The organism is Ferrovibrio sp., assembly GCF_025869515.1.
In the GTDB taxonomy this organism is placed as follows: domain Bacteria; phylum Pseudomonadota; class Alphaproteobacteria; order Ferrovibrionales; family Ferrovibrionaceae; genus Ferrovibrio.
The window spans coordinates 1-55,769 of sequence record NZ_JAOZVR010000049.1 but is presented as its reverse complement, the minus strand read 5'-3'; the positions used below and the strand labels follow the sequence as shown (position 1 = coordinate 55,769).

The window sequence follows — 55,769 nt, the reverse complement described above, 5'->3', positions numbered from 1 at the left end:
CATTCTTCTCGACATGGTCGCGGATTTCGGCCAGCGCTTTCAGCGCCATGGCCTGCTGTTTGGCTTCGGCGGCCGCGACCTGACTTTTCGACTTGCCGATGCGCGGCGCCATCGGCGCTCTGGTCACTTTGCGCGAGTTGCAGACCGGGCACACGACCTTGCCGCCGGCCTCCTGTTTGTCGTAGGTGGCGCTGTCATAAAACCACGCCTCGAAGACATGGTCCTTGCGGCATTTGAGTTCGTACTTGATCATGGCTCGTCGGTGATTCGGCCCGTGCCGTAACCTTCCTTAAACTGCAACAGGTTATACATGGGGCGGTCACAACCGCGCAACAAGGGGGCGAAAAACCGGGATGGCGACAGCACATCCGCCCGGTAGCGGCGCCCCCTCGCCCTGGGTTGTGCGCTTCGCCCCGCTGGTGGCAGCGGGCGGCGCCGTGCTCGACCTGGCCTGCGGCGGCGGCCGTCACGGCCGGCTGTTCCTGGAGCGCGGGCATCCGGTGGTTTTCCTGGACCGGACTCTCGCCGGCGTGGCCGACCTGAAGGATCGCGAAAGCGCCGAGCTGATCGAGGCCGATATCGAAAACGGCCCCTGGCCTCTGAAAGATGGCCGGCAGTTCGACGCTCTGGTCGTCACCAACTATCTGTGGCGACCGCTGAAGCCGCAACTGATCGCTGCGCTGAAGCCCGGCGGCGTGCTGATCTATGAAACCTTCATGCACGGCAACGAGCGCTTCGGCAAGCCGGGCAATCCCGATTTCCTGCTGCAGCCGCATGAACTGCTGGACTGGTGCCGCGAGGCCGGCTGCGACATCCGCGCCTTCGAACAGGGCGAAGAGACCAATGCCGTGCGGCAACGCATCTGCGCCGTGAAGGCATCATGATCGAAACCGAACGGCTGGTGCTGCGCCGTTTCGTCGGCGCCGACTGGGAAGGCCTGGCGCGCTTTTACGCTGACGATCAGGTGATGCGCCATATGCTGCCCGGACGCGGCCTGCCGCGCGCCCAGGCGCAGGAGCGCGCCAAGAGCAACATCCACAATTTCAACGACCACTGGGACCGTCGCGGCTACGGCGTCTGGGCGGTGCAGGATCGCGTCAGCGGCCGGCTGCTCGGGCAATGCGGATTGCGCTGGGTGGCGGAGGCGGAGCAAACGGAATTGCTCTATCTGCTGGCCAAGACGGCCTGGGGCCGCGGCCTGGCCAGCGAGGCCGGGCAGGCCGCGCTGCGCTTCGGCTTCGGGCAGATCGGCCTGCAGCAGCTGATCGGGCTGACGGCACCGGAAAACCGGGGCTCGCAACGCGTGCTGACGAAACTCGGCTTCGCTTATACCGGCGACGGGCCGATCTGGGAAAAGACCGTGAGCTGGTTCAACCTGCCGCGCGAAACCTGGAACACGATGCAAACGGAAAGTGTGCAAGCGTGAATTTTACCAATTAGCTGTTGGGTCGCGCCGCGCCGGGGCGTAGCATCCGGCCATGATGATCGATATCGACCAGCGCCTGCAGCATGCGACCCAGGTGATCCGCGAAGCGGGCAGGCTGGCGCGCGGCTTTTTCGACAATCGCAGCGAGCTGGTGGTCCAGCTGAAGGGCGTGCAGGATTTCGTCAGCCAGGCCGATGCCGAAACCGAAGACCTGATCGCCTCGCGGCTGCTCGCCGCCTTTCCGCATGACGGCATCCTGGGCGAGGAACGCGGCCGCCGCGGCGGCGATACCGATGCGCTCTGGGTGATCGATCCCATCGACGGCACGGCGAATTACGTGCGCGGCCTGCCCTACTGGTGCGTCGCCATCGCCCTGATGGTGAATGGCCGTATCGAACTCGGCCTGATCTATGATGCGGTTGCCGACAGGCTCTATACCGCGCGGCATGGCCATGGCGCCTTCTGCAACGGCAAGCCGATATCCGTGAGCGACACCACCCGGATCGACCACGCCTGCATCGGCATCGGCTATGGCCATGGCGAAGCGCCGGGACCGCATGCCAAAGTGATCGACCGGCTGCTCGGCGCGCATTGCCAGTATCGCCGGCTCGGCAGCGGATTGCTGCTGATGGCGCTGACCGCCTCGGGCGGGCTGGACGGTTTCTACGAACTGAAGATGAAAGCCTGGGATGCGCTGGCCGGGCTGATCCTGGTGCGCGAGGCCGGCGGCCTCACCAACGATTATGAAGCCGGCGGCCTGCAGCAGGCCGAGCCGGTGCTGATGCTGACGCCGGCGCTGTGGACACCCTTCGTGCAGGCGATGGGCGTCAACCTGCCGCTTTATTCCGCCGCGCGGCCGGTGAAATTGCGGGCCGGTAACGCATAGGCCGGGTCGTGGCGCCAGGCCGGAATCTGCGCCCGCGCCTTGGCCACTTCGGCCAGATCAATCTCCACCACTTTCGTACCGACGCCATCGCCCATATCGGCCAGCACGCGGCCCCAGGGATCGATCACCAGCGAATGGCCATAGGTCTGCCGGTTGCCCGGATGGTCGCCCCACATCGCCGGCGCGATCACGAAGGCGCCCGTCTCGATGGCGCGGGCGCGCATCAGCACATGCCAGTGCGCCTGCCCGGTGGTGCGGGTGAAGGCGGCCGGAATCGAGATCAGGTCGGCGCCGGCCTGGGCCAGGCCGCGATAGAGGCCGGGGAAGCGCAGATCGTAGCAGACCGACATGCCGAGCGTGCCGAAGGGCAGCGACGCCAGCACGCCCTCGCCGCCCGGCGCGATCGAGTTGGACTCGCGATAGGTTTCGCCCGACGGCAGATCGACATCGAAGAGATGGATCTTGTCGTAGCGCGCGGCGATTTTGCCATCGGGCGCCAGCAGGTAGGAGCGATTGAAATTGCGGTTGGCGCCGTCAGGTTTGATCGCCAGCGAGCCGACCAGCAGCCAGGTGCGGAGCTCTTCCGAGAGTTTGCGGAAAGCCTGCAGCGCCGGATGGCTGTCTTCCGGCCTGCCGGCGGCGACACTGGCGGCTGCATTCAGTCCCATGAAACCGGAATTCTCCGGCGTGGCGATGAACTCGGCGCCGTCAGTCTTCGCCTGGCGCACCAGGGCGGAGACATGGGCGATGTTGGTCTCCATGTCGTCCCAGATATTGGGCTGAACCAGCCCGATCCTGACCTTGCGCGCCATACCGGTGCTTCCCTGTTTCAGGCTGCGTTCAGCAGCGGATCGAGCTTGCCCGCGCGCTCCAGCGCGTAGAGATCGTCCGAACCGCCGACATGCGTGCCGTTGATCCAGATCTGCGGCACGGTGCGAACGCCACCGGCTTTCTGCGTCATCTCTTCGCGCTTGGCGGCATCGTAGGACACGTCGATCTCGTTGTAGCTCTGTCCCTTCTTGTCGAGCAGCGCCTTGGCGCGCGCGCAGTAGGGGCACATGAAGGTGGTGTAGATTTCGATCTGGGCCATGGCAGATTCCTTTAAGCGAGCGCCCCTCGCTTGTCATGTCCGATTATATGGCGCCCTGCTCGGCCCGAACAACCCGGGCGAGGGTGAGCACCGTCACCTCGGCGGCCCCGGCCCGGCGCAGCGCCCGGCAACAGGCATTCACCGTCGCCCCGGTGGTAAACACGTCATCCACCAGCAGCAGGCGCCGGCCGCGGACCTCTTCCGCCCGCCCGGCTGCAACCCGGATCGCGCCGGCCAGTTCCCGCTGCCGGGCCGTACGGTTGAGCCGGCCGAGGCTGCGGGTCGGGCGCGGGCGCTCCAGCAGGTCGAGCCGGACCGGCCGGTCGGCGATCCGGCCCAGAGCCTGCGCCAGCAGGGCCGACTGGTTGAACCGCCGCCGCCACAAACGCCAGCGATGCAGCGGGACCGGCAGAATGACATCGCAATCGGCCAGCAGGGCGGCACCCGCATTCCGCATCAGCATCGCCAGGCCGGGCGCCAGGTCGGTGCGGTCGCCGCGTTTGAACCGCAGCACCAGATCGCGGCCGCCGCCGCCATAGATGAAAGCCGCACGCGCCCGGGCGAAGGGCGGCGGCTGTTTCAGGCAGGCACCGCAGACCAGGGCATCGGGCACCGGCACGGCATAAGGAATCCCGCAGACCGGGCAGCAGGGCGCGGCGATGAAATTCACGCTGGGCCAGCAGTTGAGGCAGAGCCGGCCGGGTTCGTCGACCTGCACGGTGCACAGCATGCATTGGGGCGGCAGCAGCGCATCGACACCACCGCGCCATATCCGGCGCCAGCCATGACGCAGGCCGTGCAATACGAAACTGTCGTGACTGCCCAGCATGGATACCCGGGTATGACGCAGCGTCAGGCATGACGAAGACGCTCTGGCTGATTATGGTGGCAGAAAAAGCCGGCAGAGGAAACGACACATGAGCATCACAGAGGGTGGCAGGACCATCCGCATCGGCGGCGCATCGGCCTTCTGGGGCGATTCCATGGTGGCGGCGCCGCAGCTGCTGGCCCAGGGCGAGGTCGATTATCTGATCTTCGACTACCTGGCCGAGATCACCATGTCGATCATGGCGCGCATGCGCGCCAAGGACCCGATGCAGGGTTACGCCACCGATTTCGTCACGGTCACCATGAAGCGCCTGCTGCCCGAACTGGCGCGGCGCAAGGTGAAGGTGGTGGCCAATGCCGGCGGCGTGAACCCCGCAGCCTGCGCTACTGCTATCCGCGCACTGATTGCCGAGGCCGGACTTTCACTCAAAGTTGGTGTCGTGCTGGGCGATGACCTGCTGCCGCAGATCGAGACGATGAAGCCGCAGCTTGAGCCGATGCAGGCGGGCACCGAGCTACCGGCCCGCTTCATGTCGGCCAATGCCTATCTGGGCGCGGCGCCGATCGCCGCCGCGCTGCAGGCCGGCGCCGATATCGTGGTCACCGGCCGCTGCGTCGATTCAGCTTTATGCCTCGGCCCGCTGCTGCATGAATTCGGCTGGGACCTGCGGGATTTCGACCGCCTCGCCGGCGGCAGCCTCGCCGGACACATCATCGAATGCGGCGCGCAGGCCTCGGGCGGTCTGTTCACCGATTGGCGCGACGTCCCGGACTGGGACAATATCGGCTATCCCATCGCCGAGATTTCCGCAGACGGCAGTTTCGTCGTCACCAAGCCGAAAGACACCGGCGGTCTGGTCAGCTTCGGCACCGTGGCCGAACAGCTGGTCTACGAGATCGGCGATCCGGCCTGCTACAGGCTGCCGGATGTGACCTGCGATTTCACCGCCGTAAAAATCGAGAATCTGGGTGGCAACCGCGTGCGCGTGTCGAACGCGAAGGGCCGGCCGCCGTCGGACCGCTACAAGGTCTCGGCCACGTATCTCGATGGTTTCCGCGCCGTGGCGCATATGACCATTGGCGGCATCGATGCGCGCGAGAAGGCCGAACGCAGCGCCGAGGCGATCCTGAAACGCACCCGTCGCATCTTCGCCATGCTCAATCTCGGCGACTATCGCGCGACCTCGATCGAAATCCTCGGCAGCGAGGCGATGTACGGTCCGCAGGCCACGCCCGGCGCGCGGACCAGCCGCGAGGTGGTGATGAAGCTGGCGGTCAGCCATGCCGAGAAAACCGCGCTGGAAATCTTCGCCCGCGAGATCGCCCCGGCCGGCACGTCCTTCTCGCCCGGCACCACCGGCTTTTTCGGTGGCCGGCCGTCGCCGCAGCCGGTGGTGCGGCTGTTTTCCTGCTTCATCCCGAAAGCCAGTCTTGCTCTTGCCCTCGATACGGATGGCGAAGCCAGGCCTTACGCGGCCCCATTGATCGCCGGCGAACCGGAAGGGCCGGCCGCCGGCCGCGCCACGACGGCCACGCTTCCCGCCGGTGCCACCAGAACCGTGCCGCTGGTGCGCCTCGCTTATGCCCGTTCGGGCGACAAGGGCAACGACAGCAATATCGGCGTGATCGCCCGCAAGCCCGACTATCTGCCGGCGATCCGCGCAGCACTCACCCCGGAAGCCGTGGCGGGCTGGTTCGCCCATCTGGTGGAGGGATCGGTCGAGCGCTTCGACTGGCCGGGTATCAACGGGCTGAATTTCCTGCTGCACGACGCGCTGGGCGGCGGCGGGATCGCCAGCCTGCGGAATGACCCGCAGGGCAAGGCCTTTGCCCAGATGCTGCTGGATTTCCCGGTGCCGGTGCCGGTCGACTGGCCCTTATAAAGACTGGCCCGTGTAAAAAGCCCCGGAACTGGGAATCGCTGCGCAAAAGGCGGATAGTGGCAGCCGGATGGCCGCCCTATCCTTTTGCCCATGACACAGACACAGCGACTGCCCACCCCCAGACTGCCCACCGACACCGAGTTCGCCGCCATCCGCGGCAACGATGCCGGCTTCGATGGCCGCTTCTTCTACGGCGTGGCGAGCACGAAAATCTTCTGCCGCCCGTCCTGCGTCAGCCGCGCGCCGAAACGCGAGAATGTGCGCATCTTCGATGATGCCGCGAGCGCACAGGCTGCCGGCTTCCGGCCCTGCAAACGTTGCCGGCCCCAGAATTATGTTGAGGGGCAGGTCCCCGCCGCCGATGCACGGCTGGAGCGTGCGCGGCTGCTGATCGACCGCCGGCTCGCCGCCGGCGAAGCTACGCCCACGCTGGCTGAACTGGCGAAGACCGCCCATATGGGCGCCACCCATCTGCAGCGTCGCTTCGCGGCGGCCTACGGCCTCAGCCCGCGCGCCTATGCCGAAGCGCAGCGTGTTGCCGTGCTCAAGCATGAACTGCGGCATAGCAGCGGCGTGAGCGATGCCATCTATGGCGCCGGTTTCGGCGCCGCCAGCCGGGTCTACGAGAAAGCCGGTCGCTGGCTCGGCATGACGCCGGCCGATTACCGTCGTGGCGGCGAAGGCCTGACGCTGACGGTGGCGATCCGCCGCACCGCGATGGGCTCCACCCTGGTGGCCGAGAGCACGCGCGGCGTGGCCGCCCTGCTGTTCGGCAACACCGAAAAGGCCATGCTGGCCGAGCTGCGCGACGAATTCCCCGCCGCGCGGATCGACCGCGACGATGCCGCCGGCAGCGCGGCCTTCGCCGCACTCGATGCCATGCTGGCCGGCCGCGCGCCGCCGAAAGGCCTGCGGCTCGATCTGCGCGGCACCCCGTTCCAGATTCGCGTCTGGACCGCGCTGCAGGCCATTCCGGCCGGCGAGACGCGCACCTACCAACAGATCGCCCAGAGCCTGGGTGCGCCGAAAGCCGCCCGTGCTGTCGGCTCGGCCTGTGGCAACAACATCATCGGCGTGCTGGTGCCATGCCACCGCGCCCTGCGCAGCGATGGCGGTCTGGGCGGTTATCGCTGGGGTCTGGAGCGCAAGGAAAAGCTGCTCACCGGTGAAGGCGTGGCGCTGGAACCGGCCGAGTAGCAGCGCGAGCTGCGACATCCTGCGGCAATAAATTTCCGCTTCAATCGGCACCGAATGGCGGCTGCCATGATAGCTTTGCATGGCAGGGAAACTTGCAGTCCATTGGAATAGTTCTAAATTAACGAAGCGGAACCGCAGAAAACAAGGAGTAGCCCCCATGGCTGTTGCTGTCGATATCGGCATTGCCGAGAAAGAACGCAAAAAGATTGCCGATGGTCTGTCGCGCCTGCTGGCCGACACCTACACGCTCTATCTGAAGACCCACAATTACCACTGGAATGTCGAAGGCCCGATGTTCCAGACCCTGCACACCATGTTCGAGGTGCAATACACCGAACTGGCGCTGGCCGTGGACCTGATCGCCGAGCGCATCCGCGCCCTGGGCCATTACGCGCCGGGCTCCTATGCGCAATACGCCAAGCTGTCCTCGATCAAGGAAGAAACCAGCGTGCCGGCCGCGCAGGACATGATCAAGGACCTGGTGAAGGGCAACGAGGCGGTGAGCAAGACCGCGCGTGCGATCTTCCCGGTGGTCGAGAAATCGTCCGACGAGCCGACCGCCGACCTGCTGACCCAGCGCATGCAGATCCATGAAAAGACCGCCTGGATGCTGCGCAGCCTGCTGGAAAAGAAGTAAGCGGCCGAAAATTCTTCGGCCCGCCTGTAACGTTTCGCCTCGCTTCACCGAAGCTTGATTGGAAGCCGGCCTGTGACCCGCTAGGTTCACCCCTGTCGGGTTACAGCCGGATTTCCGAACCCGGATGCGAAGCGGAGTGAATGTCATGCTGATCAAGCGTCGTCGCGGTTGGGAATTGCCGGAAAGCCAGGCAACCCCGGAAGCCGTGTTCTTCGATCGCCGCAAGCTGCTGCTCGGCATGGGCGCGGCCGGCATCGCCGCCAGCGCTGGCTGGCGCCCGGCCTGGGGCGCGACGGATGCCGCCGCTGTGGCTGCCGATCTCTATCCGGCCAAGCGCAATCCGGCCTATGAGCTGGGCCGCGACATGACCGAGGAAAAGGTCGCCACCAGCTACAACAACTTCTACGAATTCGGCACCAGCAAGAACATCGTCAAGCCGGCCCAGGCACTGACCCTCAAACCCTGGCAGGTGAAGATCGACGGCATGGTGGCCAAGGACATCACCATCGATGCCGAAGACCTGATCCGCAAGATGCCGGTCGATGAGCGGCTGTATCGCCACCGCTGCGTCGAGGCCTGGAGCATGGCGGTGCCGTGGACCGGTTTCCCGCTCAGGGCGCTGGTCGATTTCGCCGCGCCGATGTCGGGTGCGAAATACCTGAAGATGGAAACCTTCTCGCGGCCCCAAGAAGCCAGCGGCCAGAAGCAGTTCTGGTATCCCTGGCCCTACACCGAGGGCCTGACCATCGAGGAAGCCCGCAACGAGCTGGCCTATATCGCCACCGGCATCTACGGCAAGCCGATGCCGAAACAGAACGGCGCGCCGCTGCGCCTGGCGGTGCCGTGGAAATACGGTTTCAAGTCGGTGAAATCCATCGTGCGCTTCACCTTCACCGACAAGCGGCCGAAGACCTTCTGGGAAGCGCTGCAGGACGGCGAATACGGCTTCTGGGCCAACGTCAATCCGATGGTGGCGCATCCGCGCTGGAGCCAGGCCACCGAGGAAGTGATCGGCACCGGCAAGCGCATCCCGACCCAGATCTATAACGGCTACGGCGAGCAGGTCGCCGAGCTGTACAAGAACCTGGGCAGCGAAAAGCTTTTCATGTGATACGGGCCGGGCTATCCATGGCGGATGGCCCATGACCTCATCATCTTTGATCTCGACGGCACGCTGGTGGATTCAGAGACGCTGGCCAATCGCGTGTTTTATGAAAAACTCGTGACGCTCGGTCTCGACCCCGCCTTCGATCTGACGCGCGTCACCCGGGATTTCACCGGCCTCACCGTTTCCAACTGCCTCTCCCTGGCCCGCGACACCTATGGCCTGCCGTCGGTGCCCGATGGCTTCGTCGCCGAGCTGAAGGAAGCGACCTATGCCAGCTACCGCCAGGCGCTGGTGCCAATTGCCGGGGTACCCGCAATGCTGCAGCAGTTGAGCCAGCCCAAATGCGTGGCCTCCTCCTCGGCACCGGAGAAGATCGCCTTCAGCCTGGAACTGACCGGGCTGGCAACGCATTTCGGCGACAAGCTGTTCAGCGTGCATCATGTCGCCGAACCCAAGCCGGCGCCGGATGTGTATCTCTATGCCGCCGCGCAGATGGGCCACGCCCCGGCGCGCTGTGCCGCCATCGAGGACAGCCTGCCCGGCGCCACCGCCGGCATCCGCGCCGGCATGACGGTCTTTGCCTATCGGCCCGAGGGTGATGATGCGGCCTTCGCCGCGCTGGGCTGCCGGGTCTTTCGCGACATGGCCGCATTGCCGGCTCTGCTGGCCGCCTGAGCAAAAAAAAGCCGGCCTGGGTTACAGGCCGGCAAAGTCTTAACAGGGAGGCTCCGCGCGAGACGCGCGGACTGACCGAAGCAGCGGGGGAGCTGCAGCGGCCAGAGTTTCTGGCCGAAGCCAAAAACCGGAAGATGCTGCGACGCAACATCTGACAGGCAATGATGTACCGCCTGGTGACTCGTTTGAGTATCCATTGAATTTACAACTCAGCCATGCGGGCAGCGCATAACTGAAAGCCGCCTACTAAGTTATGCGATTCAACAGCTTATAACTGCAGTTGCGGGGCCTGCGGGGCCGGAAAATACAGGCGCACCGTCGTGCCGGTACCAGGCACGGACTCGATATCCAGGCGGCCGCCATGCAGCTCGATCAGGGCCTTGACCAGCGGCAGGCCCAGGCCGGTGCCGCGCATCTGCGAGACCAGCGCGGAATCGATGCGGCCGAAAGGCTCGAGTGCCTTTTGCACATCGGCCTGATCCATGCCGACACCGCTATCCACCACCTCGACCACCGCGCTGCCGTCCGCGCCGGGCAGCAGCCGGATCAGCGCATAGCCGCCCGAGGGCGTGTATTTCACCGCATTGGACAGCAGGTTGACCAGCATCTGCTTGGCCAGCCGTTCATCGGCAAAGACCGTGGCGCCCTCGGGCGCCGGCTCCACCTGCAACGTCACCATGCGGTCGGCCGCGAGCGGGCGCAGCAGTGTCATGCAATCCTGGAACAGGCGATCCCAGGGCACCGGCGCGGCCGCCAGTTTCATCTTGCCGGCTTCGACCTTCGAGAGATCCAGGATGTCGTCGATCACCGCCAGCAGATGACGCCCGGCCGCCAGGATGTCGTTGGCGTATCGGTCGTATTGCGGCACGCCGGAGGCGCCGAGCAGCTGCAGCGCCATGATCTCGGAAAAACCGATGATGGCATTCAGCGGCGTGCGCAGCTCATGGCTCATATGCGCGAGGAACTGGCTCTTGGCGCGATTGGCATATTCGGCATCCTGGTGCGCCTTGATCGCCGCCTTGCGCGCCGCTTCCAGCGTTTCGCCGCGGGCGGCGAGCGTGTCGTTGGCTTCGCGCAGTTCGCGTTCGCTGCGCTTCAGCACCGTGATATCGGTGATCAGCGATGCGGTGCCGCCGGAGTCGAGGCGGAAATCGCGGATCTGCAGCCAGCGCCGGTCGCGCGTGTCGTAGAAGATATGCGGCTCGCTGCGGCCGGCCGTGAAGGTGCGCCGCCGCGTGTCCAGCCATTCCTGGTAATCGGTCTGCACGCCGGCCGCCTGCGGGGCCGGCCGGGCGCGCACCGAGGCCAGGCAGATATCCTGGTGCGTCATGCCGGCGATGGCCTCAAGCGGCACGCCGATGATACCGGCATAGGCCGGATTGCAGACCAGCAGGCGCTGCTCGCCATCGAACAGGGCGACGCCATCCGGCGCCACGGCCAGGGCATCGATCAGGCGCTGCTCGGCCTCGCGCAGTTTTTCCTCGGATGCCTTCTTCGCCGTGATGTCATTCACCACTACCAGGGCGGCATCCTCCTCGCCATACCGCATGGGCACGGCGGCCATGGTGGCCCAGATCGCCCGCCCCTGCACGGTGGCGATCTGCAGCTCTTCCTCGGGCTGCACCGCGCCCGCATTGAAAATCCGCTCGCGATGCACGGGGTCGAGCACATAGCGCGGCGCGGCGGTCGGACTGTTATCCTCGATGCCGAAGAGTTCCGCCGCCGGGCGGTTGCTGTAGAGGAAGGCGCCGTCGTTGCGCCGCGCGACGACGATGGGAAATGGCGCGGTATCCAGGATCGAGCGCAGCCGGCGCTGCGCGGCCTCGGCATCGGCACTGCTGCGCGTGCGGTCCTGCAGCATCATGCGCAGACGCTCGACCAGGTCGGTGGTGCGGCGGAAATAGCGGTTGAGCCGGTGCGCGAAACTGAACAGCAGCACCATGACGATCAGGCCGGCGGCGCCGAACAGCCGCTGGTCCGGCAATCCGGCCAGCATCAGGGTCACGACGCCCGGCAGGACCGACAGCACGATCACGATGCCCGAGACCACCAGTTGCACGGCGACCGTGAGGCTGACCGAAACGATCATGCCGACGACACAGAGCAGCGCCAGCAGCGGTGCGGCCTCGTAGGGCAGGCTGACGATGGTCGCCGCCGTGGCGCCGAACAGCGCGCCGTTCAGGCTGTAAACGGCGATCAGCCGCCAGCGCCAGGCCCCGGCACGGCTGCGGCGCTCGCGATCGGCCATGAACCGGCGATGGGTGAGATACTGCAGGCCGACCACCGATGCCGTGGCGGCGAGGTATCCCAGCCGCAGGCCGAGCGGCAGGTAATCGTCGAGCAGCAGAACCACGGCGACCGCGGCGAAGACCTGCAGCGCCATATCGAGCGGCCGGCGCACGCGCACCAGCAGTTCGTTACGCCGGGCAACGCCGCCGCTCGCCGATTCCGATTGCGGGGCCATGTTCAGTAGCGCCAGTCCGCCACCTTGCGCAGCAGAAAATCGCGGAACACGGCAAGGCGCTTGGTGTTGCGCAGCTCTTCGGGATACACGAGGTAGGTATCGAAGCTGGGTCCGTCGATATTGGGCATCACCCGCACGATGCGCGGATTGCCCTCGACCATATAATCGGGCAGCGCGGCGATGCCGAGCCCGCTGGCCACCGACTGCATCACGCCATAGACGTTGTTCACCGTCAGGACCGGATCGCGCGGCACAGCCGGCTCGCCGGCATGCAGCAGCCAGTTGATGTTGTTGAAATGCGCCGGGGCTTCCTCGCCGTAGACGATCAGGTGGTGACGGTCGAGATCCTCGATGGTCTGCGGCGCGCCGAAGCGGGTGACGTAATCCACCGAGGCATAGACGTGATTGTGCACGGTGAGCAGCTTGCGGTGGATCAGGTCGGCCTGGGTCGGCTTCCACATGCGGATCGCCACATCGGCCTCGCGCATGGAGAGATCGAGTTCGCGATCGTCCACCACCATCTCGATGCGGATATCGGGATAGAGGTCCATGAATTCCTTCAGCCGCGGCGCCAGCCACACAGTCCCAAATGCAACTGTGGTGGTGACGCAGAGCTCGCCGGACGGCTTGTCCTTGGCATCGGCGATCATCGCCTCGGTGACGGCGAGGCGGGCGAAGATGTCGCGCGCCGTGCGATACAGCAGCTCGCCCTGTTCGGTCAGGATCAGGCCGCGCGCATGGCGATGGAACAGCGTGGCATTGAGCTGGGTTTCGAGCGCGCCGATCTGCCGGCTGACCGCCGACTGGCTCAGGCCGAGCGATTCGCCGGCATGGGTCAGGCTGCCGGCTTCCGCCACCGCATGGAAAATGCGCAGCTTGTCCCAATCAAGCGCCGACATAGGTCCCCCTTACAGACGCAGTTTGCAGCTGCGTTCAGTCGGCCGCCTCAGCCGACGCGTCGCTGTGCGCGTGATGCGCGATGAATTTCTCGGCCTCCAGCGCCGCCATGCAGCCGGTGCCGGCCGCCGTCACGGCCTGGCGATAGATCTTGTCCTGCACGTCGCCGGCGGCGAACACGCCGGCCACCGTGGTCTGCGTCGTGCCCGGCTTCGTCGTGAGGTAGCCTTCGGCATCGAGCGGCAGCTGGCCCCTGAACAGTTCGGTATTCGGCGTGTGGCCGATGGCGACGAAGACGCCGTCGGTGGCGATCTCCTGCGTCGCGCCGGTCTTCACATGCTTGAGCCGCACGCCGGTGACGCCCTGGCCCTCGGCGCCGAGAATCTCGTCGACCGCATGATCCCAGATCACCGTGATCTTCGGATGCTTGAACAGGCGCTCCTGCAGGATCTTCTCGGCGCGCAGCGTGTCGCGGCGATGCACCAGCACCACTTCGCTGGCATGGTTGGTGAGATAGAGCGCCTCTTCCACCGCGGTGTTGCCGCCGCCGACCACCACAACCTTCTTGCCGCGATAGAAGAAACCGTCGCAGGTGGCGCAGGCGGAAACGCCGAAGCCCTGGAAGGCCTGCTCGCTGGGCAGGCCGAGCCATTTGGCCTGCGCGCCGGTGGCGATGATCAGCGTGTCGGCCACGTAAGTATCGCCGCCGTCGCCCTTGGCCACGAAGGGCCGCTGCGAGAGATCGACCGACACGATGTAGTCGTTGAGGATGGTGGTGCCGACATGCCTGGCCTGCGCCTCCATCTGCTCCATCAGCCAGGGGCCCTGGATCACCTCGGCGAAGCCGGGATAATTCTCGACATCGGTGGTGATGGTGAGCTGGCCGCCGGGCTGCAGGCCATGCACCAGGATCGGCTGCAGCGAGGCGCGCGCGGCATAGATCGCCGCCGTCAGTCCGGCCGGGCCGGAGCCGAGGATGAGAACCTTGGTGCGATGGGTGGTGGCCATGGGACGTGCGACTCCGGACGCGCTAAGACGCTGAAAACCAGCGGTTTCCGATTATGACAGCGGGCCGGTCAGGTGCCAAGGGCAGGTGCGGGGGAAAGGCCCGGGGAAAGCAATTCCCGCAAGCAATGGCGCGGCTTTTCCGCAAGGTCAAATGACAGGCCGGTGACAGCAGGGAAACGACTCGGTGTTGGTATGCAGTCGATATAGCGCGGCCGGGCGGCAGGGCGGCGGAATCGGCGGCGGCGGTGACGGCGGCCACAGGCCGCCCTCCCGGTTTCATTTTGGCTCGTTTGCGTTCGTTCGGGTTCGTTCGGGTTCGTTCGGGTTCGTTTCGCTTCGTTCGGGTTCGTTTCGGCTCGTTTGCGTTCGTTTCGGCTCGTTCGGGTTCGTTCAGTGCCGGGTCAGGTCCATTCGATGCTGTACCGAGCCCATGGAGTGCTGAACGCGTCCCATTGCGTGCCGAACGGAGCCCGTTCGAGTCCGAACCGGGCCGAACCGGCGCGGCCGGGGCGCATGCACCGGTATGCACATCTGCGATATTCACATGTCCAACAGCGCGGGCGGACCCGCCGGCGGGCTGCCGGCAGGGCCAATGGGAACATATTGGGAACTTTAATCCGGAAATCAAGCCCCTCCCGGCCGGCCGCCGACAGCCCGGCCCGGCCGGGCAAACCGGCCGATACTCCGCACACGAAATTTTCTTTCTGCCGGAAGCCTTGGATTCTTGCGGGATTTTATAATATTATTGCGTAACCTTCCCATTTGAGAAAATTTTCCATGCAACGCGTGAAACTCGACCTCATCGACCGCAAGATTCTGTCCGATCTGCAGGCCGACGGCCGCATGACCAATGTCGACCTCGCCTCGCGGGTCGGCATCTCGGCGCCGCCCTGCCTGCGCCGGGTGCGGGCGCTGGAGGAGGCCGGCTATATCAAGGGCTATCACGCCGACCTCAACCCGCAGCTGCTGGGCTATGGCGTCACCGTGTTTGCCATGGTGGGGCTGAACAGCCAGGCCGAGCATGACCTGGTGGCCTTCGAGCAGACCGTGACCGGCTGGGCCCAGGTGCGCGAATGCTACATGCTGGCCGGCGAGAACGATTTCATCCTGAAGATCGTGGCGCGCGACTGGGACGCCTACCAGACATTCCTGACGCGAGAATTGACTGCTTTGCAGAACGTGGCGCATGTGAAAACCGCGCTGACCATCCGCTGCTCGAAAAGCGAGCCGGGCGTGCCGGTGGATATGCCGGCCGAGGATATCGCGGCGGATTGAGACTTAATGACGTTTGACCATCGCATTGTATAGCGATCATGATCTTCTGGGCTTTTATCTGGGGTTTACGAAAATACGTCTGAGTGCGGCTCAAAAAAATTGACTCGAAAACATGCCAGCTGAGGCTCCCTTAATTTTCGTCAGCTATGCCTCGCCAGATCGGGAGCGAGTACTGCCGTATGTCAAATATTTAAAGCTGAAAGAATATGATGTCTGGCTTGATGTACAGAGAATCAAAGCCGGACAAAATTGGGACTTCCAAATCAAACAGGCTTTGAACAAGGCGGATTTAATCGTTCTGTTTCTTTCGAACCAAGCCATAGACAGGCGAGGATATCTTCAAAGGGAAATCAAGCTTGTCTTAGATAAGCATCAAGAGAAGCTACTCTCTGATATCTATCTTATCCCAGTTCTGCTTGACGATATTAGACCCATCCCTGAACAAATCGCCTCAATACAGCATGTCCAAGCTTGGAATAATCAACAATTCGAAGCCATAGAGGATGCTATTCAGCATCAATTTAGGACGATTCCCTCCATATCAAGTAGCTAGCTACGCAGAGGGCCCGCAGTTTTGTTCCATCGGCTATGAACACCTCATTGACAATCTTCGGCCAGAAATAGCAGCTGCGCTCGAACTAACCTTCGGATACGGTGGTTACCCGGCTTGGCTTTCTGATTTGGTATCTAGCAAACCCAAAAACTAAATCGCAACCAGTCGAAACAAGCGCAGACGTATTTCGAAATACGCTCTACCAAGCCACGCATTAATTTGATTGCCGGAATGAAGTTGGCGTCCCCACGGGGATTCGAACCCCGGTTTGCGCCGTGAGAGGGCGCCGTCCTGGGCCTCTAGACGATGGGGACCCATAAGCCGCCGGGCCAGGAGCCCGCGCGAGGCGCACCTGATACAGGAGCGCCCCGGAGCGCGCAAGGGCTTTCCCGCCGGAACCGCCGAGAAGCCCAGTCCGGCCAAGCACTTTGCCGTCGCCTGCCGGCGCGGCCGGAGCCCCCGCCGGAAGTCATTGGCCGGGCGGTTTATTTTGTCAAACGAGACGCTTGCATCGGGGTTTTGGCTGGGTATAGTGCGCGCCTGCAACCGGCACCCCCGGTTGGTCGTTCCGGACATCTTCGTCTGGGACGTCGCCGGGTTTCCCGGACATCTCCGGTTCAGCCGGGCGCCGAGCGGGCGTAGCTCAGGGGTAGAGCACAACCTTGCCAAGGTTGGGGTCGAGGGTTCGAATCCCTTCGCCCGCTCCAATTCTTCCGATCATTCCCCCGTCTTCCTGTCAGCTCCGTCTTCCGCAGCCGCGCCTAGCAGGCATAAATGCGCCGCGCGGTGCCGGCCAGCAGCAGCTGCGCGGCCGCCGCGCCGTGTTCGGCGGCGATGATCTTGTAGGCATTCCACAGCGTGCCGTAGCCGATCGCCACGCTGTCGACCGGGAAGTTGCTTTCGAACATGCAGCGGTCCGGACCGAAACGCCGGATCGCGTGATGGAAATAGGCGCCGCGCTCGTCAACGAAATTCTGCGACGACGGCGGCAGCGCGCGGGTATGGGCGTCATACTGCGTGACGATCGAGGCCATGCCGCCGAGTTTCATCACCAGGTTCGGCAGCCCGGCCAGCCGGTCGATGCGGGCGCACCAGTCGGCGAAGACCGGATCGCGTCCGGGCGGGTCGCGGTCGGGCGGGCCGCCGGCATAGCCCACCGGCGCGCCGAGGTGATCGATCACGATGGTGGCGGCCGGCACCGCGCGGGCCAGGTCGGCCAGTTCGTCGAGCTGGAAATGAAACAGGAAGGCATCGAAGGCGAGGCCGCGTTCGGCCACGCGGGCCAGGCCGCGGCGAAAGGCCGGATCGGCATAGAGGCCGGGCGGCGCGGCGCCGGCGAGCAGCCGCGCCGACGGATCTTCCAGGCGGGCGCCGCTCTGGCGGATGCCGCGCAGGCGGCCGCCGCCGGCCGCCTCATGCGCGTCGAGCAGCGCGTCCAGCCCGGGATGCCGCAGATCGGCATGCGCCACGATCGCCGCGATGGTTGCCGTGCCGCCGCTGCCGGCGGATCGCGCCGCCAGGCCGGCGGCCCATTCCGTCTCGCCCGCGGCGCGCAGATGCTCCGGCCCGTCTGTGCGGTATGCCGAGCCGCATTCGATATAGACGGCCTGCGCGATTTTGTGGCCGGCGCCGGCATCGGCCAGAAACTCGTCCAGCAGATAGCGGCTGGTCCGCAGCATCGCGCCCGGCACGGCCGGGTCGGGAAAGTCGCGTTCGTCCCAGAGATGGAAATGCGCGTCGACGATCTCCTGCTGCGGATCGAGCACCGGTTCGCGGCGCAAGGCCCACCAGTCGGCGCGCGCGCCCATCTGGCGCACCCGCAATCCGCGTTCCTGCGGCGTCATTCTCTGTCCTCCCCGGCCCCGTCTTCCCGGCGCGGTTAAGCGGCGTCCGGCGCAAACCATAGAGTTGAACTGGCTATTACAGATAGTTAAAATTCCTAACGTCTGTATTCCGATATCGTGAAAGCTGGCTGGAGGCCGCCGCATGGAGCTGAGGCAGATTCGATTCTTCGTCGCCGCCTGCGAGGAGGGCTCGCTGAGCGCCGCCGCCAACCGGCTGCACTGCACGGCGTCCGGCGTCAGCCAGCAGATGAGCGCGCTGGAGGGCCGGCTGGGGATCAGCCTGCTGGAACGAACGCGGCGCGGCGTGGTGCCGACGCCGGCCGGCCAGCGGTTCTACGAGCGCTCGCTCGCCATCCTGAAAGCCGTGTCGGAGGCGGAGCTGGAGATCGAGGATTTCTCCGCCGGGCTGAGCGGCGCGGTTTCGGCCGGTTTCGCGCCGGGCCTGGCGAAGGCCATCCTGCCGCCGGCGCTGGCGCGCTTCACGCGCGAATTTCCCCGCGTCGACATCGACATCGCCAGCGGCACGTCGGATTCGCTGCTCGCCGAAGTCGCCGGCGGCGCCCTCGATTTCTATGTCGGCCAGTTCGAGAAGCCGCAGATCGGGCTGGCGGCGCAGGCGATCGGCCGCTTCCCGGTCACGCTGGTCTCCGGCTCGCGCCGCGGCCTGATGCCGATGAAGCCGCTGAAACTCGCCGACCTGCCGCCGCTGAAGCTGTTCCTGCCCAACGCGGAAAACAGCCTGCGGCCGAAAATCGACGCGGCGATCCGCAACGGCGAGATTCCGATCGAGCGCATCATCTCCAATGCCAGCCTGTCGGCGGGACTCGAATTCCTCGCCCTGACCGACTGGTCGGCGATCCTGCCCTACTGGATCGGCCAGAAGGAACTCGGCAACGAGCGGCTGAGCGTCAATCCGATCGAGGAAACCAGCCTCGCCGTCGAGGTGGCGCTGATCATTCCCGCCCGGCATCCGCTGTCGCGGCCCGCCCAGACGCTCTACGACTATTTCAGCCAGGAACTGCGCCGCTCCGAGGAGGACTGGCGCCGGATCATGGCGGCTTCTGCTTTAAGCCAGAGTGATGGCTCGCTTAAGGAGAAATAAGTATTCCTGATTGATCGCCGGATTTAGGTTTCCCACCGGAGGAACGCCATCTGCCGCTCGCGGCAGGCAGCGCATACGCGCATCCCAATCGCGCGTCATCATAAGGCCCCAGCCTCTGCGGGGCCCGGGAGGAGACAAAAATGACATCCGATCAGCCGATCGTGCAATCCGCGTCGCGTTCATCCCTCAATCGCCGGGCCTTCGGCGGCCTGTCGCTGCTCGCCCTCGCCGGCACCACGGTGGCGACCGGCGCCCAGGCGGCCCTGCCGGAGATCGAGCTGAAAATGCAGTTCGCCTCCGCCGACGGCACGCCGTGGAACGACATGGACCGGCGTTTCGCCGCCCAGCTCAAGGCCATCATGGGCGGCCGCGCCAGGCTGTCGTTCTTTCCGCCCAATTCGGTGACGCCGTTCAAGGACTGGCTGCGCGCCACCGGCTCCGGCCTGCTCGATATCGGTTTCGTCTGGCATCCGGCGCTGCCGGGCAAGTTCCCGCAGCTCGACCTGTTCGGCCTGCCGGGCCTGTCGAAGAACCAGACGGTTGCCAGCGTGGTCTACTGGCGCCTGCGCGAGATGTTCCCCGAAATGGGCAAACTGTTCAGCGCCAGCGACAACGTCGTCGATCTCGCCACTTTCGTCGCCATGGGCTCGCATCTGCACACGCGCACGCCGATCCGCACCCTGGCGGACCTGAAGGGCAAGGTGCTGGCGGCCCAGGATTCGGCCGGCGTGCGGGTGATGGAGACGCTCGGCGCCAGCGCCAGCGTCATGGTCGGACCCGATGCCTATCTGGCGCTGCAGCGCGGCGCCGTCGACGGCGTGCTGTGCGCCTGGGGCTGGGTGAACAACTTCAAGCTCAACGAGGTGACGACCTACCACACGCTGGTCAACCTCAATCCCGGCACCTACTCGACCGTGATGAACCGCGACACCCACAAGAAGCTGACCGAGCAGGAGAAGCAGCATCTCGCCGACCTGCTGCCGGTCTATTTCTTCAACAACACCACCGATGCCGCCGCGGCCGCGATGGCGGCGATCCCGCCCGCCAACATCCTCACGCTGTCGGCCGAGGACCACGCCGCCCTGGCCGGCAGGATGCGCCCGCTCTGGGACCAGTGGGTGCAGACCGCGAATGCCAAGGGCCTGCCGGGACAGAAGATCCTCGACGAGGCCGCGCGCCTGCTCAAGCTCTACGACCTGAACTAGGCGCGCCCGGCAACACCGGCGAGCGTGCGCCGCCCACCGCGGCGCACGCCCTGCCGGCCTGTCGGCGGAACAATGGTGAACGCAGCATGAGCAGTGAGCAGCATGAGCAGTGATATGGGCAGGATCGGAACCGAGATGCCGGTCGAGAGCGAAACACCCGCGAAGGCGCCGTGGCGCTTCATCGCCTGGCCGAACCTTGCCGCGCAGTGGATCGGCGGCGGCGCGCTCGTCCTGATGACGGGCGTGACGATGGCGGATGTCGTGCTGCGCAATCTCTTTTCGGTCGTCGTGCCCGGCGGCATGGAGATCAACGGCCTGCTGATGATTCTCGTCGCCCTGTCCACGCTCGGCGTGGTCGAACTGGCGCGCGGGCATATCCGCGTCGACATGCTGCTTCAGCTGATGCCGGACCATGTCCGCCTGCCGACCGTCGCCGGCGGGCTGCTGCTCACCCTGGGAACGGTCGCGATCACCGCCTCGGAAATCTTCAAGGAGACCGCGCTCCTGATCGACGATTCGATCGTCACCGGCGTGCTGAAGGTGCCGGAATGGCCGTTCGCGCTGGTCGCGGCGATCTTCATGCTGCTGTTCGCGGTCACGCTGCTGGTCAACCTGGTCGCCGCGCTCAGGGCCGTCGCCGCGCTGCGCGATCCGCGCGCCGTGGCCATCGGCCTGGCATGGGGCCTGGCATGGGGGCTGGCGGCGGCGGCCATCTTCTGCCTCATCCTGTTCCCGCAGGCCCTGCCCTTCGACCTGCCGCGCGAAACGCGCGGCGCGCTGTGCATCGCCCTGTGTTTCGTCCTGATCTTCCTCGGCATCCATGTCGCCGCGGCGATGGCGATCACGGCGCTGATGGGCATCAGCCTGCTGATCGGCGCGAAGGCCAGCCTGACCAGCCTCGGCACCACGGCGCTCGATGTCGTCGGCGACCAGACCTGGAGCGTCATTCCGCTGTTTACCTGGATGGGGCTGATCGTCGTCGCCTCGGGCTTCGCCGAGGACCTCTATCGCGCCGCCTATCGCTGGATCGGCCACCTGCCCGGCGGGCTTGCCTCCGCGAGCACCGTGTCCTGCGCGGGACTGTCGTCGATCGTCGGCGACACGCTGTCCGGCGTCTACGCCATGGGCTCGATCGCCCTGCCGCAGATGAAGCGCTACGGCTACGACATGAAGCTTGCCACGGCCTCGATCGCCTGCGCGGCGACCATCGGGGTGATGATACCGCCCAGCCTCGCCTTCATCGTCTACGGCATGATCACCGAAGTCTCGATCGGCAAGCTGTTCATGGCCGGCGTGCTGCCGGGCATCCTGTTCGCCGTCATCCTGGTGCTGCTGATCACAGTGCGGGCCTGGCTCAATCCCGCGCTGGCGCCGCGCGGCGCCGTCAGCTCCTGGCGCGAGCGGCTGGATGCCAGCACCGGAGTCTGGCCGGTGCTGGCGCTGATGCTGCTGGTGCTCGGCGGCATCTACACGGGCATCGTCACGCCCAACGAGGCGGGCGGCATCGGCGTCGCCGGGGCGCTGCTGATCTCCGTGCTGACGCGGCGGCTCACCTGGCGCGCCTTCTGGCGGTCGATCGAACAGACGCTGCGGCTGACCGCGGGCATCATCCTGATCTTCCTGTTCGCCACCGCCTTCAGCCGCTTCATCGCCATCAGCGGGCTGACCCAGCAGATCGCCAGCCTGGTCGCCGAGCTTAAACTCGGCCCCTATGAGCTGATCGGCGCGATCCTGCTCTTCTACGTCGTCATCGGCATGTTCATGAATGCGCTGCCCGCGCTGGTGCTGACGGTTCCGCTGTTTTACCCGCTGGCCATGAATGCCGGTTTCGATCCGGTGTGGTTCGGCGTCCTCGTCGTCATCATGGTCGAACTCGGCGTCGTCACGCCGCCGATCGGGGTCAATGTCTTCGCCATCGCCTCGATGACGTCGGACGTGTCGATGTACGACATCTTCCGCGGGGTTTTCCCCTTCTGGATCGCCTATTTCGCGCTGATTCTGCTGATCATCGCCTTCCCGCAGATTGCGCTCCTCCTGCCCTCGCTGATGTGAAACCGAGATGAGCCCGAATGTGACGTCCGTACCTGCTCAAACAGATCGCATCCTGACCCTGACCGCGACCATGCGGATGCGCCGCGCCGACACGCCGAGGAATGTGTGATGCAGCCGCTCGAAGGCTTTCGGGTCCTCGACCTGACGCATGTGCTGGCAGGTCCCTGCGCCACGCACCACTTGCGCTGCCTTGGCGCCGAAGTGATCAAGATCGAGCGGCCGGGCTCCGGCGACCCGATGCGCGCGCTCACGATGCAGCCGGAACATGGCGGCCTGCCGCCGGGCTTCCGCGCGCTGAACGCCGGCAAGAAATCGGTCGTCGCCGACCTTTCCACATCCGAAGGCCGCGCCGCGGTCCTGCGGCTCGCCGGAAGCGTCGACGTTTTCGTTGAGAATTTCCGTCCCGGCGTGGCCCGGCGCCTGGGCCTCGGCCCCGAGGATATCCGCAAGGTGCGGCCGGACATCGTTTACTGCTCGATTTCGGGCTGGGGCCAGAGCGGACCGAACAGCCGGTACGGGGCTTACGACCATGTGATTCAGGCCGCGACCGGAATGATGGCGCTGCAGGGAAGCCAGGCGGATGATGCCCCGGTGAAAGTCGGCTTCCCGGTCATCGACATTGCCACCGGCATCAGTGCCGCGGAAGCGATCCTGGCCGCGATCATCCGGCGCCTGCGCGGCGACACCAGCCCGATCACGCTCGATGTCTCGATGGTCGATTCCGCGCTGGCACTGATGTCCGGCCCCGCCGCCATGACGCTGGCGACCGGCCGTGCGCCCGAGCGCGTCGGCAACCGCGGCTTCGTCGGCAGCCCCGGAGCCGAGACCTTCGCCACCACGGACGGCCATATCTCGGTGGCAGCCAACACAATGGGCCAGTTCGCCACGCTGTGCCGGCTGCTCGGGCGGCCGGAGCTTGCCGCGCCGCCTTTCGTGCCGGCCGGACTCGCGCCGGGCGACTTCCTCGCCAATGTGGCCAGCGAGCCGCTCCGCATCAGGCTGGCGCAGGCCTTCGCGACCGCCGATGCGGCCGGACTGGAAGTCGCGCTCAATACTGCCGGCGTCCCGGCCGCCAAGGTACGCGATCTCGGCGAATATCTGCGCGATCTCTATCCGGCCACCCCGGGGATCGGCATGGATGGCGAAGCCGCTGCGCTCGGCCCGGCGTTTCGCTGGCAGGAGGAGCAGAGACCGAAACTGCCGCCGGCCCCGCGGCTCGGTGCAGACACTCATTCGGTCATTCCGATCGGGCAAACGTCGTCGGCGTCGTGACGCGTCCCCGGGCTGAACGGCGGCTATCGGCGCAGGCTGGGGCTTCTCTCGTGCGATGACCTGCCGCGGCAGTGCGTAAGGAAAATGGAGAGCCGAGACGGCCCTGGCTTTCGGCTCAACCTGGCTTTCGACCGCAGGAACCAGCTTTTTCACGCGCCACGATTGATCATTGTACGATCCATTGCTAGGGTCGATGCCAACCAGAACATAAAGTCCCGAGAACAGGCCCGTGAATCCACCCAACATTCCAGCAGCTGAGCTGCTGGATCTCTATCGCATGATGTGCCGCATCCGCGCGTTCGAGGATGCGGCCGAGGAAGCCAGCAGGGGCGGTGTTGCCGCCTTCGGCCAACAGGCCGTCGGCCAGGCACAGGTGCGCGGGCCGCTGCACCTCTCCACAGGGCAGGAAGCGGTAGCGGCCGGCGTATGCCGCCATCTGCGGCCCAACGACTATCTCACCTCGACCCATCGCGGCCATGGCCATACGCTGGCCAAGGGCGCCGATCTTGAACGCATGATGCATGAGCTGTTTGGCAAGGCGACCGGCTTTTGCGGCGGACGTGGCGGCTCCATGCACATCGCCGACTTTTCGGTCGGCATGCTGGGTGCCAATGGCGTGGTGGCAGCCGGCATTCCCATTGCGCTGGGCGCGGCGCAGTCGATCAAAATCCGCAGAGTGGATGCCATTGCCGTCACCTTCTTCGGCGACGGCGCCATCAATCGCGGCCCCTTCGCCGAAAGCCTGAACTGGGCCGCCGCTTTCAATCTGCCGATCCTGTTCGTCTGCGAGGACAACCAGTGGTCAGCCACCACCAAGACCGGCACGATGTCCGCCGGCCAGGGCGCCGCCGCGCGGGCCAGAAGCTTTGGCATCGAGGCCGAAGTGGTGGATGGAAACGATGTCGGCGCCGTCAGCGAGACGGCGCGGGGCATGATCGCCGACATTCGCGCCGGCAAGGGGCCACGGCTGCTGCATGCCCGTACCTATCGTTTCAAGGGCCATGTCTCGGTCGATCCCGCCATCTATCGCGATCCGAAGGAGCTGGAAGCTGCGCTGAAATCCGATCCGCTGCTGGTGACCGCGGCGCAACTGCGCGCCCATGGCGTTGCGCCAACCGAGATCGACGCGGTGCTGCAGGCGGCGAGAACGGAAGTGGCGCGGGCGGTTGAAACCGCCGGCCAGGCGCCATGGCCGGCGGCGTCCGACGCCTTTTCGCAGATTCAGGATACAGGGGCAGGGCAATGGCTGTGATGAACTACGCCGCCGCCGCCGCCACGTCGCTCGGCGATGCCATGCGCCGGGATTCCGCTGTCGTCGCGCTGGGTGAGGATGTCGGACGCGGCGGCATTTTCGGCCAGTATCGCGGCCTGCAGGAGGCCTTCGGGTCCGAACGCGTGATCGACACGCCGATCTCGGAGGCGACCATCATGGGTGCCGCTGTGGGCATGGCGCTGACCGGCCTGAAGCCGGTGATCGAGCTGCGCGTGATCGACTTCGCCCTCTGCGCCATGGACGAGATCATCAACCAGGCCGCCAAGAACCGCTACATGTTCGGCGGGCAGAGCCATGTGCCGGCCGTGATCCGCATGCCCATCGGCATCTGGAGCGCGTCGGCGGCGCAGCATTCGCAGTCTCTGGAAAGCTGGTTCACGCATGTGCCGGGCCTCGTCGTGGTTGCTCCTGCAACACCGCAGGACAATTACGGCCTGCTGCAGGCCGCACTGCAATGCGGCGATCCGGTGGCCTATTTCGAGCACAAGGAACTCTGGGCGCTGGACGGCGAGGTGGATCCGGGACAGCCGGTTCCGCTCGGCAAGGCCGCATTGCGACGCAGCGGCGACGACCTGACAATTATCTCCTGGAGCAAGGCGGTGCACTGGTCGCTGGATGCGGCAGAGATCCTGGCCAGAGATGGTATCGAGGCCGAAGTGATCGACCTGCGCACGCTCTGGCCCTGGGACCGTGAAGCGGTTTTCGCATCCGCAGCAAAAACCGGCCGCGTGCTGGTGGCACATGAGGCCATCCAGGTCGCCGGCTTCGGCGCGGAAATCGCCGCAACACTGGCGGAACAGACTGACGCCAGGGTGGCAAGGCTGGGCGGTCCGCGCGCCCCGGTGGGCTATGCGCCGGTGCTGGAAGCGGAAACGCGCGTCACGCCGTCCCGCATTGCGGCAAAAGCACGGGAACTGCTTGCGCGATGAGCAGCGCGGGAAAACAGGCAGCCGCTGCGCCCCGCATGCGCACCGTCTTGGCGAGCCACGGATAATACTGTATTGGCAAAACATCCAAGTGTCGGCAAAGCGTATTCTTCGCTGAAACAATAATAATAAACCTGGAGGAAACTGAACATGGATCGTCGTTCGCTGCTCAAGGCCGGCCTTGCCGGCACCGCTCTCCTGGCCGCACCCGCCATCGTCGGTCGCCGTGCCTATGCGAGCAACTACAAACCGGAATACAAGCTTTCCACCGTGGTCGGCTCGGCTTTCCCGTGGGGCAAGGGCGGCGACATCTGGATCGAACTGGTGAAGGAGCGGACCAAGGGCCGCATCAACATCAAGATGTATCCGGGCGTGTCGCTGGTGAACGGCGATCAGACGCGGGAATTTACCGCCATCCGTCAGGGCGTGATCGATCTGGCCATCGGTTCGACCATCAACTGGTCGCCGCAGATCAAGCAGCTGAATCTCTTCTCGCTGCCGTTCCTGGCGCAGGATCATGCCGGTCTCGATGCCCTGGTGCAGGGCGCGGTGGGCAAGGACATCATGCAACTGGTCGAGAAGAATGGCGTGATGCCGCTGGCCTGGGGCGAGAACGGTTTCCGCGAGGTCAGCAATTCCAAGCATGAGATCCGCAAGCCGGCCGACATGAAGGGCCTGAAGTTCCGCGTCGTCGGCTCACCGATCTTCAATGACACCTTCAGCGCGCTGGGCGCGAATCCGACGCAGATGAGCTGGGCCGATGCCCAGCCGGCGCTGGCCTCCGGCGCCGTCGAGGGTCAGGAAAATCCGCTGCATGTCTTCACCGCGGCCAAGCTCAACACCCTGGCGCAGAAATTCGTCACCCGCTGGGGCTACGTGGCCGATCCGCTTATCTTTGTCGCCAACCAGGATGTCTGGAAGTCCTGGAGCGCCGACGACCAGAAGATCGTGCGCCAGGCCGCCATCGATGCCGGCAAGCAGGAAATCGCCATCGCCCGCAAGGGCCTTACCGCCAGTGACAGCTCCTTCGTCAAGGAAGTCGAGGCGCTGGGCGTGAAGGTCACCGAACTGACCACCGCCGAGAAGGATGCCTTCAAACAGGCGGTCAAGCCGGCCTATGACAAATGGGTCCAGCAGATCGGTCCTGATCTGGTGAAAAAGGCCGAGGCGGCCGTCGCCGCGGCCCGCAAGAAGGCCTGATCGGCAAGCAATCGGCGCGGGCCGGAAGCGGGGCCGGGATTTCCCGGCCCTTGCTTTTGCGGCCCGGCCGCCGGTTGCCGGCATGGGGAAGCAGCGTGCAGAAATCCTCGAAATCCAATTCTTCCATGCCGCCGCAGGCGCGCGGCCGGCTGTGCTGGGAGGACTGGGTCGGCGCCGCCGTCTTGCTGGCGCTCGCCGCGATCACCTTTGCCAATGTGATCATGCGCTATTTCACCGACCAGTCCTTCGCCTGGACCGAAGAGATCTCCATCTCCCTGATGGTGGTTCTGACCATGGTGGCGGCTAGCGCCGCCGTGGCGCGCGACCGCCATATCCGCATCGAGGCGTTTTTCGAGCGCGGCTCTCCGCAGCGGCGCCGGCGGCTGGCGCTGGTTTCCGCCGCCGCCACGGTTGCCGCTTTTGTCATCCTCACCGTCCTGGCCACGCGCTTCGCCTATGATGATTACCGTTTCGAGGTGACCTCGCCGGGCATCGGCGTGCCGCAATGGTGGTACAGCGTCTGGCTGCCGGTGCTGTCGCTGGTGATCGCGGTGCGCGGCGCCCAGGTTTTCTGGCGCAAATGGCGGGCGACGCCATGATCGGCCTGTCGATCTTTGTGGTTTTCGTCATCCTGATGCTGGCCGGCGTGCCGATCGGCGTGGCGCTGACGCTGGGCGGTGCGCTCGGCATCTGGCTGGCCGATCTGGGCATGATGTCCCTGCCGAACAACTTCTATGCCGGCATTGCCAAATACCCGTTGCTGGCATTGCCGATGTTCGTGCTGGTCGGCGTGATCTTCGAGAAGTCCGGCGTGGCCGAGCGGCTGGTCAATCTCGCCATCGCCATCGTCGGACGGAAGCCCGGGCGGCTGCCGCTGGTGGCGATTGCCGTCGCCATGCTGCTGGGTGGCATTTCCGGCTCCGGTCCGGCCACGGCCGCGGCGGTGGGCGGCGTGATGCTGGCGGCGATGGCGCGGGCCGGCTATCCGCCCGCTTACTCCGCCACCGTGATCGGCGCGGCCGCCGCGACCGATATCCTGATCCCGCCCTCCATCGCCTTCATCGTCTATTCGGTGCTGGTGCCGGGCGCCTCGGTGCCGGCGCTGTTTGCCGGCGGGCTGTTCCCGGGTCTTCTGGCCGGCATCGCGCTGATGATCCCGGCGGCCTGGCTGGCACGCCGTCATGGCTTCGGCCGCACCGATGGCGAGACAAAGCGTCCGCCATTCTGGCCGGCCCTGCAGGCTGCAAGCTGGGGCCTGGCGGCGCCCGTGCTGATTCTGGGCGGCATGCGCATGGGATGGTTCACGCCGACCGAGGCCGCCGTGGTGGCGGTGGTCTACGGCCTGTTCGTCGGCATGGCGATCTACCGCACTATCCGCCTGAGGGAACTGCTCGACATCCTGGTCGACGCCGCCGAGACATCGGGCATCATCCTGGTTGTTGTCGCACTGGCCAGCATTTTCGCCTATGCGGTGAACACGCTCGGCATCATCGACCCGCTTGCCCGCGCCATCACCGGCAGCGGCCTGGGCTCCTACGGCACGCTGACGCTGATCGTGCTGGTTCTGCTCGGAGTCGGCATGGTGCTGGACGGCATTTCGATCTTCCTGATCTTCATTCCGATCCTGCTGCCGATGATGCGGACCTTTGCCTGGGATCCGGTCTGGTTCGGCGTGCTGCTGACGTACATGGTGGCGATCGGCCAGTTCACGCCGCCGATGGCGGTGAACCTGATGGTCTCGGCCAAGCTGGCCGGCGTGCCGATCGAGCAGACGGCGCGCTGGGCCGTGTGGTTTGTGCTGGCGATGATGCTGGCCTTGATCCTCCTGGTCGCGATGCCCGATATCGTGCTGTGGCTGCCGCGCAGCCTGAATTACTGACCGGCGGGAACGGCAGCCCACGAGACTCATCCAAAGCGCTGATATTACCGGGTTGAAAGGCGATCATCGGCATCCGTCATTGAGCCTTCAGCCGCCCCCAGGCCTGCGACGGGGGCGAATCCGGTCACCCGCTCCAATTCTCCAGATAAAGCGACCTGCAAACCGCCGCCAGCCCTTGCGCGCGGCCGCCATGGGATTAGGTCTTCACCATGAGCCGTCACCGCATCCCGCCGACCTATTCCGCCGCCAGCATCGCCGCCCTGGTGCTGAGCCTGCTCGCCTGTTTCACCATTTCCGCTGTGGGCGGCGCGATCACCGCCGGGCCGGTGAAAAGCTGGTATCCCACGCTGGTCAAGCCGGCGCTGACGCCGCCCGACCTCGCCTTCCCGATCGTCTGGACGCTGCTGTTCGCCCTGATGGCGATTGCCGCCTGGCGGGTCTGGCGCCAGTCAGGCCTCCGGCAGGCGCGCGGCGCGCTGCTGCTGTTCGGCCTGCAACTGCTGCTCAATCTCGCCTGGTCGTGGCTGTTCTTCGGCCGGCAGCAGATCGGCTGGGCGGTGGCCGAGATCGTGGTGCTGTGGCTGGCGATTGCCGGCTGCATCCTGCTGTTCGCGCGGCATGACCGTGTCGCCGCGCTCCTGCTGGTGCCGTATCTGCTGTGGGTGAGCTTCGCCGCCTGGCTGACCTTTTCGATCTGGCAGCTCAATCCGGCCTGAACCTGACTGCTGCCCGGAATCGATGCAGACGCCGGAAGCGTCTGCCCGCAATAGGAGCAGTAAAACCGCGATTTCGCCTCAGGACGGCATCCGGGCATGGCCGGGGCATGATTCCGGGGGCATGGCATGAATCCTGCTGAAACCTGGTCTGGTATTCAGCGGAGGAGTTCGGCCATGACCAAGACGCGTCCCCCTGTTTCGTCAGCTGTTGCGACCATGCGCGCCGCCAGCAGTTTCACCCGGCGCACCCTTCTGAAATCCACGATTGCCGCCGGTGGCGTCGCCGCGATGGGCCCCTGGATCGTGCAGGATGCCCGTTCATCGTCGGGCACACTCAGCATTCTGCACTGGGATGACGAACTGCCCGATCCGGTGATCCCCGAATTCGAGAAAAAGACCGGCATCAAGGTCAACAAGACGCCGTTCTCGCAGAACGAGGAACAGATCAACAAGCTGCAGGCCACCGCCGGCACCGGCTTCGATCTGTGCCAGCCGACCCATGACCGCGCGCCGCAGTTCAAGGAAATCGGCGTGCTGCAGCCCTTCGATACCAACAAGCTGAAGCTGCTGGACGGCCTGCTGCCGGCGATGCTGGAAGGCTCGACCAAGCAGTGGACCTGGGACAGCAAGCTGTATCACGTGCCGCATTGCTGGGGCAGCGAAGCGATCTCCTGGCGCACCGATCTGGTCACGCTCGACTACAAGACGCTGAGCTACGGCACGCTGTGGGACGAACAGTTCAAGGGCAAGATCCAGGGCCGGCCGCATTCGCTGCTGCTCGGCATCGGCCTGTGGTGGGACCGCACCGGCAAGCTGCCGTCGAACCGCATGCTCGACGCCTTCAAGGACGAGGCGACGATGCGCAAGATCTACGACCCGATCCTGAAATTCGCCATCGAGAAGAAATCCTGGGTCAAGCAGTTCTGGGATTCGGCCGACAACACCAAGTCGGGCCTGATCGAAAACGGCGTGGTGATCGGCCAGACCTGGGACGGCCCGGCGCTGTCGCTGAAGAAACAGGGCAAGCCGGTCTCCTATATGGCGCCGCAGGAAGGCGCCATCGCCTGGCTCGACGGCTGGGCAATGACCACCGGTGCGAAGAATGTCGCGCAGGCCTATGAATGGATCAACTACCTGCATTCGCCGGAGGTCTCGGCCAAGGTGGCGGACGGCTCGGGCTACAATCCGGTGGCCAGGGGCGCCGATGCGCTGCTGTCGCCCGCGGCGAAGAAGAATTTCGCCGAGAGCTATCCCGACGATGCCACCAGCAAGCTGTGGCAGCGGCCGCCCGAGCCCTCGTGGTTCGCCGAGCTGCGCACGCAATACGCCGAAAAGTTCAAAGCAGCGTAACAGGACGGTGCCGGCCGCGATCTTCCCGCCGCCGGCACCGCATTGCCCATGACAGCAGCCCTCACCGCCGCCATCACGCTGGATCATGTCAGCGTCCGTTTCGGCGATTTCACCGCCGTGGACGATGCGTCGCTGCAGATCGCACCGGGCGAATTCTTTTCCTTCCTCGGCCCCTCGGGCTGCGGCAAGACCACCCTGCTGCGCACCATCTCGGGCTTTGTCGAACCGACGCAGGGCCGCGTGCTGCTGGACGGCCGCGACATGCAGGGCATCGGCCCGAACCGGCGCCCCACCGCGCTGATCTTCCAGAATCTGGCGCTGTTCCCGATGATGAGCGTGGCCGACAACATCGCCTACGGCCTGCGCGTGCGCGGCCTGTCGCGTCGCGAACGCAATGCCAAGGTCGAAAGCCTGCTCGACCTGATCGCCCTGCCCGACCAGGGCGGCAAGCGGGTGGACGAACTGTCGGGCGGCCAGAAGCAGCGCGTGGCGATCGCCCGCGCGCTCGCCGTCGAACCCAAGGTGCTGCTGCTGGACGAGCCGCTCTCGGCACTCGACCTCAAACTGCGTCAGCATATGCGCAACGAGCTGCGCGCCATCCAGCGCCGGGTCGGCATCACCTTCATCTACATCACGCACGACCAGGGCGAGGCACTCACCATGTCGGATCGCATCGCGGTGATGAATCGCGGGGTGATCGAACAGATCGGCGACGGTCGCACGATCTACGAAGCGCCGCGCACCGCCTTCGTCGCGTCTTTCGTCGGCGAGAACAATGCCTTCATCGGCAGGGTCGTCGCGTCCGAGGCCGGTGCCGCCGTGGTGGAAACGTCCATCGGCCTGCTCAGGGGCCGCAATGCGCGTGGCCTGGTGAAAGGCTCGGAGGCCGTGCTGTTCGTGCGGCCGGAGATGCTGCGGCCCAATCCGCCGGCCGATCACCAGTGGATCGCCGGCCAGGTCGCCGAGATCGCCTATGAAGGCAGCCTCACCCATGTCGCTTTCGCGGCAGCCGGAACGGGTGGACTCAAACTGACCATGACGCTGGCGCGCGGCGATACCGCCGCCATCCCCGCTGCCGGCACCGAAGCCGCCATCGGCTACAGAGCCGAGGACGCCCTGGTGCTGCCGCGCGAGACTTTCGGCCAGGACTGACAATGCACAGCTCGGCCGGTCACAGCCTGATCCTCGCCCTGCCGCTGCTGGTGACCGCCGGCTTTATCCTCTTCTCGCTGCTGGAACGGCGGCGGCTCGGCGCCCTGGCGCCGGTGTCTTTCTGGCGCCGCAACGGCATCGCCATCTCGACCTATCTGGTGGTCGCGGTCGGGCTGTGGACTGTCATCATGATCGTGCTGCCGCAACTCTACATGATCGACCTGTCGCTGCGCCCCAAGCTGCCGCCGAACCAGGTGGGCGGCCCGAAAGACGTCTACACGCTGGAGAACTACCGCTACTTCCTCTACGGCTCGACCACGTCGACGGCCGCCTGGAACACCACCCATATCAAGGCCTTCTTCCTCACCATCGGCGCCTCGGTGCTGGTGACGCTGCTGAATTTCGTCCTCTGCTATCCGCTCGCCTTCTACATGGCGCAGGTGACCACCAGGGCGCGCGTGCGCATCTTCATGCTGCTGCTGATCACGCCGTACTGGGTCAACGAGGTGCTGCGCGCCTTCGCCTTCCGCGTGCTGCTCGGCAGCCAGGGCGTGATCAACACCATCCTGCTCAAGCTTGGCCTGATCGACCAGCCGATCGACTTCCTCGGCCTCGATGTCGGGCTCTATGCAGGCTTGGCCTATGCCTATCTGCTGATGATGATGTTCTCGCTCTACAACGCCATCGAAAGCCTGGACCGCAACCAGGTCGAGGCTGCCCGCGATCTCGGCGCGCCGTGGTGGTATATCCACTGGTCGGTGGTGATGCCGCATGCCAAACCCGGCATCGCCTCGGGTGCCACGCTGGTCTTCATGCTGAATGCCGGCGCGCTGGCGGCGCCGCTGGTGCTGGGCGGGCCGCGCACGCTGTGGTTCACGCCGATCGTCTACGACCGCTTCTACCAGGCCTTCAACTGGCAGCAGGGCGCCGCCTATGCCTTCATCCTGCTGCTGGCCTGCATCGTCTTCGTGCTGCTGGTGCTGCGGCTGTTCAGGGTCGGCCTGGGCGAGATCGCGCGATGAACACGGCAACGATCAACCGCATCGCCGTCTGGTTCTATATCGGGCTGTTCTTCCTCTACCTGTTCGGCCCGCTGGCGATCATGGGCATCACCGCCTTCAACAGTTCGAGCTATCCGCAGGTCTACCCGTTCGAGGGCTTCACGCTGAAATGGTTCGACGGCCTGCTGAACGATGCCGACATCGTCTACGGCCTGAGGAATTCGCTATGGATCGGTTTCCTGGTGGTGCTGGTTTCCGTACCGGTCGGACTGGCCGCCGCCATCCTGATGACCCAGGTCTATGCCCGCGCGCGGTCGTTCTACTACCTGATCGTGGTGTCGCCGGTGCTGACGCCGGGCGTGATCATCGGCATCTCCACCGTGATCTTCTGGCGCGAGATGACCGGCGCCACCGGCACGCGGTTTCTCTACGACGGCACGCTGATGACCGTGGTGGCGCAATCGAGCTTCATTTCGGCCTATACCATGCTGATCTTCCTCGCCCGGCTGCAGCGTTTCGACCGCGCGCAGGAGGAAGCCGCGCTGGATCTCGGCGCCAGCCACCCGCAGGTCTTCCTGCACATCCTGCTGCCCTTCATGCGGCCGGCCATCCTGTCGGCCGCGGCGCTGGCCTTCCTGTCGTCGTTCGAGAATTACAACACCACCACCTTCTCGATCCTGGCCGACAAGACCCTGACCACGGTGCTGGCCGGCCGGCTGCGCCAGGGCACCACGCCGGCGATCAGCGCGCTGGCCGTACTGATCATCGCCGTCACCTTCCTGGGCGCCGTCGCCTTCGAACTGGTGAAACGCCGCGAGGAGGCCGCCAAAGCCGCCCGCCTGCGCCAGGCCCAGCGCGAGGAAGACCGCAGCCTGGCACCTGCCGGGATGAAGTCCTGAACTATCGGCAGGAGCGGCGAATAGCACTCGGCGGACGGCGATAGACTTCGGCAAAGACGCTATTGAAACGCCGCAGGCTCCTGAAGCCGGCCTGTAGCGCGACCTCTGTCATCGGCAGATCGGTTTCGTCCAGCAGTCGTTTGGCGCGCTGTATCCGCGCCGTTTTTGCCAGCTGCAAGGGACTGGCGCCGAGGTGATGAGCGAACAATCGCGCCAGATGCCGGGCACCGATGCCCAGGCGTGCCGCCAAAATTTCTACCGAGGCATTTTCGCCATCCAGCGCACCCTCGCGAACAATCAGACGTGCAGCCCGCTCGACCGTCGCCCGGCTGCCCTTCCAGGCCGGACTGAATGGCGCCGTTTCTGGCCGGCAGCGCAGGCAAGGGCGAAAGCCGGCAGCCTCCGCGGCGGCAGCGGTCGGATAGAAGTCAACATTCGTTGCCCGCGCCGGCCGCACCGGGCAAACCGGCCGGCAGTAGATGCGGGTCGTCCGCACCCCGGTGAAAAACCGACCGTCATAGGCGGGGTCACGCCGCATTCTGGCGCGTTCGCATTCGTCATGATCGAGCATAAGCGTGCCTTGGGACGGAGTCCGAATCCGGCCAGCCTTAAACAGGCCGACAGGATACTAAGCCTTCGTCCCCTCATGGTCTACGCGACATGACGAATAGCATCACAGATCACCCGCTCGATAACGTCATCTGGTCGGCCCTGACCACGCGGCATGTTGCATTTGCAACAGGCAGTGGCCTGGCAAGGCATTATCCGCGCGATATGGCGCCTTTCTCTGCCATTGCCGACACAACGCCAAAGGCCTACGCCGATCTTGCACCCGGCTTGATGGGGCATGAAGCACGCCTGTTTCGCCCACAGAAAGAACCCACGCCTCCAGGCTGGGAAACACTCAGCGCGCGGCCGATCCTGCAGATGGTTGCTGAGCGGGCGCGGCAGCAAGCGACTGGCAAGGTTGAGATACTTCCGCTGGGCCCAGCCGACATCCCTGACATGATGGAGCTTGTCGATATCGGAAAACCCGGCCCCTTCTCCAATCGAACGGCGTTGCTCGGCCAGTATGTCGGCATTCGCGATGGTGCAGGCGGATCCCTGATCGCCATGGCCGGCGAACGCTTCCGCTGCCAGGATCACGTCGAACTGAGCGCCATCTGCGTGAATCCAGCCGCACGCGGCCGTGGCCTGGGCGCCGCCCTCATCCGACATTTGATGGCCGCCGCCTTCGAACGCGGCGAAATCCCCTTCCTCCATGTCTTCCCCGACAACCCGGCGGCTCGACTGTATGAGAGATGTGGCTTCCATGTCCGGGCTCAGCACTGGGTGATTTGGCGCCGCCCGCGGCCGGGAAACCCGGCTTCCAGCATTGACGGCGCCCCAACACCTTCTTAAGTCTGGTACCCATGATCCAGGAAATGAGCCAGCGGAGCCGCGATATCCTGCGGCTGGTCGTCGAGACCTATATGACGACCGGGGAACCGGTCGGCTCGCGCTTCATTTCCAAGAAGCTGGAACACCGGCTGTCGCCCGCCAGCATCCGCAACACCATGGCCGATCTGGAAGATGCCGGGCTGCTCTATGCGCCGCATACCTCGGCCGGCCGGCTGCCGACCGAAAGCGGCCTGCGGCTGTTCGTCGACGGGCTGCTGCAGGTTGGCGACCTGACCCAGGACGAGCGCAGCTCCATCGAGGGCCGCGTCGCCGCCTCGGGGCGCGGCTTCCAGGACGTGCTGAAGGAAGCCACCGGCGTGCTGTCGGGCCTGTCCGGCCATGCCGGGCTGGTGGTGGCGCCGAAGGAAGACGCGCCGCTGCGCCATGTCGAATTCGTGCCGCTGGGTCCGGGCAAGGCCCTGGTGGTGATGGTGAGCGAGTCCGGCCAGGTGGAAAACCGCGTGCTGGACCTGCCGGTCGGCCTGACCGAGGCGGCACTGGCCGAAGCCGGCGAATTCCTGTCGCGGCGCCTGAAGGGCCGCACCATGGGCGTGGCACGCAACGAGATCATGCAGGACCTGACCCTGCGCAAGGCCGAGCTGGACCAGCTGGCCGCCCGCGTGGTCGAGGCCGGCCTGGCGGTGTGGGGCGGCGAGCCGGATCGCGGCACCCTGATCGTGCGCGGCAGCGCCAACCTGCTGGATGACGTGGCGGCCATGGCCGATCTGGAACGCATCCGCAATCTGATGGAAGAGCTGGAAAATTCCGAGGAGATGCTGCGCCTGATCGACCTGACCCAGGGCGGCGAAGGCGTGCGCATTTTCATCGGCTCGGAAAATACCCTGTTCCGCCGGGCCGGCTGCTCGCTGATCGTCGCGCCGCTGCAGAACCAGCAGCAGCGCATCGTCGGCGCCATCGGCGTGATCGGGCCGACGCGCATGAACTACGCCCGGGTGGTGCCGATGGTGGATTTCACCGCCCAGGTGGTCGGCCGCCTCATAGGCTGATACCGGGGCTAAAAACCGGGGATTCCAGACCGCACCCCTTTCATTTCAGTGCCGCCATCCGTATATGCAGGCCCGTAATACGAAGGGCGCGCAGAGAGACCCCCCAGATGAGCCAGAACGACCGTATCGAACCGACCCTGAATACCGGCGCCAGCCAGGCCAGCGGCCAGCAGCCGGCTCCGGCGCCCGAAGCGCCCAGGCTGGACCCGCAGCCGGCCGCCGCGCCGGACGCGCTAGCCCAGGCTCTCTCCCGGGCCCAGGCGGAAATCGCCGAACTGAAGGACCGCCTGCTGCGCACCGCCGCCGAGGGCGAGAATCTGCGCAAGCGGATGGAGCGCGAGAAGGAAGACGCGCTGAAATACGGTTCAGGGAAATTCGCCAAGGATGTGCTGACGGTGGCCGACAACCTGCGCCGCGCGCTGGAAAGCGCGCCCAAGTCGGAAGGCGAAGCCAGCGAGCCGATGCGCAACCTGGTGGTCGGTATCGAGGCGACCGAGCGCGAGCTACTGTCGGTGTTCGAACGCCACGGCATCACCCGCATCGATCCCAAGGGCCAGCGCTTCGATCCCAACCTGCATCAGGCCATGTTCGAGGTGCAGGACCCGACCCAGCCGAGCGGCATGGTCGTGCAGGTAATTGCCGCAGGCTACCTGCAGCATGGCCGCCTGCTGCGCGCCGCCATGGTCGGCGTGTCCAAGGGCGGCCCCGCACCCGAAATCCAGCCGGGCCAGGCGGTCAATACCCAGGCTTAGCCCCTGGCCTGAGGCCGCGGTCCCGATCTGCGCGAATTGTCGCGGCGATCACTCGCCTCGACAATTCGACGCAGTCATCCGTCTTTGTCAAAAATCCGCAATCTGGACAGCCGATAGTCACCCCGCATACCGGGGGATGACTGTTGGACATGATGACTTCCGAGGCGCTCGAGACCATCGGCACCATGGCCGTGCCATTGCCGCCGGTCCACGCCACGATGCGTTGCGAAGACGTGGACCTGCGCTTCCAGGCCGACCCCGATCTCGGGGCGCTTGGCGTGGTGGAAAACGGCCGCCCGGTCGGCCTGATCAACCGCTACGACCTGATCACGCATCTGTCGCGCGACTACGGCCGCGCGCTGTATGCCAAGAAGCCGGTCTCCGCGCTGATGGATCGCGCGCCGCTCATTGTGGACGCCAGTATCAGCGTCGACACGCTGGAAAGCCTGATCGCCGACGAACACCAGAGCGCCCTGCTGCGCGGCTTCATCGTCACCCGCAACGGCCGCTATTACGGCGTCGGCACGGCGCTGTCGCTGCTGCAGCTCGGCATGGCACGCAGCGAGCGGCGCAACCGTGCGCTCGACCGCGCCCGCCAACAGGCCGAGGAAGCGTCTTTGAGCAAGACGCGCTTCCTCGCCAATATGAGCCACGAATTGCGCACGCCGCTGAATGCCATCATCGGCTTCGCCGAGGTGATCCAGAAGGAAATGCTGGGGCCGATGGGCAATGCGCGCTACGCCGAATACGTCTCCGACATCCATTCCAGCGGCCAGCATCTGCTCAGCCTGATCAACAACATCCTCGACATGTCGAAGATCGAGAGCGGCAGCTGGCGCATCCAGCCGGAAATGACCGACCCGGTCGAGATCATGGATGCCAGCATCCGCACCTTCCGCGAACGCGCCGAAGGCCGCGGCGTCTTCATGTCGATGGCCGTCGATGCCCGGCTGTTCGAAGGGTTTGTCGACCGTCAGGCGCTGCGCCAGATCCTGCTCAACCTGATTTCCAATGCGGTGAAATTCACGCCGCCCGGCGGCCGCATCGAGGTCGGCGCCCAGCCGCTGGAGAACGGCGCCTTCCGCATCTGGGTGCGCGATACCGGCATTGGCATCGCGCCCGAGCATATCCCGGTGGTGCTGGCCCCGTTCGGGCAGGTGGAAAACGACCTGACCCGGCAATACGAAGGCACCGGACTGGGCCTGCCGCTGGTGAAATCGCTGATCGAGATGCATGCCGGCCGCTTTGAAATCATCTCCGTGCCCGGCGAGGGCACCACGATCAGCGCCGAATTCCCGCCGCCGCCGGGCCTGGCTGCGATTGGCGAACCGGCAGCCGCTATGGCCGCGTTACCCGGCGCAGCGTCAGGTTGATGCGGCCGCCACCGGAGATCAGGCGACTGGTGCCGCCCAGCACCCGGTCGATGCCGTGATAGGCCAGCCGGGCTGCGCCCCCCAGCACCAGCACATCGCCCGATGAGAGTTTGAACGACCGCGTACTCGCTTTGCGAGACGTGCCGCCGAGACGGAACAGCGCATCGTCGCCCAGCGAGATCGAGACGACGGGCGCCGCCATCTCGGCCTCGTCACGATCCTGGTGCAGGCCCATCTTCGCGGTGTCGCGATACAGGTTGATCAGGCAGCATTCCGGCGCGTGGTCGTAACCGGCGACCGCATGCCAGACCGCCAGCGCCGCCTCGGGAATCGCCGGCCAGGGCCGGTCGGTTTCCGGGTGCCGCTCGATATAACGGTAGCCGTGTTCCCGGTCGGAATACCAGCCGAAGCGGCCGGCATTGCTCATCGCCACGCTCATCTTCTGGCCGCTTTTCGGCATGCACGCATGATAGGCCGGCGCGGCAGCCAGCACCGCCTGCACGGCCTCCAGCAGGCTGCGCTGCCGCGCCGCATCGAGCAGGCCGGGAAACAGGCGGAAGCCCGGCAGCGGCGCAAAATCGGCGCTATCCATCACGCGGCCCGGCGCGCCGTCTGCCAGGAATTCCAGCTGTAGACGATCAGTGCACCCCAGATGCAGGCGAAAGCGATCGCATGCACCGGCGTGAAAGGCTCGTTCCACAACAGCACCGCGAGCAGGAACTGCAGGCTGGGCGAGAGATACTGCAGCAGGCTCATGGTCGCCATGCGCAGCCGCCGCCAGCCGGCGGCAAACAGCACCAGCGGCGCCGCCGTCACCGGTCCGGCCAGCAGCAGCAGGAGATGCGTCCAGCCATCGGCGACACCCAGCGCGCCCTGCCCCTGCCCAGAAACTCCCATGGCTAACCAGATCATGTAGGCCAGCGCAAACGGCAGCAGCACCATGGTCTCGACTGTCAGGCCGATCAGGCTGTCGACCGGGAAGCGCTTGCGGATCAGGCCGTAGAAGCCCCAGGTGACGGCGATGATCAGCGACAGCCAGATCGCCTGGTCGGCATTGCCGATCAGCACCGCCACGCCTGCCACGGCAAGGCCAAATGCACCCCATTGCACAGCCGTCATCCGCTCCTTCAGCACCAGCCGGCCCAGCAGCACGGCGAACAGCGGATTGATGTAATAGCCCAGGCTGCAGGCGATCACCTGGTTACGGTCGATCGCCCAGACGAAGACCAGCCAGTTGATCAGCAGGAACACCGCGCTGCCGGCCAGCGCGGTGCGCAGCCGCGGATTGCGCAGCACGCCGAGCCATTCGGCCCGTTTGCCGAACGCCAGCAGAATCCCCAGGCAAAGCAGGCAGGACCACAGGATGCGATGGGCGGTCAGTTCCAGCAGCGGCACCCCGGCCGCGCCCACGGCCTTGAAATAGATCGGGGAAATTCCCCATAGAAAATAACCACCTAGCCCGAAACCGATGCCGGCCCAGGGTAAGGCGGCCGGGAGCGGGGCGGCGGATCGGCCGGGAATGGGCGCTGTGGCCGGGGAGAGGCCGGTCTCGGTCATCGGTTTCCTCGCGCCTGACGGTCGGCCGGGAGGTGGCATCGCCATGGCTTTTCTGGACATTTTTTGCGGCCACCCGTTGCGGGACAGGGGTGGCCCTCTTACATACCCGGCGAGATGTTGAACCGAAAGGGGTCCGCCGCCGCGCTTGCATAAGGCTGCCGCGGATCGCCGGAAAAAGGAGAGTAAATATGGCCAAAGTTATTGGCATCGACCTGGGTACCACGAATTCCTGCCTTGCCATCATGGATGGCAAAAATCCGAAGGTGATCGAGAATGCCGAGGGCGCGCGCACCACGCCGTCGATGGTGGCTTTCTCCAAGGATGGCGAGCGTCTGATCGGCCAGCCGGCCAAGCGCCAGGCCGTCACCAACCCGGAAAACACGCTATTCGCCGTCAAGCGCCTGATCGGCCGCGCCTTCACGGATGACGCGACCCGCCGCTTCACCGAGATGGTGCCGTACAAGGTCGTCAAGGGCGACAACGGCGACGCCTGGGTCGGCGTGCAGGACGAGAAATACAGCCCGAGCCAGGTGTCGGCCTTCATCCTGCAGAAGATGAAGGAAACCGCCGAGAGCTTCCTGGGCGAGAAGGTCACGCAGGCCGTGATCACCGTGCCGGCCTACTTCAACGACGCGCAGCGCCAGGCGACCAAGGACGCCGGCCGCATCGCCGGCCTTGAAGTGCTGCGCATCATCAACGAGCCGACCGCGGCTGCCCTGGCCTATGGCCTGGACAAGACCAGCGACGGCAAGAAGATCGCGGTCTACGATCTGGGCGGCGGCACCTTCGACGTGTCGATCCTCGAGATCGGCGACGGCGTCTTCGAAGTGCGCTCCACCAACGGCGACACCTTCCTCGGCGGTGAGGATTTCGACCTTCGCCTGGTCGATTACTTCGCCACCGAATTCAAGAAGGAGCAGGGCATCGACCTGCGCAGCGACCGTCTGGCCCTGCAGCGCCTGAAGGAAGCCGCGGAAAAGGCCAAGATCGAGCTGTCGTCCTCGACGCAGACCGAAGTCAACCTGCCCTTCATCACCGCCGATGCCTCGGGTCCGAAGCATCTGGTGATGAAGCTGACCCGCGCCAAGCTTGAGGCCCTGGTCGACGACCTGATCCAGCGCACCATCGAGCCCTGCAAGAAGGCGCTCAAGGACGCGGACCTGTCGGCCGGCGATATCGACGAAGTCGTGCTGGTCGGCGGCATGAGCCGCATGCCGAAGGTGATCGAGGTCGTCAAGCAGCTGTTCGGCCGCGAGCCGCACAAGGGCGTCAACCCGGATGAAGTGGTTGCCATCGGCGCCGCCATCCAGGCCGGCGTGCTGCAGGGCGACGTCAAGGACGTGCTGCTGCTCGACGTGACTCCGCTGTCGCTGGGCATCGAGACGCTGGGTGGCGTGTTCACCAAGCTGATCGAACGCAACACCACGATCCCGACCAAGAAGAGCCAGGTCTTCTCCACCGCCGAGGACAACCAGGGCGCGGTGACGATCCGGGTCTTCCAGGGCGAGCGCGAGATGGCGGCCGACAACAAGCTGCTGGGCCAGTTCGATCTGGTCGGCATCCCGTCGGCGCCGCGCGGCGTGCCGCAGATCGAGGTGACCTTCGACATCGACGCCAACGGCATCGTGCATGTCTCGGCCAAGGACAAGGGCACCGGCAAGGAACAGCAGATCCGCATCCAGGCCTCGGGCGGTCTCTCGGAAGACGACATCAAGAAGATGGTGCGCGACGCCGAGGAACATGCCGCGGAAGACAAGAAGCGGCGCGATGCGGTCGAGGCCAGGAACCAGGCCGAAGCCCTGATCCATGCCACCGAGAAGACCATCGCCGATCTCGGCGACAAGGCTCCGGCGGCGGAAAAGGGCGAAGCCGAGGCGGCGATCGCCGAGCTGCGCAAGGCCATCGAGGCCGATGACGCCGAGGCGATCAAGGCCAAGGCGCAGAGCCTGAGCCAGGTGGCCATGAAGCTGGGCGAGGCGCTGTACAAGACGCAGGGTGCCGCCGAAGGCGGCGCCGGCGGCGCGGAGCAGCCCGAGGCTGAAGCCACCGCGAAGAAGGACGACGGCATCGTCGACGCCGACTTCGAGGAAGTCAAAGACGACAAGAAAAAGAAGTAAGCCCTAATGGGCATACCGGGCGCCGCCAGCACATGACGGCGCCCGGTTCCGCTTCGGGGACCTTAAAGCTGGCGGGCGGGATAGTCGCAGTATGGCGAGCAAGCGCGATTACTATGAAGTTCTTGGCGTGGCCAAGACGGCGAATGCGGAAGAGCTGAAAAAGGCCTTCCGCAAACAGGCCATGCAGCATCATCCGGACCGCAATCCGGGTGACAAGGAGGCCGAGCACAAGTTCAAGGAATGTAACGAGGCCTACGACATCCTGCGCGACGACCAGAAGCGCGCGGCCTATGACCAGTATGGCCACGCCGCCTTCGAGGGCGGTCGCGGCGGTCCTGGCGGCCCGGGCGGCGCCGGTTTCGACTTCACCTCCTTCTCCGACATTTTCGACGACCTGTTCGGCGAATTCATGGGCGGCAGCCGCGGCGGCGGCGGGCGCGGCGGCAATCGCGGCTCGGACCTGCGCTACAATCTCGAAATCACGCTGGAAGACTGCTATCGCGGCAAGGCTGCGAAAATCCGCGTGCCGACCTCGATCGCCTGCGAGGCCTGCGACGGCTCCGGCGCCGAGGCCGGTGCCCAGCCGATCGCCTGCCCGACCTGCAAGGGCAACGGCAAGGTCCGCGCCCAGCAGGGCTTCTTCACCATCGAGCGCACCTGCCCGACCTGCGGCGGCGCCGGACGGGTGATCGAGAAACCCTGCAAGGTCTGCGGCGGCGCCGGCCGCACCCATAAGGAAAAAACGCTCAGCGTCGACATCCCGGCCGGCGTGGATGAGGGCAACCGCATCCGGCTGGCCGGCGAAGGCGAGGCCGGCCTGCGCGGCGGCGCGCCCGGCGATCTCTATGTTTTCCTGAGCGTGAAGCCGCACCGGCTGTTCCGCCGCGAGGGCCAGCACCTGCATTGCCGCGTGCCGGTCTCGATGACCACGGCGGCTCTGGGCGGCGCGGTGGAAGTGCCGACGCTGGATGGCGGCCAGGCCCGCATCACGCTGCCCGAAGGCACCCAGACCGGCAAGCAGTTCCGCCTGCGCGGCAAGGGCATGCCCTCGCTGCAGCAGTCCGGCTTCGGCGCCGGCCACGGCGATCTCTATATCCAGGTGATGGTGGAAACGCCGGTCAAGCTCTCCAAGAAGCAGCGCGAGCTGCTGGAGGAATTCGCCAAGCTGGATACCGAGGAAAGCAGCCCGGAAAGCACCGGCTTCTTCGACAAGGTCAAGGAGATGCTCGGCGGCAAGGCCGAGTAGCTTCACCCCCTCCCTCCCCCTCTGCTAAACTCCGCTTCCGTTTAGCCAGTCTCTCGTGGGGAAAGTCATGTCCGCAGTCCGCATCGGCATCGTCGGCATCGCCGGCCGCATGGGCCAGGCCATCACGCGCGAAATCGCCGCCAGCAATGGCGCAGCCGTGCTGGGCGGCGGCATTGAGCAGCCGGGCAATCCGACGCTGGGCCAGGATCCCGGCCTGCTGGCCGGCGTGGGAGCCTCCGGCGTGACCATCACCGAGGATACCGCCGCCCTGTTCGGCAATGTGGATGTGGTGATCGACTTCTCGCCGCCGGCTGCGGTCGGCAAGCATGCTGCGCTGGCCGCCCAGGGCCGGACCGCCTATGTGGTCGGCACCACCGGGCTGGAGCCGGCGCAGTTCGAGGCGCTGCAGAAGGCCGCGCATCACTGCGCCGTGGTGCAGAGCTACAACATGAGCCTGGGCGTCAACATCCTCGCCGGGCTGACGCGGCAGGTCGCCGCCATGCTGGGCGAGGACTGGGATATCGAGATCGTGGAAATGCATCACCGCATGAAGGTGGATGCGCCGAGCGGCACGGCAATCATGTTCGGCGAGATGGCGGCGCTCGGTCGCGGCCAGCCGCTGGAGAAAATCTCCGACCGCGGTCGCGACGGCATCACCGGCGCGCGCAAGCGCGGCGATATCGGCTTCGCGGCCCTGCGCGGCGGCAACGTGGCCGGCGAGCACAGCGTGATCTTCGCCGCCGACAACGAGCGGATCGAGCTGACCCACAAGGCGACCGACCGCAGCATCTTCGCCCGCGGCGCCGTGCGCGCGGCGATCTGGACCAAGGGCAAGGCGCCCGGCCTGTATCGCATGGCCGATGTGCTCGGCCTCGCCGGCTAGGCGTTAGGCGGTATCGAGCGGGCGCAGGCCGGCGCCCGGCGGCTGGCGCCAGCGCCACAGCGCCTCGCGCAGCCCCTCGGCCAGCCGGCGGCGTTCGTCGGGACTGAGAAAAGCGCCCAGCGTCAGCGCCCGGCCATGGCTCCACAGCCGCAGCGGCGCGCTCTCGTCTTCCGCATCGCAGTCCACCCGCAGCCAGTAGGGCTGCAGCCGCCAGGTCTTTTCGCGGCCCTGGATATCGACCCGGCGCACCACCAGCGCATCGGCATCGAGCCGGATGAATTCACGCGCCCGCTGCTGGCGGTAGCTGAATTTGAAGGCGGCCCAGACCAGCAGCACATCCAGCCCGCAGAAGGCGAAGACCGGCCAGGCACCGAGCAGCCAGAAGGCCATGCCGGCGCCCAGGTTGGCCAGCGCGACGAAGCCGATCAGGAGGACGAAGCCGCGCGGCCCCAGCGAGCGGTAGGGCTTCAGCTCGATATCGAAAAAGGCGTTTGCCCTATGGCTCGCCGATTGGTGTTGCGCCGATTGGTCCATGGCCCAAGGCTAGCTCCGGCGGGCGCCGGCGCCAAGTAAAACCCCCGTATACCGGATGACCCCGGCGAAGCGGTTGATTATAGTAGGCAATCCGCAGTTTTACCCGGTTCCCGTCCATGACCAGCCTGGCTCCGCCGATCACACTTGCAGATGTGCGCGCCGCCGCCGCCCGCATCAAGGGCGCCGTGGCCGAAACGCCCTGCCTGCATTCGCGCACGCTCTCGGAGCTGACCGGCGCGCAGGTCTGGCTGAAATTCGAGAACCACCAGTTCACCGCCAGCTTCAAGGAGCGCGGCGCGCTCAACAAGCTGCTGCAGCTCACCGACGACGAGCGCCGCCGCGGCGTCATTGCCATGTCGGCCGGCAACCATGCCCAGGGCGTGGCCTATCACGCCGGGCGCTTAGGCATTCCCGCCACCATCGTGATGCCGACCATCACGCCCTATGTGAAGGTGCGGCATGTGAAGGCCTTCGGCGCCAATGTGGTGATCGAGGGCGACACGCTGGTGGAGTCGGCGGCGCGTGCGCGGCAGCTGGCGGCAGAAAAGAACCTCGTCTTCGTGCACCCTTACGACGATCCCGCCATCATGGCCGGCCAGGGCACCGCAGTGATCGAGATGCTGCAGCAGGCACCCGACCTGCAGGACCTGATCGTGCCGGTCGGCGGCGGCGGACTGATCTCCGGCATTGCCGTGGCGGCCAAGGCGCTGAAGCCCGAGCTGCGCATCTTCGGCGTCGAAAGCGAGCTTTACACCGCGATGTACCAGGAGATGCATGGCCTGCCGGTGCAGGTCGGCGGCATCTCGATCGCCGAGGGCATTTCCGTGCGCGATATCGGCCGCGCGCCGATGGATGTGGTGCGGCGCTATGTCGATGACGTGCTGATCGCCCGCGAGGCCGATATCGAACGGGCCATCGTGGCGCTGGTCGAGATCGAGAAAACCGTCACCGAGGGCGCCGGCGCGGCAGGCCTCGCCGCACTGATCGCCGATCCGGCCAGATTCAAGGGCCGCCATGTCGGCATCGTGCTGTCGGGCGGCAATATCGATACCCGCCTGCTCGCCAGCGTGCTGATGCGCGGCCTGGTGCGCGACGGAAGGCTGGCCCGCATCATCGTGATGACCGACGACGCGCCCGGCCGACTCGCCAAGGCCGCCGGCATCATTGGCGCGGCCGGCGTGAATATCGTGGAAGTGGCACACCAGCGCCTGTTCACGCTGGCCTCGGCCAAGTCGACCGAGATCGAATTCGTGGTGGAAGCCCGTGACCGCGCCCATCTGAAGGACCTGCTGGCAGCCCTTGCCGCCGCCGGCCTGCCGGCCAAGATCGAAGAGCCGGATTAATCCAGGCTCTGACGCTACGGCAGGTTTGCTAGGCCCGCGCAAACGCGGCTATCCTTCCTGCCAAAGACAGGGAGGACATCATGGCCCGCGTTGCCAATAAAGTCGCGCTGATCACCGGCGGAGCCTCGGGGCTCGGCAAGGCAACCGCCGAGCTGCTGGCCGCCGAAGGCGCCAAGGTCGCCGTCGCCGACCGCAACCTGGACGGCGCCCGCGAAGTGGCCGAGAAGATCGGCAAGAATGCCATCGCCATCAATCTGGACGTCACCAGCGAACAGCAGTGGATCGCGGCGCTCGATGTGGTGGATGCCGCCTTCGGCAAGCTGAATGTGATGGTGCATTCCGCCGGCGTCGGCGTGCTGAAGAATGTGGAAGACATCAGCGTCGAGGAATGGCATTTCGTGCATAACGTGAACCTGCACGGCCCCTTCCTCGGCATCAAGCACGGCCTGTCGCGCATGAAGGCGCATGCGCCGGGCTCGATCATCATCATCTCCTCCGTTTCCGGCATCATCGCCGGCCATAACATGTCGGCCTACAACACCTCCAAGGCCGGCGCCCGCATGCTGGCCAAGACCACGGCCCTGCATTGCGCCAAGCGCAAATACGACATCCGCTGCAACTCGGTGCATCCCACCTTCATCGACACGCCGATGGTGCAGAGCATGATCTATGCCGGCGGCGACCCGGCCGACCGCCGCGCCAAGCTGGAGGCGCAGGTGCCGCTCGGCCGGCTGGGCGAGCCGATCGACGTGGCCAACTGCATCCTCTATCTGGCGTCCGATGAATCGAAATTCGTCACCGGCACGGAATTCGTGCTGGATGGCGGCATTACGGCGCAGTAGGCGAGCACAGGACTCACCACAACACAAACCGTCACCCTCGGATTTATTCCGAGGGTCCATCCCCTCCGCCCGCGCCTCGGAACGCGCAGATGGATCCTCGGCACAAGGCCGAGGATGACGATTTTTTAGGCGGCGGGATACGTGACCGCCACCACAGGTGATTGTGAAGTTATCTTTTCAAGCGACTCGAATCGCCCCATATTGAGGGGCATGAACACCGCGCCCTCCATCCTGATGCCCTCTATTCTGATAGTGGTGCATCAGGAGAGTTCCGATCCCGGCCGCATCGGCGAGCAGTTGCGGGCGCGCGGCTATCATCTGGATATCCGCCGGCCCTGCCTCGGCCAGGACCTGCCCACCGACATGAACGGCCATGACGGCTGCGTGGTGTTCGGCGGACCGATGAGTGCCAATGACGATCATCTTGACTTCATCCGCAAGGAAATCGATTTCATCCCGCGCGTGATCGCCAGTGGCAAGCCCTATCTCGGCGTCTGCCTCGGTGCGCAGCTGATGGCGCGCGCCGGCGGCGCGAAAGTGGCGCCGCATGCGGAAGGCTGGCACGAGATCGGCTACTATGCCGTGAAGCCGACGCCGCGCGGGCGCGACCTGTTTCCCGATCCGCTGCATATCTTCCAGTGGCATGGCGAGGGGTTCGAGCTGCCGCGCGGTGCGGTGCGGCTGGCGTCGACCGGCTGGTTCCCCAACCAGGCCATGCGCATCGGCGACAATGCCTACGGGGTGCAGTTCCATCCGGAAGTGACCGGCGCGATGATGCAGCGCTGGACGCAGTTTGCCGGCCATCGCCTGCTGCTGCCCGGCGCGCAGGCCCGCGATCTGCAGCGCGCCCGTTTCCAGAAACATGATGCCGGCATCGCCGCCTGGCTCAGCGGTTTTCTCGACCGCTGGCTGGCCGCGCCCGCGTCAGCGACGAAGCAGAATGGCGGCGAAGAAGCCGTCCGTGCCGTGGCGGCCGGGTGACAGGCTGAGATAAGGCCCCGGCACCGGACAGGCGCCGCCCACCGTCTGCGCCCACACATCCGTCACCGGCAGGACACTGAAATCCGGATGGCGTTTCAGGAATGCCGCCACCTGATCCTCGTTTTCTTCGACCAGCACCGAACAGGTGACGTAGATCAGGCGCCCGCCCCTGGGGGCAACCAGCTTCGCCGCGCGATCGAGGATTTCGGCCTGGCGCGGTACCAGTTCAGTGAGATCCTGCCGCGACAGGCGCCATTTGGCATCGGGCTTGCGCCGCCAGGTACCGGTACCGGTGCAGGGGGAATCGACCAGCACGCGTTCGGCCTTCTCGGCATGGCGCTTGATCCATTTACCGTCGATCTCGCGGCATTCGGCATTGTGCACGCCGGCGCGGCGCAGCCGCAGCTTGGCCTGGGCCAGCCGCGCCTTGCTGACATCCATCGCCACCAGGCGGCCGGCATTCTTCATGGCGGCGCCCAGCACCAGCGTCTTGCCGCCGGCCCCGGCGCAGAAATCGACCACGAACTTTTTGCCGCCGGCATCGACCAGCTGGGCGGCGAGCTGCGAACCCTCGTCCTGCGGCTCGACCAGGCCCTCGGCATAAGCCTGCGTGTTGTTGACGTAAGCCTGCGGCGACAGGCGCAGGCCTATGGGAGAGAACGGCGTCGGCTGGCTGCGCAGGCCTTCGGACTGCAGCGCGGCGCTGGCCGCCTCGCGCGTGGTCTTCAGCCGGTTGACGCGCACATCGAGCGGTGCGGCCCGCAGCATGGCGGCGAGTTCGAGATCGAGATCGGCACCGAAACGGCGCTGCAGCTGCGGCATGATCCAGTCCGGCACACTGAACTTCGCCGCCGGCGGCATATCCGGATGCTCCAGCGTATGGCCTTCGAGCCGGCGCAGCAGCGTTTCGATGGCACCGTCGCCGGCGGGAAACAGCGGCAGCAGGCCTTCGGCCTTGGCGCCCGAGGAGAGGATGCGCCAGGCGGCGACGCGCAGGCGGTTGTCGGGCGGCAGGCCGGTCTTGCCAGCAGAAATCCACCAGTCGAGCCGGCCGCGCAGGCGCAGCACCTCGTCGACGATATGCAGCAGCGCCTCGCGCTCGGCCTCGTCATAGAGTTGGTGATGCTGCTTCATCCAGGCATGGCGCACGCGGTCGCCGGTCTCCCGGTTCGGGAACATGGCATCCAGCAGGTTGACGGCGCCTTCGGCGACCTTGCGGCTGCCGGCCGGACGCAGCGTGCTGGGGCGGCGCTCGCGCTCAGCCGGGGCACGTTCGCCAGAAGCGCGGGCGCCAGAAGCACGGGCGCCGAAGCCACGCGCGGGTGACGCGGCCGCCTTGCGGTCGGAGCGGCCGCCGAATTTGGCATCGGAACGCGGCCGGACGGGCGCAGCCTCCTGGTCGCGGCGCGGCCGGTCTCCACCGGATCTGTCTTCGCGGGGGCGATCCTCACGCGGACGGTCTGCCCGGGGTCTGTCTGACCGGGGCCGCTCTTCGCGGGGCCTGTCTGACCGGGGCCGATCCGCCCGGGGCCTGTCTGACCGGGGCCTGTCGTCGCGGGGCCGCTCTTCGCGGGCAGTGCTGTCGACGCGCGGCCCCTTGCGGATCGCCTCGCGCTCGGCATTGCGGGTCTCGCCCCAGCTCTTGGCCTTGGCCGGGCGAGCGGCCTTCTGGGAACGATCCTGATCCTGCCTGCCCTGTCGCGTCTGGTCGCGGCCAGGCCGCTCCTCACGGGACCCGGCCGGCTGGCGCGGGCCATCCTGGCCCGGCGCCCGCTTCGGACCGCCCTTGCCCTTGGCAGCCTTGCTGCCGCTGCCACTGCCACTGCCGGGCGGGCGGGTGCCAGCCGGTTTCCCCGCCCGACCGGCAGCGGGACGGCTGGCAGCGGGGCGGCCGGCAGCAGAACGGGCGGCAGGGGGACGGCCAGCGGAAGACGGGCGGCCGGGAGGCGGGCGGCGGGACACGGCGGATACTCGGTGTTATGGGGTGGATCTTTGGGCTGTCATAGGCCGGGGGCGGGCCAATCACAAGCGCCATAAGCATCTGCCGTCCCGCCCCGGCGCCATGCTAAGCTTGGCGAACCTTTCACCACCGATCCGCGTTATCCCTCCGTGACCGCCTCCTCGCATCCCCGCTCCGGCTTCCGCCTTGCCGACCTGACCTGGGTCGACGCCGCCGACCTGATCGGCGACGGCCTGCCCGTGGTGATCCCCATTGGTGCCGCCTCGCGCGCCCACGGCCCGCATCTGCCGCTCGGCACCGACCGCCTGGTGGTCGAGGTGGTGGCCGAGCGCCTGCTGGCCAGCCTTCCGGTTCTGGTGGCCCCCTGCATCGCGCAGGGCTTCCAGCCGGCCTTCATGGATTATCCGGGCAGCCAGCATATCGAGGCCGATACCTTTCAGGCGCTGGTGACCGAAATCATCGAGGGCTATCTGCGCCACGGCGCCGAGCGCATCCTGCTGCTCAACAACGGCATTTCCACCGAGGCGCCGCTCAAGCTGGTGGCACAGACCATCCTGCAGCGGCATGGTGTGCGCATCGCCACCGCCGACCTGCCCCGGCTCGGCAGCACCTCCGCCTCGGCCGACGATCTGGACGAACGCGATACCTCGCTGCTGCTGGCCATCGCGCCGGCCCTGGTGCGGCTCGACCGGCTGGAGCAGATGGCCGAAGACGCCGCCGAGGATGACGAGGACGGATTTATCGAGGGCGACGACGAGCCGCGTCTGCTGAGCCTGCGCCGGCCGCTGCGTTTCACGCCGGAAGAACGCGCCGGCGGCGTGCTGAATCGCACCGGCACCACCGGCGACGCCACGACGGCGACGGCGGAAAAGGGCGAGCGCCTGCTGGCTGCGGTCATCGACGAAATCGTCGCCGACCTGCGGCAGCTCTGGCCGGATCTTTAAAATCTGAAGTTCAGACGATCCGCAGGTTGCGGGCGTTGCTGCGCAGCTTGAGGTCGTTGACAGAGACTTCCAGCACGTTGATGGCGCGCTTCACTTCGTCGAGCTGCGTCTTCAGCTCGGAAATATCGCTCTTGAGGTCGCTGAGTTCGCTATAGGTGAGCTGCGAGGCGCGCTCGTTGTCGGCGAAAAACTTGTTGTAGGAGGTGAACTGTCTTTCGATGGCGCCCATGCGCACTTCCAGCGACATGCGCATCTGGCTGATGCGCTGTTCGAAATTGCCCAGATGCAGCAGCAGCCAGGCGCCCAGCCACAGCAGGACAATGCCTCCGCCCAACACATAGAGCCAGTCGTTCATGTGTCACCTTCCGCCCGCGGCGCCACAGAGAATCAGGCGCCCTTGCGTGTCTAACAGGATATAGGCCCCGTCCGTTCCAACGCAACGTAGCTTTTTGTCGTGGTTAACGCGGCGGGCAGGCCGCAACCGGTCGGCCGGCGAAGACAACCTGGCGTATCGGGTTGAGCCCCACCTGATAGGCCAGGGCAGCCGGACGTTCGATATCCCAGACCACGAAATCCGCCATTTTCCCGGTTTCGAGACTGCCCACCGAATCGGCCATGCCCAAGGCCCGCGCGGCCTCGTGGGTGACGCCCGCCAGCGCCTCGGCCGGGGTCAGGTGGAACAGCGTGCAGGCCATGGACAGCATCAGCAGCAGCGAGGTGACCGGCGAGGTGCCGGGATTGCAGTCGGTGGAGATGGCGATCGGCACACCATGGCGGCGCAGCAGGTCGATCGGCGGCAGTTTCGTTTCGCGCAGGATGTAGAAAGCGCCGGGCAGCAGCACCGCCACGGTGCCGGCCTGCGCCATCGCCTGCACGCCGGCCTCGTCAAGATATTCCAGATGATCGGCCGACAGCGCCCGGAAGCTCGCGGCCAGCGCGGCGCCGTTCATGTTGCTGAGCTGCTCGGCATGCAGCTTCACCGGCAGGCCATGCTTGCGCGCCGCCTCGAAAACCCGCCGCGTCTGCGCCAGCGTGAAGCCGATGGTCTCGCAGAAAGCATCCACCGCATCGGCGAGGCCAGCCTGTTTGGCGGCCGGAATGATCTTTTCGCAGACCAGATCGATATAGCCATCGGCATCGCCGGCATATTCCGGCGGCAGCGCATGGGCGGCCAACAGCGTGCTGCGCACGCGCAGCGGATATGTCTCGCCGAGCCGGCGCGCCACGCGCAGCGTCTTCAGCTCGTTTTCCAGATCGAGGCCGTAGCCCGATTTGATTTCCAGCGTGGTGACACCTTCGGCCAGCAGCGGCCGCAGGCGTTTTTCGCCCTGTGCCAGCAGGGTGGCTTCATCGGCGGTGCGCGTCGCCGTCACGGTGGCGCGGATGCCGCCGCCGGCGCGGGCGATCTCTTCGTAGGACGCGCCGTTCAGCCGCAGCTCGAATTCATGGGCGCGATCGCCGCCATAGACCAGATGGGTGTGGCAATCGATCAGACCGGGCGTGATCCAGCCGCCGCCGACATCATGCACGGCGGTCTCGCGGCCGATGCCGTCCTTCGGCAGGGCATCGGCCGGACCGATCCAGGCGATGCGGCCGTCTTTCAGCGCCAGCGCGCCATTGTGGATGGCCCCAAAGCCATCGGCGCTGCCAGCCTGCATGGTGGCAAGATCGGCGCCGCGCCAGACGCTGTCCCAGGTCTCGGTCATCTGTGCCTTTCGCCTCACCGCGGTTTCTGCCAGCTTATATATACAAGTTGGGAGACCCCGTCATGCGCCGCTTCCTGTTGCGCCACGCCCTGCTGCCGGATGGCTGGCACGACGACGTACTGGTCAGCGTGGATGCCGCCGGCCTGATCGCACGGGCAACACCGAAGTCTGTGGATGCCACGGCGACGCTGCTGGATGGCCCGGTCCTGCCCGGCCTGCCCAACCTGCACAGTCACGCCTTCCAGCGCGCCATGGCCGGCCTGGCCGAACGCAGCGGGCCGGGACAGGACAGTTTCTGGACCTGGCGCGAGACCATGTACGGTTTCGCATCGCGGCTGACCCCGGAAGACATCGAAGCGATTGCCGGCCAGCTCTATGCCGAGATGCTGGAGGCCGGCTTCACCGCCGTGGCCGAGTTCCATTATGTGCATCACCAGCCCGGCGGTGCACCGTATGACGATCCCGCCGAACTGAGCCGCCGTGTGATTGCGGCTGCCGATACCGCCGGTATCGGCCTGACGCATCTGCCGGTGCTGTATCGCTATGGCGGTTTCGGCAGCAAAGAGCCGCAGCCGCGCCAGCGTCGCTTCCTGCATGACGCCGAGGCTTACGCCCGCCTGCTGCAGGCGCTGGCGCCGGCTTTCCGCGGCCGCAGCGACCGGCGGCTCGGCATCGCGCCGCATTCCTTGCGCGCCGTTTCGCCTGAGCTGCTGCGCGACGGCATCGCGGCGCTGAACGAGATCGATGCGGCGGCGCCGATTCATATCCATATCGCCGAGCAGACCGCCGAGGTGGACGACTGCCTCGCCTGGAGCGGCAAACGCCCGGTGCAATGGCTGCTCGACCAGGGCATTGTCGACCGGCGCTGGTGCCTGGTGCATGCCACGCATCTGGATGAAGACGAGGTGCTGCGGCTGGCCGCATCGCAGGCGGTCGCCGGCTTCTGCCCGACCACGGAAGCCAATCTCGGCGACGGGCTGTTTCCGGCGGTTGACTACATGGCTGCCGACGGCCGCATCGGCATCGGCTCCGACAGCCATATCAGCGTATCCGTGACCGAAGAGCTGCGGCTGCTGGAATACGGCCAGCGCCTGGTACGGCGCAGCCGCACGCTGCTGGCGGGCGGTCCCGACCGTTCGAACGGACGGCGCCTGTTCGAGGCTGCGGCCCGGGGCGGTGCACAGGCGCTGGGCCAGCCGATGGGCGCCATCGCGCCGGGCCATCGCGCCGATTTCGTGCTGCTGGATGCCGATGCGCCCAGCCTGACGGCGCGACGCGGCGATGCCGTGCTGGATGCCTGGATCTTTTCGAACCAGGCGCGTTCAGCGATCCGCGATGTCTATGTCGCCGGCAGTCGCGTGGTCGAACAGGGCCGCCATATCCGCAGCGACAGCCTCGCCGCCGCTTACCGCAAAACGCTAGGCCGCCTGCTCCAGGACTGAGCGGCTGCCGGGCTCGCGGCAGAAGGCGATCAGGCGACGCAGGAAGGCCTCGCCCTCGGCCACCTGGCTGAGCTCGATATACTCGTCAGGCTTATGCGCCTCGCGGATATTGCCCGGGCCGCAGACCACCGCCGGTACGCCGCCGATCTGGAAAATGCCGGCCTCGGTGCCGTAGGACACCGCATGGGTCTGGTTCTGCCCGGCCAGCTTGAGCGCCAGCGTCTCGGCCGGATTGCGCTCGGCCGGCAGCAGGGCCGGCGCATAGGCAACCATCTCGGTGTCGATGCCGGTCTCGGGCCGGATACGCTGCATCTTCGGCACCAGTTCTTCAGCGGCATAGCGTTTCACGGCCTCCAGAATCACCGTGTCATGCTCGGGCTTCACGCTGCGGATATCCCAGGCCAGCCTGCATTCGCGCGCCAGGATGTTGCGCGCGGTACCGCCATGGATCTCGCCCACCGTGATGGTGGTGAAAGGCGGCTCAAAGCGGGCATCCTGATGCTGGGGCTTCTGGTATTCCACCTGGATGCGGTTCATCTCGGCGATCAGCTCGGCCGCCATCTGGACGGCATTGACGCCCTGATGGATAGCCGAGGAATGCGCCTCGAAACCGCGTACCAAAGTGTTGCAGGCGCAGACGCTCTTATGCGCGTTGACAACCTGCATGTCGGTCGGCTCGCCGATGATGGCGAGTTTCGGCATCGGGCCACCGCGATTGATGAATTCGACGATGCCATGCACGCCGATGCAGCCGACCTCCTCGTCGTAGGAAAAGGCGAAATGCAGCGGCACGCTCAAGGGCTTTTCCAGCATCTCGGGCAGCAGCGCCAGGCAGAGCGCGATGAAGCTTTTCATGTCCGAGGTGCCGCGGCCGAACAGCCGCTCGCCGCGCTGCACGATCTTGAACGGGTCGCTGGTCCAGGGCTGGCCATCCACCGGCACCACATCGGTATGGCCCGACAGCACGATGCCGCCGACATCCTTCGGCCCGATGGTGGCGTAGAGATTGGCCTTCTTGCCGGTGGCGTCGAAGATCTTTTCGGATGCGACACCATGCTGCGCCAGGTATCCGGCGATGTCGTCGATCAGATTGAGGTTGGACAGGCGGCTGGTGGTATCGAAACCGACCAGCCGGGCGATCCAGTCGAGGGAAGCCTGGCTAGGAGAAGTCATTGGTCCGGTTTAGGGCGGCAAACCGCGCCGGTCAACAACGAACAATTGGCAAATATTGCGGTAATTGGTTCAGTCGTCCATGCCGCGGACGCCGCCGCCGCTGGCGATCATGGAAAGGAATTCCTGGCGGGTGCGCGGATCGTCGCGGAAGGCGCCCAGCATGCGGCTGGTCACCATGGTGACGCCATGTTTATGCACGCCGCGGGTGGTCATGCACTGGTGCGCCGCCTCCATCACCACGGCGACGCCGCGCGGCTGCAGTACGGCCTGCAGCGTATTGGCGACCTGGGCGGTGAGCTTCTCCTGAATCTGCAGCCGCTTGGCATAGACCTCGACCACCCGGGCCAGCTTGGAGATGCCTACCACGCGCTTGCCCGGCAGATAGGCGACATGCGCCTTGCCGATGATCGGCACCATATGATGCTCGCAATGGCTTTCGAGCCGGATATCGCGCAGCACCACCATCTCGTCGTAGCCCTCAATCTCCTCGAAGGTGCGCTCCAGCATGCCGACCGGGTCTTCGTCATAGCCGCCGAAGAATTCCTCATACGAGCGCACGACGCGGTCGGGCGTGCCCAGCAGGCCCTCGCGGGTCGGATCGTCGCCGGCCCAGCGGATCAGCGTGCGCACGGCCTCTTCGGCCTCGGCGCGGTCCGGTCGCTGAATTTTGC

53 protein-coding genes and 2 tRNA genes (1 of these 55 running past the window's edge) are annotated in these 55,769 nt (G+C 65.8%); 37 read left to right on the top strand and 18 right to left on the bottom strand.

Features of this window, described 5'->3' with window-relative positions; genetic code table 11:
* Window positions 1-253, bottom strand: the 5' portion of a protein-coding gene (locus tag OJJ21_RS07735; protein ID WP_297684805.1) for a DUF1178 family protein. It extends 167 nt beyond the left edge of the window; the window shows 253 of its 420 coding nt (coding positions 1-253); the start codon lies at window positions 251-253; the stop codon falls past the left edge of the window.
* A gap of 100 nt (window positions 254-353) precedes the next feature.
* On the opposite strand from OJJ21_RS07735, the gene OJJ21_RS07730 reads away from it, so the two are divergent.
* Genes OJJ21_RS07730 through OJJ21_RS07720 form a run of 3 tightly spaced genes read left to right on the top strand, consistent with a single transcriptional unit; the run spans window position 354 to window position 2,312 of the window.
* Entirely contained in the window at window positions 354-884 is a 531-nt protein-coding gene (locus OJJ21_RS07730; RefSeq protein ID WP_297684803.1) for a class I SAM-dependent methyltransferase, read from the top strand.
* Window positions 881-1,426, top strand: a complete 546-nt coding sequence (locus OJJ21_RS07725) for a GNAT family N-acetyltransferase (RefSeq protein WP_297684801.1) — start codon at window positions 881-883, stop codon at window positions 1,424-1,426. Before OJJ21_RS07730 ends, OJJ21_RS07725 begins: the two co-directional genes overlap by 4 nt.
* A gap of 52 nt (window positions 1,427-1,478) precedes the next feature.
* A complete protein-coding gene (locus OJJ21_RS07720; protein WP_297684799.1) occupies window positions 1,479-2,312 on the top strand; it encodes an inositol monophosphatase family protein in 834 nt (277 codons plus the stop codon).
* Here OJJ21_RS07720 and OJJ21_RS07715 read toward each other — a convergent pair.
* The 3 genes from OJJ21_RS07715 to OJJ21_RS07705 are packed head-to-tail and all read right to left on the bottom strand — an operon-like array spanning window position 2,267 to window position 4,231.
* Entirely contained in the window at window positions 2,267-3,124 is an 858-nt protein-coding gene (locus OJJ21_RS07715) for a carbon-nitrogen hydrolase family protein (protein ID WP_297684797.1), read from the bottom strand. The two genes, OJJ21_RS07720 and OJJ21_RS07715, sit on opposite strands and share 46 nt — an antisense overlap.
* Window positions 3,125-3,141: 17 nt before the next feature.
* Window positions 3,142-3,402 carry a glutaredoxin 3 gene (grxC, locus tag OJJ21_RS07710; RefSeq protein WP_297684795.1) on the bottom strand — a complete coding sequence of 87 codons (261 nt, stop codon included), beginning with the start codon at window positions 3,400-3,402 and terminating at the stop codon, window positions 3,142-3,144.
* 43 nt (window positions 3,403-3,445) lie between these two features.
* The gene (locus OJJ21_RS07705) at window positions 3,446-4,231 is read right to left on the bottom strand and encodes a ComF family protein (RefSeq protein ID WP_297684793.1); all 786 of its coding nucleotides are present in this window, start codon (window positions 4,229-4,231) and stop codon (window positions 3,446-3,448) included.
* A gap of 88 nt (window positions 4,232-4,319) precedes the next feature.
* Between OJJ21_RS07705 and OJJ21_RS07700 the strand changes: the two genes are divergently transcribed.
* The 5 genes from OJJ21_RS07700 to OJJ21_RS07680 all read left to right on the top strand — a co-directional run bounded on the left by OJJ21_RS07700 (window position 4,320) and on the right by OJJ21_RS07680 (window position 9,730).
* A complete protein-coding gene (locus tag OJJ21_RS07700; protein ID WP_297684791.1) occupies window positions 4,320-6,113 on the top strand; it encodes an acyclic terpene utilization AtuA family protein in 1,794 nt (597 codons plus the stop codon).
* Between the two features lie 90 nt (window positions 6,114-6,203).
* Window positions 6,204-7,310: a methylated-DNA--[protein]-cysteine S-methyltransferase gene (locus OJJ21_RS07695; RefSeq protein WP_297684789.1), complete on the top strand. Its 1,107-nt coding sequence runs from the start codon at window positions 6,204-6,206 to the stop codon at window positions 7,308-7,310.
* Between the two features lie 157 nt (window positions 7,311-7,467).
* Entirely contained in the window at window positions 7,468-7,947 is a 480-nt protein-coding gene (locus tag OJJ21_RS07690; RefSeq protein WP_297684787.1) for a Dps family protein, read from the top strand.
* A 145-nt stretch (window positions 7,948-8,092) separates the two neighbouring features.
* Window positions 8,093-9,058, top strand: coding sequence for a protein-methionine-sulfoxide reductase catalytic subunit MsrP (msrP, locus tag OJJ21_RS07685; RefSeq protein WP_297684785.1), 966 nt, complete (start codon window positions 8,093-8,095; stop codon window positions 9,056-9,058).
* A gap of 24 nt (window positions 9,059-9,082) precedes the next feature.
* Window positions 9,083-9,730: an HAD-IA family hydrolase gene (locus OJJ21_RS07680; RefSeq protein ID WP_297684783.1), complete on the top strand. Its 648-nt coding sequence runs from the start codon at window positions 9,083-9,085 to the stop codon at window positions 9,728-9,730.
* A 268-nt stretch (window positions 9,731-9,998) separates the two neighbouring features.
* On the opposite strand, the gene OJJ21_RS07675 is transcribed toward OJJ21_RS07680, so the two are convergent.
* From OJJ21_RS07675 to trxB, 3 genes are read right to left on the bottom strand one after another with little or no spacing between them, the layout of a single operon-like run.
* Complete coding sequence (locus OJJ21_RS07675; RefSeq protein ID WP_297684781.1) at window positions 9,999-12,194, bottom strand: ATP-binding protein; 2,196 nt, start codon at window positions 12,192-12,194, stop codon at window positions 9,999-10,001.
* A 2-nt stretch (window positions 12,195-12,196) separates the two neighbouring features.
* Window positions 12,197-13,093, bottom strand: coding sequence for a LysR family transcriptional regulator (locus OJJ21_RS07670; RefSeq protein ID WP_297684779.1), 897 nt, complete (start codon window positions 13,091-13,093; stop codon window positions 12,197-12,199).
* Between the two features lie 34 nt (window positions 13,094-13,127).
* Complete coding sequence (gene trxB / locus OJJ21_RS07665; RefSeq protein WP_297684777.1) at window positions 13,128-14,099, bottom strand: thioredoxin-disulfide reductase; 972 nt, start codon at window positions 14,097-14,099, stop codon at window positions 13,128-13,130.
* Window positions 14,100-14,876: 777 nt separating this feature from the next.
* Between trxB and OJJ21_RS07660 the strand changes: the two genes are divergently transcribed.
* Both OJJ21_RS07660 and OJJ21_RS07655 read left to right on the top strand, forming a co-directional pair.
* Window positions 14,877-15,374 carry an Lrp/AsnC family transcriptional regulator gene (locus tag OJJ21_RS07660; protein WP_297684775.1) on the top strand — a complete coding sequence of 166 codons (498 nt, stop codon included), beginning with the start codon at window positions 14,877-14,879 and terminating at the stop codon, window positions 15,372-15,374.
* Window positions 15,375-15,486: 112 nt separating this feature from the next.
* Window positions 15,487-15,927: a toll/interleukin-1 receptor domain-containing protein gene (locus tag OJJ21_RS07655; RefSeq protein ID WP_297684773.1), complete on the top strand. Its 441-nt coding sequence runs from the start codon at window positions 15,487-15,489 to the stop codon at window positions 15,925-15,927.
* 238 nt (window positions 15,928-16,165) lie between these two features.
* Here the strand turns inward: OJJ21_RS07655 and OJJ21_RS07650 are convergent.
* Window positions 16,166-16,241: transfer RNA gene (locus tag OJJ21_RS07650), tRNA-Glu, on the bottom strand.
* Between the two features lie 318 nt (window positions 16,242-16,559).
* On the opposite strand from OJJ21_RS07650, the gene OJJ21_RS07645 reads away from it, so the two are divergent.
* A tRNA-Gly gene (locus tag OJJ21_RS07645) sits at window positions 16,560-16,634 on the top strand.
* 54 nt (window positions 16,635-16,688) lie between these two features.
* On the opposite strand, the gene OJJ21_RS07640 is transcribed toward OJJ21_RS07645, so the two are convergent.
* Window positions 16,689-17,771 (bottom strand): amidohydrolase family protein, encoded by a 1,083-nt coding sequence (locus tag OJJ21_RS07640; RefSeq protein ID WP_297684772.1) that lies wholly within the window; start codon window positions 17,769-17,771, stop codon window positions 16,689-16,691.
* Window positions 17,772-17,913: 142 nt separating this feature from the next.
* Between OJJ21_RS07640 and OJJ21_RS07635 the strand changes: the two genes are divergently transcribed.
* From OJJ21_RS07635 to OJJ21_RS07570, 14 genes are all read left to right on the top strand, one after another.
* Window positions 17,914-18,873, top strand: a complete 960-nt coding sequence (locus tag OJJ21_RS07635) for a LysR family transcriptional regulator (protein ID WP_297684770.1) — start codon at window positions 17,914-17,916, stop codon at window positions 18,871-18,873.
* Between the two features lie 140 nt (window positions 18,874-19,013).
* Window positions 19,014-20,078, top strand: coding sequence for a TRAP transporter substrate-binding protein DctP (dctP, locus tag OJJ21_RS07630; RefSeq protein WP_297684768.1), 1,065 nt, complete (start codon window positions 19,014-19,016; stop codon window positions 20,076-20,078).
* Between the two features lie 102 nt (window positions 20,079-20,180).
* Complete coding sequence (locus OJJ21_RS07625) at window positions 20,181-22,130, top strand: TRAP transporter large permease subunit (RefSeq protein ID WP_297684766.1); 1,950 nt, start codon at window positions 20,181-20,183, stop codon at window positions 22,128-22,130.
* Between the two features lie 108 nt (window positions 22,131-22,238).
* The gene (locus OJJ21_RS07620) at window positions 22,239-23,402 is read left to right on the top strand and encodes a CoA transferase (protein ID WP_297684764.1); all 1,164 of its coding nucleotides are present in this window, start codon (window positions 22,239-22,241) and stop codon (window positions 23,400-23,402) included.
* Window positions 23,403-23,631: 229 nt separating this feature from the next.
* Entirely contained in the window at window positions 23,632-24,654 is a 1,023-nt protein-coding gene (locus tag OJJ21_RS07615) for a thiamine pyrophosphate-dependent dehydrogenase E1 component subunit alpha (RefSeq protein ID WP_297684761.1), read from the top strand.
* Complete coding sequence (locus OJJ21_RS07610; RefSeq protein ID WP_297684759.1) at window positions 24,645-25,604, top strand: transketolase C-terminal domain-containing protein; 960 nt, start codon at window positions 24,645-24,647, stop codon at window positions 25,602-25,604. The genes OJJ21_RS07615 and OJJ21_RS07610 overlap by 10 nt, the downstream gene beginning before the upstream one ends.
* Before the next feature lie 147 nt (window positions 25,605-25,751).
* Window positions 25,752-26,801 (top strand): DctP family TRAP transporter solute-binding subunit, encoded by a 1,050-nt coding sequence (locus tag OJJ21_RS07605; RefSeq protein ID WP_297684757.1) that lies wholly within the window; start codon window positions 25,752-25,754, stop codon window positions 26,799-26,801.
* A 95-nt stretch (window positions 26,802-26,896) separates the two neighbouring features.
* Window positions 26,897-27,400: a TRAP transporter small permease gene (locus OJJ21_RS07600; protein ID WP_297684756.1), complete on the top strand. Its 504-nt coding sequence runs from the start codon at window positions 26,897-26,899 to the stop codon at window positions 27,398-27,400.
* Window positions 27,382-28,680 (top strand): TRAP transporter large permease, encoded by a 1,299-nt coding sequence (locus OJJ21_RS07595; RefSeq protein ID WP_297684754.1) that lies wholly within the window; start codon window positions 27,382-27,384, stop codon window positions 28,678-28,680. The genes OJJ21_RS07600 and OJJ21_RS07595 overlap by 19 nt, the downstream gene beginning before the upstream one ends.
* Before the next feature lie 209 nt (window positions 28,681-28,889).
* Window positions 28,890-29,396 carry a TspO/MBR family protein gene (locus OJJ21_RS07590; RefSeq protein ID WP_297684752.1) on the top strand — a complete coding sequence of 169 codons (507 nt, stop codon included), beginning with the start codon at window positions 28,890-28,892 and terminating at the stop codon, window positions 29,394-29,396.
* 174 nt (window positions 29,397-29,570) lie between these two features.
* Window positions 29,571-30,746: an extracellular solute-binding protein gene (locus OJJ21_RS07585; protein WP_297684750.1), complete on the top strand. Its 1,176-nt coding sequence runs from the start codon at window positions 29,571-29,573 to the stop codon at window positions 30,744-30,746.
* A gap of 48 nt (window positions 30,747-30,794) precedes the next feature.
* Entirely contained in the window at window positions 30,795-31,898 is a 1,104-nt protein-coding gene (locus OJJ21_RS07580) for an ABC transporter ATP-binding protein (protein WP_297684748.1), read from the top strand.
* A 2-nt stretch (window positions 31,899-31,900) separates the two neighbouring features.
* Window positions 31,901-32,920, top strand: a complete 1,020-nt coding sequence (locus tag OJJ21_RS07575; RefSeq protein WP_297684746.1) for an ABC transporter permease — start codon at window positions 31,901-31,903, stop codon at window positions 32,918-32,920.
* A complete protein-coding gene (locus tag OJJ21_RS07570; RefSeq protein ID WP_297684744.1) occupies window positions 32,917-33,798 on the top strand; it encodes an ABC transporter permease in 882 nt (293 codons plus the stop codon). The genes OJJ21_RS07575 and OJJ21_RS07570 overlap by 4 nt, the downstream gene beginning before the upstream one ends.
* Window position 33,799: 1 nt before the next feature.
* On the opposite strand, the gene OJJ21_RS07565 is transcribed toward OJJ21_RS07570, so the two are convergent.
* Window positions 33,800-34,369: an Ada metal-binding domain-containing protein gene (locus OJJ21_RS07565; protein ID WP_297684742.1), complete on the bottom strand. Its 570-nt coding sequence runs from the start codon at window positions 34,367-34,369 to the stop codon at window positions 33,800-33,802.
* An 89-nt stretch (window positions 34,370-34,458) separates the two neighbouring features.
* Here OJJ21_RS07565 and OJJ21_RS07560 point away from each other — a divergent pair, with 89 nt between their 5' ends.
* The 4 genes from OJJ21_RS07560 (at window position 34,459) to OJJ21_RS07545 (ending at window position 38,370) form a co-directional block, all read left to right on the top strand.
* A complete protein-coding gene (locus OJJ21_RS07560; RefSeq protein ID WP_297684740.1) occupies window positions 34,459-35,199 on the top strand; it encodes a GNAT family N-acetyltransferase in 741 nt (246 codons plus the stop codon).
* 11 nt (window positions 35,200-35,210) lie between these two features.
* Window positions 35,211-36,245, top strand: a complete 1,035-nt coding sequence (gene hrcA / locus OJJ21_RS07555; protein WP_297684738.1) for a heat-inducible transcriptional repressor HrcA — start codon at window positions 35,211-35,213, stop codon at window positions 36,243-36,245.
* 107 nt (window positions 36,246-36,352) lie between these two features.
* Window positions 36,353-36,997: a nucleotide exchange factor GrpE gene (gene grpE / locus OJJ21_RS07550; protein WP_297684736.1), complete on the top strand. Its 645-nt coding sequence runs from the start codon at window positions 36,353-36,355 to the stop codon at window positions 36,995-36,997.
* A gap of 149 nt (window positions 36,998-37,146) precedes the next feature.
* Window positions 37,147-38,370: an ATP-binding protein gene (locus tag OJJ21_RS07545; protein ID WP_297684734.1), complete on the top strand. Its 1,224-nt coding sequence runs from the start codon at window positions 37,147-37,149 to the stop codon at window positions 38,368-38,370.
* Here OJJ21_RS07545 and OJJ21_RS07540 read toward each other — a convergent pair.
* Together OJJ21_RS07540 and rarD are read right to left on the bottom strand one after the other, a co-directional pair.
* Complete coding sequence (locus tag OJJ21_RS07540; RefSeq protein WP_297684732.1) at window positions 38,336-38,962, bottom strand: alpha-ketoglutarate-dependent dioxygenase AlkB; 627 nt, start codon at window positions 38,960-38,962, stop codon at window positions 38,336-38,338. The two genes, OJJ21_RS07545 and OJJ21_RS07540, sit on opposite strands and share 35 nt — an antisense overlap.
* A complete protein-coding gene (gene rarD, locus OJJ21_RS07535; RefSeq protein ID WP_297684730.1) occupies window positions 38,962-39,927 on the bottom strand; it encodes an EamA family transporter RarD in 966 nt (321 codons plus the stop codon). The genes OJJ21_RS07540 and rarD overlap by 1 nt, the downstream gene beginning before the upstream one ends.
* Before the next feature lie 188 nt (window positions 39,928-40,115).
* On the opposite strand from rarD, the gene dnaK reads away from it, so the two are divergent.
* The 3 genes from dnaK (at window position 40,116) to dapB (ending at window position 44,173) form a co-directional block, all read left to right on the top strand.
* Window positions 40,116-42,044 (top strand): molecular chaperone DnaK, encoded by a 1,929-nt coding sequence (gene dnaK, locus OJJ21_RS07530; protein WP_297684728.1) that lies wholly within the window; start codon window positions 40,116-40,118, stop codon window positions 42,042-42,044.
* Between the two features lie 91 nt (window positions 42,045-42,135).
* Complete coding sequence (dnaJ, locus tag OJJ21_RS07525) at window positions 42,136-43,290, top strand: molecular chaperone DnaJ (RefSeq protein ID WP_297684726.1); 1,155 nt, start codon at window positions 42,136-42,138, stop codon at window positions 43,288-43,290.
* Between the two features lie 67 nt (window positions 43,291-43,357).
* Window positions 43,358-44,173, top strand: coding sequence for a 4-hydroxy-tetrahydrodipicolinate reductase (gene dapB / locus OJJ21_RS07520; protein WP_297684724.1), 816 nt, complete (start codon window positions 43,358-43,360; stop codon window positions 44,171-44,173).
* Between the two features lie 3 nt (window positions 44,174-44,176).
* Here the strand turns inward: dapB and OJJ21_RS07515 are convergent, their stop codons facing one another.
* Window positions 44,177-44,707, bottom strand: coding sequence for a DUF2244 domain-containing protein (locus OJJ21_RS07515; protein ID WP_297684722.1), 531 nt, complete (start codon window positions 44,705-44,707; stop codon window positions 44,177-44,179).
* A gap of 116 nt (window positions 44,708-44,823) precedes the next feature.
* Here OJJ21_RS07515 and OJJ21_RS07510 point away from each other — a divergent pair, with 116 nt between their 5' ends.
* The 3 genes from OJJ21_RS07510 (at window position 44,824) to OJJ21_RS07500 (ending at window position 47,873) form a co-directional block, all read left to right on the top strand.
* Complete coding sequence (locus tag OJJ21_RS07510; protein ID WP_297684720.1) at window positions 44,824-46,050, top strand: threonine ammonia-lyase; 1,227 nt, start codon at window positions 44,824-44,826, stop codon at window positions 46,048-46,050.
* 80 nt (window positions 46,051-46,130) lie between these two features.
* Entirely contained in the window at window positions 46,131-46,892 is a 762-nt protein-coding gene (locus OJJ21_RS07505; RefSeq protein WP_297684718.1) for a glucose 1-dehydrogenase, read from the top strand.
* Between the two features lie 210 nt (window positions 46,893-47,102).
* Window positions 47,103-47,873 carry a GMP synthase gene (locus OJJ21_RS07500; RefSeq protein WP_297684716.1) on the top strand — a complete coding sequence of 257 codons (771 nt, stop codon included), beginning with the start codon at window positions 47,103-47,105 and terminating at the stop codon, window positions 47,871-47,873.
* On the opposite strand, the gene OJJ21_RS07495 is transcribed toward OJJ21_RS07500, so the two are convergent.
* Window positions 47,817-49,835: a hypothetical protein gene (locus OJJ21_RS07495; protein ID WP_297684714.1), complete on the bottom strand. Its 2,019-nt coding sequence runs from the start codon at window positions 49,833-49,835 to the stop codon at window positions 47,817-47,819. The genes OJJ21_RS07500 and OJJ21_RS07495 overlap by 57 nt on opposite strands.
* A gap of 147 nt (window positions 49,836-49,982) precedes the next feature.
* Between OJJ21_RS07495 and OJJ21_RS07490 the strand changes: the two genes are divergently transcribed.
* On the top strand, window positions 49,983-50,777 hold the full coding sequence (locus tag OJJ21_RS07490) for a creatininase family protein (protein ID WP_297684712.1): 795 nt from the start codon (window positions 49,983-49,985) through the stop codon (window positions 50,775-50,777).
* A 10-nt stretch (window positions 50,778-50,787) separates the two neighbouring features.
* Here OJJ21_RS07490 and OJJ21_RS07485 read toward each other — a convergent pair whose 3' ends face one another.
* Window positions 50,788-51,132 carry a hypothetical protein gene (locus tag OJJ21_RS07485; protein WP_297684710.1) on the bottom strand — a complete coding sequence of 115 codons (345 nt, stop codon included), beginning with the start codon at window positions 51,130-51,132 and terminating at the stop codon, window positions 50,788-50,790.
* 103 nt (window positions 51,133-51,235) lie between these two features.
* Entirely contained in the window at window positions 51,236-52,483 is a 1,248-nt protein-coding gene (gene hutI / locus OJJ21_RS07480; protein ID WP_297684708.1) for an imidazolonepropionase, read from the bottom strand.
* A 62-nt stretch (window positions 52,484-52,545) separates the two neighbouring features.
* On the opposite strand from hutI, the gene OJJ21_RS07475 reads away from it, so the two are divergent.
* Window positions 52,546-53,925 carry a formimidoylglutamate deiminase gene (locus OJJ21_RS07475; protein ID WP_297684706.1) on the top strand — a complete coding sequence of 460 codons (1,380 nt, stop codon included), beginning with the start codon at window positions 52,546-52,548 and terminating at the stop codon, window positions 53,923-53,925.
* Here OJJ21_RS07475 and argE read toward each other — a convergent pair.
* Together argE and folE are read right to left on the bottom strand one after the other, a co-directional pair.
* On the bottom strand, window positions 53,902-55,098 hold the full coding sequence (gene argE, locus OJJ21_RS07470) for an acetylornithine deacetylase (RefSeq protein WP_297684704.1): 1,197 nt from the start codon (window positions 55,096-55,098) through the stop codon (window positions 53,902-53,904). The two genes, OJJ21_RS07475 and argE, sit on opposite strands and share 24 nt — an antisense overlap.
* Before the next feature lie 69 nt (window positions 55,099-55,167).
* A complete protein-coding gene (gene folE / locus OJJ21_RS07465; RefSeq protein ID WP_297684819.1) occupies window positions 55,168-55,764 on the bottom strand; it encodes a GTP cyclohydrolase I FolE in 597 nt (198 codons plus the stop codon).
* Between the last annotated feature and the right edge of the window lie 5 nt (window positions 55,765-55,769).

Bases quoted from the DNA above. Each gene is read 5' to 3' on its own strand.
- OJJ21_RS07730 (WP_297684803.1), top strand. From the start codon at position 354: ATGGCGACAGCACATCCGCCCGGTAGCGGCGCCCCCTCGCCCTGGGTT.
- OJJ21_RS07725 (WP_297684801.1), top strand. From the start codon at position 881: ATGATCGAAACCGAACGGCTGGTGCTGCGCCGTTTCGTCGGCGCCGAC.
- OJJ21_RS07720 (WP_297684799.1), top strand. From the start codon at position 1,479: ATGATGATCGATATCGACCAGCGCCTGCAGCATGCGACCCAGGTGATC.
- OJJ21_RS07715 (WP_297684797.1), bottom strand. From the start codon at position 3,124: ATGGCGCGCAAGGTCAGGATCGGGCTGGTTCAGCCCAATATCTGGGAC.
- grxC (WP_297684795.1), bottom strand. From the start codon at position 3,402: ATGGCCCAGATCGAAATCTACACCACCTTCATGTGCCCCTACTGCGCG.
- OJJ21_RS07705 (WP_297684793.1), bottom strand. From the start codon at position 4,231: ATGCTGGGCAGTCACGACAGTTTCGTATTGCACGGCCTGCGTCATGGC.
- OJJ21_RS07700 (WP_297684791.1), top strand. From the start codon at position 4,320: ATGAGCATCACAGAGGGTGGCAGGACCATCCGCATCGGCGGCGCATCG.
- OJJ21_RS07695 (WP_297684789.1), top strand. From the start codon at position 6,204: ATGACACAGACACAGCGACTGCCCACCCCCAGACTGCCCACCGACACC.
- OJJ21_RS07690 (WP_297684787.1), top strand. From the start codon at position 7,468: ATGGCTGTTGCTGTCGATATCGGCATTGCCGAGAAAGAACGCAAAAAG.
- msrP (WP_297684785.1), top strand. From the start codon at position 8,093: ATGCTGATCAAGCGTCGTCGCGGTTGGGAATTGCCGGAAAGCCAGGCA.
- OJJ21_RS07680 (WP_297684783.1), top strand. From the start codon at position 9,083: ATGGCCCATGACCTCATCATCTTTGATCTCGACGGCACGCTGGTGGAT.
- OJJ21_RS07675 (WP_297684781.1), bottom strand. From the start codon at position 12,194: ATGGCCCCGCAATCGGAATCGGCGAGCGGCGGCGTTGCCCGGCGTAAC.
- OJJ21_RS07670 (WP_297684779.1), bottom strand. From the start codon at position 13,093: ATGTCGGCGCTTGATTGGGACAAGCTGCGCATTTTCCATGCGGTGGCG.
- trxB (WP_297684777.1), bottom strand. From the start codon at position 14,099: ATGGCCACCACCCATCGCACCAAGGTTCTCATCCTCGGCTCCGGCCCG.
- OJJ21_RS07660 (WP_297684775.1), top strand. From the start codon at position 14,877: ATGCAACGCGTGAAACTCGACCTCATCGACCGCAAGATTCTGTCCGAT.
- OJJ21_RS07655 (WP_297684773.1), top strand. From the start codon at position 15,487: ATGCCAGCTGAGGCTCCCTTAATTTTCGTCAGCTATGCCTCGCCAGAT.
- OJJ21_RS07640 (WP_297684772.1), bottom strand. From the start codon at position 17,771: ATGACGCCGCAGGAACGCGGATTGCGGGTGCGCCAGATGGGCGCGCGC.
- OJJ21_RS07635 (WP_297684770.1), top strand. From the start codon at position 17,914: ATGGAGCTGAGGCAGATTCGATTCTTCGTCGCCGCCTGCGAGGAGGGC.
- dctP (WP_297684768.1), top strand. From the start codon at position 19,014: ATGACATCCGATCAGCCGATCGTGCAATCCGCGTCGCGTTCATCCCTC.
- OJJ21_RS07625 (WP_297684766.1), top strand. From the start codon at position 20,181: ATGAGCAGTGATATGGGCAGGATCGGAACCGAGATGCCGGTCGAGAGC.
- OJJ21_RS07620 (WP_297684764.1), top strand. From the start codon at position 22,239: ATGCAGCCGCTCGAAGGCTTTCGGGTCCTCGACCTGACGCATGTGCTG.
- OJJ21_RS07610 (WP_297684759.1), top strand. From the start codon at position 24,645: ATGGCTGTGATGAACTACGCCGCCGCCGCCGCCACGTCGCTCGGCGAT.
- OJJ21_RS07605 (WP_297684757.1), top strand. From the start codon at position 25,752: ATGGATCGTCGTTCGCTGCTCAAGGCCGGCCTTGCCGGCACCGCTCTC.
- OJJ21_RS07595 (WP_297684754.1), top strand. From the start codon at position 27,382: ATGGCGGGCGACGCCATGATCGGCCTGTCGATCTTTGTGGTTTTCGTC.
- OJJ21_RS07590 (WP_297684752.1), top strand. From the start codon at position 28,890: ATGAGCCGTCACCGCATCCCGCCGACCTATTCCGCCGCCAGCATCGCC.
- OJJ21_RS07585 (WP_297684750.1), top strand. From the start codon at position 29,571: ATGACCAAGACGCGTCCCCCTGTTTCGTCAGCTGTTGCGACCATGCGC.
- OJJ21_RS07580 (WP_297684748.1), top strand. From the start codon at position 30,795: ATGACAGCAGCCCTCACCGCCGCCATCACGCTGGATCATGTCAGCGTC.
- OJJ21_RS07575 (WP_297684746.1), top strand. From the start codon at position 31,901: ATGCACAGCTCGGCCGGTCACAGCCTGATCCTCGCCCTGCCGCTGCTG.
- OJJ21_RS07570 (WP_297684744.1), top strand. From the start codon at position 32,917: ATGAACACGGCAACGATCAACCGCATCGCCGTCTGGTTCTATATCGGG.
- OJJ21_RS07565 (WP_297684742.1), bottom strand. From the start codon at position 34,369: ATGCTCGATCATGACGAATGCGAACGCGCCAGAATGCGGCGTGACCCC.
- OJJ21_RS07560 (WP_297684740.1), top strand. From the start codon at position 34,459: ATGACGAATAGCATCACAGATCACCCGCTCGATAACGTCATCTGGTCG.
- hrcA (WP_297684738.1), top strand. From the start codon at position 35,211: ATGATCCAGGAAATGAGCCAGCGGAGCCGCGATATCCTGCGGCTGGTC.
- grpE (WP_297684736.1), top strand. From the start codon at position 36,353: ATGAGCCAGAACGACCGTATCGAACCGACCCTGAATACCGGCGCCAGC.
- OJJ21_RS07545 (WP_297684734.1), top strand. From the start codon at position 37,147: ATGATGACTTCCGAGGCGCTCGAGACCATCGGCACCATGGCCGTGCCA.
- OJJ21_RS07540 (WP_297684732.1), bottom strand. From the start codon at position 38,962: ATGGATAGCGCCGATTTTGCGCCGCTGCCGGGCTTCCGCCTGTTTCCC.
- rarD (WP_297684730.1), bottom strand. From the start codon at position 39,927: ATGACCGAGACCGGCCTCTCCCCGGCCACAGCGCCCATTCCCGGCCGA.
- dnaK (WP_297684728.1), top strand. From the start codon at position 40,116: ATGGCCAAAGTTATTGGCATCGACCTGGGTACCACGAATTCCTGCCTT.
- dnaJ (WP_297684726.1), top strand. From the start codon at position 42,136: ATGGCGAGCAAGCGCGATTACTATGAAGTTCTTGGCGTGGCCAAGACG.
- dapB (WP_297684724.1), top strand. From the start codon at position 43,358: ATGTCCGCAGTCCGCATCGGCATCGTCGGCATCGCCGGCCGCATGGGC.
- OJJ21_RS07515 (WP_297684722.1), bottom strand. From the start codon at position 44,707: ATGGACCAATCGGCGCAACACCAATCGGCGAGCCATAGGGCAAACGCC.
- OJJ21_RS07510 (WP_297684720.1), top strand. From the start codon at position 44,824: ATGACCAGCCTGGCTCCGCCGATCACACTTGCAGATGTGCGCGCCGCC.
- OJJ21_RS07505 (WP_297684718.1), top strand. From the start codon at position 46,131: ATGGCCCGCGTTGCCAATAAAGTCGCGCTGATCACCGGCGGAGCCTCG.
- OJJ21_RS07500 (WP_297684716.1), top strand. From the start codon at position 47,103: ATGAACACCGCGCCCTCCATCCTGATGCCCTCTATTCTGATAGTGGTG.
- OJJ21_RS07485 (WP_297684710.1), bottom strand. From the start codon at position 51,132: ATGAACGACTGGCTCTATGTGTTGGGCGGAGGCATTGTCCTGCTGTGG.
- hutI (WP_297684708.1), bottom strand. From the start codon at position 52,483: ATGACCGAGACCTGGGACAGCGTCTGGCGCGGCGCCGATCTTGCCACC.
- OJJ21_RS07475 (WP_297684706.1), top strand. From the start codon at position 52,546: ATGCGCCGCTTCCTGTTGCGCCACGCCCTGCTGCCGGATGGCTGGCAC.
- argE (WP_297684704.1), bottom strand. From the start codon at position 55,098: ATGACTTCTCCTAGCCAGGCTTCCCTCGACTGGATCGCCCGGCTGGTC.